Origin of the sequence: Flavipsychrobacter sp. (assembly GCA_041392855.1) — a bacterium.
Classification (GTDB): domain Bacteria; phylum Bacteroidota; class Bacteroidia; order Chitinophagales; family Chitinophagaceae; genus UBA5543.
The window spans coordinates 298,185-355,855 of record JAWKLD010000001.1 but is presented as its reverse complement, the minus strand read 5'-3'; the positions used below and the strand labels follow the sequence as shown (position 1 = coordinate 355,855).

Below are 57,671 nucleotides of genomic sequence, written 5' to 3'. Positions count from 1 at the left end.
GCATATCTTCCTGACGAACGATACGAGCAACGATACCCTTGTTACCATGACGACCCGCCATCTTATCACCTACTTTCAGCTTACGCTTACTTGCCAAGTATACTTTAGCTAGTTTCAACACACCTGTTGGCAACTCATCACCAATGCTTAGGTTAAATTTCTCACGCTTGTAACGGCCTAGCTCTTCGTTGTATCTGATATTGTAGTTGTGCAATAACTGATTGATCAACTCATCTACTTCATCATCACCTGTCCATCCTAGAGGGTTAACGTTCAAGAAGTCGATAGTGCTTAACGTCTTAGCATTGAACTTACCACCTTTGCTGATCAATAGCTCACCAAAATTGTTGCTAACACCTGTAGAAGATTTATCCTTCAATAGCGTCATCAACTTATCTAACAATAGATTTTTGATGTCAGAAAGGTTTTGCTCATGTGTCTTCTCTATCTTCTCCATTTGTGCTTTCTCACGCACCTTAGCATTCTTGTCTTTCTTCACACGTTGGAACAACTGCTTAGAAATAACAACACCTTCAGTACCGCTTGAAGCTTTAAGAGAAGCATCTTTAGCATCACCAGCTTTATCACCGAATATTGCACGAAGTAGTTTCTCTTCCGGAGTAGGATCTGTTTCTCCTTTTGGAGTGATCTTACCAATTAAGATATCACCCTCACCTACTTGAGCACCTACACGGATAATACCGTTCTCATCCAAGTCTTTGGTTGCCTCTTCTGATACGTTTGGAATATCCGGAGTCAATTCTTCTTCACCTAGTTTAGTATCACGTACTTCCAACTCATACTCATCGATATGTATTGATGTGAACAAGTCTTCACGAACCACTTTTTCATTGATCACTATCGCATCCTCGAAGTTATAACCCTTCCATGGCATGAAGGCCACTTTCAAGTTACGTCCTAGTGCGATCTCACCGTTTACAGTTGCGTAACCTTCGGTTAAGAAGTCACCTTTCTGTACTTTCTGTCCGCGACGGATACAAGGTTTCAATGTAATACATGAACCTTGGTTGGTTTTATTATACTTAGTAAGTGTGTATACTTTCAAGTCATCTTCAAAAGATACCAAACGTTGCTTCTCATCACGATTGTAACGTACGTGTATCTCTTTAGCATCTACATATTCGATCACACCTTCACCCTCTGCGTGTATTTGTATACGAGCATCACGTGCAGCACTAGCCTCAAGACCCGTACCTACGATAGGCACTTGTGGTATGATCAACGGAACTGCCTGACGTTGCATGTTCGATCCCATCAATGCACGGTTGGCATCATCATGCTCCAAGAAAGGAATAAGAGAGGCACTCAAACCTACGATTTGGTTAGGTGCAACATCCATGAATTCTACTTCTTCACGCTCTAGTATCGGGAAGTCACCTGTTTGACGAGATTTGATCTTCTCTTCAATAAATACACCTTTATCATCCAAAGCAATGTTTGCCTGTGCAATTTTTGCTTCATCCTCTTCTTCTGCACTTAGGTAATGATGATTTTTCAAATCAACCTTACCATCCTTTACCTTACGATATGGTGTTTCGATAAAGCCCATCTCGTTGATCTTAGCGTGTACACATAGTGTAGAGATAAGACCAATGTTCGGACCTTCCGGAGTTTCAATAGTACAAAGACGACCATAGTGGCTATAGTGTACGTCACGAACCTCAAAACCTGCACGCTCTCTACTCAAACCACCTGGTCCTAGCGCAGAAATACGACGCTTGTGCGTGATCTCTGATAGAGGGTTGGTTTGGTCAAGGAACTGAGATAATTGAGATGTACCAAAGAAAGAGTTGATAACAGACGATAGTGTACGTGCGTTGATCAAGTCGATCGGAGTAAAGACCTCATTATCACGAACGTTCATACGCTCACGTATAGTACGTGCCATACGAGCAAGACCTACACCAAACTGTGCAAACAATTGCTCACCCACAGTACGTACACGACGGTTGCTTAAGTGGTCAATATCATCTATCTCAGCTTTACCGTTGGTAAGGCGTACCAAGTATTTAATGATAGAGATGATATCTTCCTTGCTCAACACTTTAGTATCCAAGTCGATATCCAAACCTAGCTTACGGTTGATCTTATAACGACCAACTTCACCAAGGTCATAACGCTTATCACTGAAGAATAACTTCTCAATGATACCACGCGCAGTCTCATCATCAGGAGCGTCAGAACCACGCAATTGACGATAGATATGTTGAACAGCTTCCAACTCAGAGTTAGAAGTATCTTTATTCAATGTATTGTAGATGATAGAGAAATCTCCACTAACCTCTTCCTTCTGTAAGAAGATCGTATCGATACCCATTTCTTCAATCATGTCAGCGTTATCTTCATCTAGCACGCTATCACGATCCAAAACAACCTCATTACGCTCGATAGACACTACCTCACCTGTATCTTCATCCACAAAATCTTCAGTCCATGTACGAAGTACACGTGCCGCCAAACGACGACCAAGGTTTTGAGCCATGCTCTTCTTATCTACTTTAACCTCGTCAGCCATTCCAAATAGCTCCAAGATGTCCTTATCTGTTTCATAACCGATAGAACGTAGCAAAGTAGTTACAGGGAATTTTTTCTTACGGTCGATATAAGCATACATCACGTTATTGATGTCTGTCGCAAATTCCATCCAAGCACCCTTGAAAGGAATTACACGCGCACTGTATATCTTAGTTCCGTTAGGGTGAGTACTCTGACCAAAGAATACACCTGGAGAACGGTGTAGCTGAGAAACCACAACACGCTCAGCACCATTGATAACAAAAGTACCTCTAGGCGTCATGTATGGGATATTACCCAAGAATACGTCCTGTACAATTGTCTCGAAATCTACGTGCTCCTCATCATTACAGCTCAAACGAAGCTTAGCCTTTAGAGGCACAGAATAAGTAAGCCCACGAGCCATACACTCTTCAATAGTGTACCTTGGCGGGTCAATAAAATAATCTAAGAACTCTAACACGAAAATGTTACGAGTATCAGTGATCGGGAAGTTTTCCTTAAACACGCGGAATAAACCCTCATTATCACGCTTGTCCGGTGTTGTTTCTAACTGGAAAAAGTCCTGGAAAGACTGAAGCTGAATAGCCAATAGATCAGGCGTTGCTGCTACATCATGTATCTTACCAAAATTTACACGACCTGTTGCAGTTCTTTTCTGTAGTATTGATGACATAAGTATGTTATAACTCCTTTTTTCTTTGTTTTTCAAATAAAAAATCCCCACTCCAAAAGAACATGTCTTTCAGAATAGGTCATATCTGATATCAACAAAAATTAATCAATATTATAATGTGCACGAGCTAGCTCCCAAAAAAAGGGACTGCAAAGATACACAGAAGGTCGGAAATAGCAAAAAATATTCCAAAAATTGATTTTAGCCAAAAAATGTTAACAAAAAACCAACGTTTTTTCTCCAAGGCCAGCAAACAAGGGGCATAAAATTGAAAGAACTGAATCCAATTTACACCTTTTTATGGAGTATTTCCTAATACTATACCCTATTCTTAAAGAAAAAATCATACTCAATCTCTAGTATTATCCGTGCTGGCACTGATAAAAATTTACCGAACAAAGGGTATATATATTGCTATTAGTGCAATATACCTTTGTTATCATCAAAGAAGGAACAAGTCCGTCAACCTTTATTTATTAATATAAAATTTCATCTATTATGAAAAAAATCGCCTCAATCGCAGCTATGGCATTATTTGGTGCTATGGCAATGACATCTTGTAAAAAAGACTACACTTGCACTTGTAAAGCTGCAGATGGTTCAACTACTGCTTCTTACACCTATCCTAAGGTTAAGAAAAAAGACGCTCAATCTGCTTGCGACACTTGGAACAATGCAGCTAAGATCAGCGGAGGTTCTTGTAGCCTATAATTTTTAGATATTAGTTTAAAAGAAAGATGTTCTTAATGAGCATCTTTCTTTTTTTATGTAAAAACTATTTCTATTTTCAGTGCCTAATTTGAGTTTGGCAACATATTTGTAGTTTTTTACCGCACGAAAAAAAATATTGCCCCTTTAACAATATTTTATACAATGACACGTTATAGATAGATAGTGTAGCAGCCTAACCATTATTAATAGGAAAATCAAGCAAAAGAATGTCTTACAAGATACCTTTAAAACAAGCCCAAACAAGAACAAGAATCATTACTGCCGCACTAATTTGCATCTATGCCGCTATTGCTATTGTAGTCTTTGTCAGTAATTAAGAAACGTTCCTAAAATACTTTTTCAGTTTCAAGAACTGTTTTTCAAACAGGTGGTAAGAAAGCATACTAATGACTATAGTCAGCAGTAAAGCCAACACTACAAACACTACAGCAGTGGTCGACTGCTCCAGCCCCCAATCATATTTTTTAAATATCTGTAGCAACAGGTTGATAACCAACGTATGGTACAAATAAAGACCGTAAGTATATATCCCCAGCTTACTCAGTACGGTTTTATCACTAACCCTTAAGGCATTCTTTTTACCTAGCGTAAGTAAAATTAACCCTGCAAACAACACACCAAGTAGTGAAGTAAGCAATATAAAGTCTTTATCCTCATTATATTGCGAGCATATAGTTACTATAATTAGCAGCGAAAAGACATACAACAACTTTACCTTTCGGGATATTTTATCAACGAAAGCCTCAGTTCTTTCAGGATACTTAATAAGGTAATACGCGGGCAGCGCTCCTAAAGCAAATAGATCAATATTGGTAAACACATCACTAGTGGGGATACCCAGCCATACATATACAACTCGAGACAAAACCCCGACCAGAAGACTAACAACAATAAGCCTCATAGCCCCCTTCAACTTAAGGAAATAGAGCGCTAGCCCCCAAATAATATAAAAATGCTCCTCTATACATAAAGACCACATAACAGATAAAGGAGAAGCATTGGCATGTGTGCCAGTTATCATCATCTTATAATTCTCTAAAAATGTCAGAGACACCCATAGTTGAGGTTCATACCCAGTAGAAGAGGAACTTAGGTGCAGTACATTATTTAAAATATATGGGGTTATATAAGCCACTAGCACCATCAAATAATACAACGGCCATATCCTCAACACCCTTCTTACAAAGAAATTCTTTAGATGGAGTGTACCTGTTCGCTTTTGTTCTTCAAGTATGATATAGCTAATAAGAAAGCCACTCAACACAAAGAAAAACTGCACTCCAATACCTCCTCCGGCTTTTAAATAGTTAAACCAAGGAAAAGCTACGATAGGTAAATGCAGTAAGAACACTTTGAAAAAAGCAAAGAAGCGCAATGCATCAAACGTATAAAAATGCCTTCTACCGCTTACTTGCTCTTTACCCCCCATCTACTACTCACCGTTTTGTGCCTGTATAGCAGCATTCATCTTATTATAATTAAGCTGCGCATTAGCACTATCGCCCTTAGACTGATACATGTAGTACAGCAACTCATAAAAACCTGCGTTAGACCCATCAATACGCAATGCCTCATTAATTGCAGCAATGGCCTCATCTACCCTACCTACTGACGCAAGAGCTATACCATAAAAACGGAAAATATTCTCATCAGATCTGTCCGTCTTCAAATGCTCCTGATAGTACTTTATAGCCAAACCGTAATCTTTCGCTTCAAAAGCTTTATAAGCTTCTATCGACGCTTTGCTTTCTCTTTTTAAGATAGCGATCAGAGGCACACCATCTACCTCTATGGTATGTACAGCATTTTTAGGGGGCCATACATTATTCTCCAACTGATAGGATGAGATGTATCGAGGATTACTAATATAGTAGTCCCAATCAAGCCTATGACGGTCATCAAACCTAGCATAATCATACGCTATTCTATTACTATCAGGACTATCCCTAAAATATCTTCCTACATCAGACATGCTAGACCTCACAAATATTTGCTCTGCATTTTCAGGCTTCACAGCATGCTCTTTTATCCAGTCTGCTGCTTGCTTACTGGTATTCTGATAATAATCAAGATCATACATCCCGTAAGCACCTTCTACTCCACCAGCTGCAGGATTGAAGTATACGTACTGGTTTGGGTGCGTTTTAAAGGTCCATATTATTGCTGGCAATAACCCTACAATAGCTATCCCAAAAACAATATTTTTAGCCTGCTTGCTTTTTATAAAGTCGCTTATTAAATCGAAGGCAAGAGAAGAACCCACTACCCAGAATGGATATACAAAAAACACGTGCCTCCAAGTATCATATACTGTTGAGTTTTTGTATATCATATACACTAACGGGAATATTGCGCCAAATAACACCAAGCCACTTGCCCATAAGCCATACTTTTTCTTAGCCTTAAAAAACAAGGGTAGAAACAACACACTACCTAGCAATACTATGATAGGGTTGGTCATAAATATCCACTTAAACTCATAGTACCATGGCATTGCAGTACTCTTCATAAACTTACCTTCAAACAACACAGAGATAACAATAGCACGGTTGGTCATTCCTGAAAGTGACTCAAGCGGATTAGATATTGGCGATTGCAGGCCCCATGGCCAAAACACAAGACCTATTACATAACCGATAAGTACTGCTACTACTATATGCAATACAGTTTTCTTAAGTGCTTTTTTATTATCAGCAAACAGATACTCCTTGAATGATTTATTTAAGACTATGTATAACACTGTAAACAAGCCCATGTATGCCAATAACAAAATACCACCTGCTGCACGCACACCAAAGGCAAGCCCCCAGCCAAGTCCTATACCTATCACATTACGCCAGGCCTTCTTCGGCAGGTCTTGCAAATAGGCCACTAAAAAATAGATACCTACTATAAAACCCGTAGCATATGGAATATCCTTAGGGTTGTTCATACTCTCTCCAAAAATCCTCGGGGAGAACACCATGAACAATAGTGCTATAACTCCAATCATCCACCTACCACTCAAACGCCTTGCCAACAACCCTGTAAACAACATTAATATAGCTCCTAACAAAGCATTAAAGAAATGCCTGAAAGTGAGTATATCCGTAACAGGGAACCACTTGTGTAGTATATGTGTAGTGAAATCAAATAGACCTCCGTAATACTCCTGGTTGGAAAACTGTAATGACTTATTCGAATAATCCAGCGCTTGCTTATCTCCGTTAAAGAAGTAATCATAGATCTCCTTACCGTACTCTATCTGTATCCACTCATCCCCCGTCTGCCCATAGTCTTTACTCAACAAGGGCATCAAGACCATGATCAATACGCCTAGACCTAGAAATATTTTTCTCCAGTAGCCCTGTTCATCGGTTGCCGGCTTTATAAGCTGCTCCATACAATCTGTATTATTTGGTAAGTATGTTTTTTTAAGAGAGACTAATATAAAACATACATTCCGAAAATGTAGCTAAATACTATTAAATCAACGTTTTGTTGCTACAACAAATGCAGTAACACCAAAAGGCAACCTTACGATACGGCTCAGACTGTTTTCTATTTTCTGAAAACCCGCAAGCAACTTATGTACAAAGGAAGGCAGTATTAATATTTGTCCTTTATCTGATTGCTTATCCTTTTCTTTCTTACCCAATAGGTTTTGCAATAGACGGAATATAGCCGTAGGGATGAATAGCAACATATAATTATAGCCATTCCTTATGATAGAGAAGCCTGCCTTTTCCGACTTTGCAACCAGTTCTTTTGTTGTATATCGTCTAAAGTGGTAATTGATATCATCGTGCTCCGACCATAAAAAATTATACGCCGGCACAAGGATAAAACACTTCCCTCCTTTCTTCAACACCTTCGACCAGTTGGCCAAGGCCACTTCATCCTTTTCTAAATGCTCCAAAGAGTCCGAAGCAACAATAACATCAAAAGCCCCTTCTTCAAAATCCGGATAATGCCCATCCATAAGATGCGCATGCTCTAGTCCGTTCTTTTTAGCTTGGGCTATCGCCTCTGCACTATAGTCAAGCGCATGTAGATTGGTATAACCAAGTTTTTTCAGTTCTAATAAAAACACTGCACCAGCACATCCTATATCCAATATCTTGGCCTCTTTAGGAATCTTATATTGTGCAAAAAGTTTCATGAGCATATCTCTACGGGCTACAAACCACCAGTTGGTCAGCTCCTCATTATGATATACTTCTTCGTAGTTTTTATCCATTTACTTGGCAATAATAACAAATAAAGAGCAACGATTACCGTTGCTCTTTATCAATATGCTTAGTACATTATTATTTTATCCTAATAAGATACTATTCTTCTGTTTTTGGCTCTTCAGTAGTTGCTTCTACTGCAGGAGCTTCTTCAGTTTGTGCTTCTTCAGCTGGCGCCTCTTCTGCAGGAGCTGCTGCCGCTGCTTTAGCTGCCATTTTTTCTTCAACACGTTTTACTGACTCTTCAACAGCTGCATTACGCTTTTCAGCTTTGTGCAAACGGTGAGATTCTTCACGTTCAGCAACTAGCTTCTCGTGATCAGCATTCCATGCTTCGAATTTTTCAAAAGCTGTTTTCTCATCAAACAAGTTAAGCTCAACACCACGCATTAAGTGCTTCAGGTATAAAACTCCTTTGAATGATAAAATACGACGGCAAGTATTCGTCGGTTGAGCACCTTTTTGTAACCAATGCAATGAACGCTCTCTGCTCAAACGAATTGTTGCAGGAACTGTCAATGGATTGTAGGTACCTAATTTTTCAATGAATCTGCCATCTCTTGGGGCAGTGCTGTTTGCTACTACTATAAAGTAGAACGGGCGCTTTTTAGAGCCGTGACGTTGTAGACGAATTTTAACCGCCATAAATAATAGAAATTATTTGCGTTAGTAAATAAATTTAAACTGCAAAGGTATGGAATAAATAGAAAATCCCAAACTTTTGATTTTTTCTGACTTATCGTTTACCAAAAGGCATTCTCATACCCATTCCCGGCATACCACCCTTCATTTTATTCATCTGCCCCATCATCTTCCTCATTTGCTCAAACTGCTTCATAAAGGCATTCACATCTGCCACTTCTTTTCCTGAACCTTTAGCGATACGCTTACGTCTATTGCCATCAATAGCATCCGGATTATTTCGCTCAAATGGAGTCATAGAGTTGATCATAGCTTCTATCCCTTTGAAGGCATCATCCGAGATGTCAATATCCTTCATGGCCTTGCCCACACCTGGTATCATTCCTAGAAGGTCTTTAATATTACCCATCTTCTTGATCTGATTCAGCTGATCTTTAAAATCATCAAAATCAAATTTATTAGCTCTGATCTTCTTTTCTAATTTCTTAGCCTGTGCTTCATCAAACTGCTCCTGCGCACGCTCAACAAGGGTGGTAATATCTCCCATACCCAATATACGCTGTGCCATACGCTCGGGGTAGAATACATCTAGTGTATCTAGTTTCTCCCCCATACTCACAAACTTGATAGGCTTCTCTACCGTATATTTAATAGTAAGAGCTGCACCACCACGTGTATCACCATCCAACTTCGTAAGCACTACACCTGTGAAGTCCAGCCTATCGTTGAATGCCTTAGCTGTATTTACAGCATCTTGACCTGTCATAGAGTCTACTACAAATAGTATCTCCTGCGGCTGCACTGCATCCTTAATGTTTTTCACCTCGGCCATCATAGCTTCATCTACAGCCAAACGACCTGCAGTATCTATGATCACAACACTATTCCCGTTCTTCTTTGCCTCAGCTATTGCATTATTAGCTATTGATACTACGTCTTTATTCTCACGCTCGCTATACACGGGCACTTTCACCTGCTCTCCCAATACATGTAGCTGATCTATAGCCGCAGGACGATAAACGTCTGCCGCTACCAGCAATGGATTACGCCCTTTCTTTGTTTTAAGAAAATTGGCCAACTTACCACTAAAAGTGGTTTTACCCGAACCTTGAAGACCTGCTATAAGTATAACAGTAGGCTTTTGAGTAAGATTTAGCTCCTCTTCACTCCCCCCCATAAGCTCGGCAAGCTGGTCTTGCACGATCTTTACCATCAACTGCCCCGGAGACACGGCTGTTAACACCTTCTCTCCCAATGCTTTTTCTTTTACCTTATCGGTAAAATCTTTCGCTATTTTATAGTTCACATCGGCATCTACCAGCGCACGGCGGATCTCTTTTACTGTAGAGGCAATATTGATCTCTGATATACGACCTTCACCTTTTAGCTGCTTAAAGGCACCTTCGAGGCGTTCACTTAAATTTTCAAACATAATATTATCTTATTCTGAAAGGATGGCGAAATTAACGTTTTTATGCTAGGTGTAAAAACAATTTGGCAATGTAGATTATCAGATTCTAAATCAACTTAATGTACGACACTTGTTTTTTTCAAATACTAAGGCTATTTTTATTCGATAAAGTATAGAATTTTCATGAACAGAATCTTAATTATCCCCGTTATTGCGCTGATTTGTCTTGTGTCATTTTCTTCTTGTAAGAAAAACTATACATGCTCTTGCATTATAAAGACAGTATTGAAAGATGACGGTAAAGTGGTAGACAACTCTTCAGCAAGATATACCATCAGAGAGAACGAGGACAATGCTAAAGCAGCATGTAAATATTATGAGCTTGAAGTGAAGCATCTTGAAAGACGCGCTATCGAGCAACATTTCTGTTCAATAGAAGGTACTGAATAAGTATTCAACCAACATATTTAAACATTAAGCCCTGCTCGTCAGGGCTTTTTTATTGTTGCTTCTGCTTTTATTAACCGCTTAGTTGGTCAACTCCTTACTTTAATTGATATTGCGGCTTATGAAACAACTATTCTTGTTATTGATAACACTACTCTCTTTCTCCAGTGCCAATGCACAACTAGCTCCTGCTGCTAATAAAGTGTGTCCACTATTAATTGGGGCTGAAATACCTGCAATAACACTAAATGACATTAAGGGTAATGCTGTAAACATACAAGAACTGGTAAAAGAGCAACCTGCAATACTTGTCTTTTACCGTGGAGGCTGGTGCCCTTATTGCAATAGACATCTGAGTGCTCTTGGCGAACTGGAGGAAGAAATACTTGCTACCGGATATAGAATTATAGCCATTAGCCCAGATACTCATGAAGAACTCAACAAAACTGCTGATAAGAATGAACTAAAGTACACTTTACTATCAGACGGTGATGGTAGCTTGACCAAAGCTATGGGCATAGCCTTTCAGGCTAGCGAAAGGCAATTGGAGCGACTAGCAACCTACTCCGATGGTAAAAATAAAGGCTACCTTCCCGTACCTTCAATCTTCATTACCGACCGAGAAGGCAAGATATCTTTTGAATATATAAACCCTGATTATAAAAAACGCTTAAGTGGTGCACTCTTATTATCTGTACTACAATCTCTAAACAAAGAATAATAGTGGGTAACAAATTTCAAAACGTCTCTTTTGCAAACATCGAGGAATTCCTAGATTACCTGCCGGAAGAAGAACTAAAGATCGTAACTGTACTCCGCAAAATAATCCATGAGTGCATGCCTAACGGTCGTGAAAAACTGGCCTACAATGTTCCTTATTTCTATCAGCACAAAAGAGTCTTTTTTATATGGCCTGCAAGCGTACCATGGGGCGGCATCAAAGAGACAAATGTTGTTGTATTAGGGTTTTGTAATGGGCAGAAAATAACCGACGATGTTGGCTATCTCAACAAAGAAGGAAGAAAACAAATAGCAACAAAAAAGTTCTACAATACAAAAGAGATAGATGCAGACCTGCTGAAACAATATTTATACGAAGCATTATTTATTGATGAACAAGAGGCAAAAACAAAGAAATAAACAGTTAATTAGTAATTTGCAGCTAACAAAGCAAACTGTATGCGACTAAGAGAATTAACACCCATTATCTGGACAAAAGACCTACAAGAAACAGCCGACTTCTATGCTAAGGTTTTAAATTTCAAACTAGACAATCTGGATCTAGAACTTGGCTGGGGACACTTGAGCAGAGGTGGTGTGCAAATAATGATAGCCTTACCTAAGGATGAAGAATTTGACACTACTAGTTTTACAGGTAGCTTTTATATCTATGTGAACGGCATCAATGAGCTTTGGGAAGACATCAATGAAAACGTAAAAGTTTGCAAACCTATAAGCAACCTCCCTTATGGCATGAGAGAATTCTCTATCTACGACAACAATGGTTACCGCCTACAATTTGGCCAAGAAGAAAGTGACTAAACTTTAGCTAGTAGCTAGGTTGCCTGAATTAAAAGGTACTTTCCTTGTTCTGGATTTTAAGAACTCAATTACCTCTTCATCCGTTTTATACTTACCTGTTATATTCACGTAGTGCTTGGCAAGCAGATCATAGCGCTTACCCATCAAATAAATGAACACATGCAGAAAGTGTATGCCATCAAAAACTATAGCATTGTTGTCTATATATTTCTGATAGGTCTTCTTAAAGTAAACAGGATGTTCTGTCCAGTGTAATGTTTGTTTTTCATGATGGCTGATGTGATACCCATCATTCCAGCATTTATGGTTATACCCTGTATTAATACAGGTAATACTGTTCCTGTAATCATTAGCAGGGTCTGCGGGATCAATAAAAGAATGCTGTGCCCAGTTGCCCATCATAGCTATTAGTCTATACAAGAAGAACGGTATAATAAACACCACCAGTGTAGCTGGGAAATTCACAAAACTCATGCCTACACAAAAAGCGATGAACAACAACTCTCCTCTAATAGAGCGCATTAATAAACGCTTGCGCTTCTTCATAAAGAAGTAGTTGCACAAATGGTAGATACCTACTAAAAGAAACTTACCAAAATAATGCCCGAAACCACTTATTGTATCTCTATCATAAGGCATGGTTGTGCTCTCATCATCCTCCATATTACCCTCTGCATGGTGCATACCTATATGGTGTGTGTAATAGGTCTCAGGAGAATGTCCGAAGAATGGCGCTATTACCCAAGGCAGGTAATGGTTTAAAAGATTGTATTCTCTCTTAAACAACACTCTATGGCTAGTACAATGTAGCATCAACCCAAAAGGCCCTTTGAAGGTAAAGTTGTTGAAGAAATGATAAGCAAATACCAACACCCACCATAACCAACCTGTAATAAAAGGCAGATATAACAACACCGCTAACGGAATAAGCACCAACGTGATCTTGATCGTAAGGTATACAAATGGCAGGTCGCGCTCATCTTTTATATACTTCAAGAAAAACTTATCTACCGCCGAATAAGACTCCGGTTTTACATAAATAGGATCCGTAATTTCAGGTAATGATTGTAACATTCCGTTGCTATATTTTCTTAAGAGAGTGGTAATACTAGTAAAATCTACTTACGATTTCAAACTTTCATTGTCATTTCAATGTACCTATATGCAAAAAGCCGACTATTAAAGTCGGCTTTTCTATGCAAAACAAAGAATTACATGTGTTGTTGGATCTTCTTCTCGTAAGCACCTTTTGGAGCTGCACCAGGAACCTTATCAACCACCTCACCATTTTTGATGAACAAAACAGCCGGTATGCTTGTAATACCATACTCGATAGACAAGTTAGGATTCTCATCTACATTCACCTTACCTACATTGATCTTACCTTCATATTCTGTAGCCAAAGCCTCAATTGATGGCCCTATCGCCAAACATGGCCCACACCAAGGAGCCCAGAAATCGATCATAGATAACTTATCTGCTTTAAGCACTTCTTCCTCAAAATTTGCATCAGTATATACAGCTGCCATTTGTTACGTTTTTATTTAATTATTAAAAGAATTATCAATTACCAGATGTCAAAAATAAGACCAATATATTAGAGCAACAATAGAGGGCCATGATAGCGATATAAATAACCCACATATATGCCATTTCTAGGCTATTTCAAGCTGCACTTTCATATCGTCATGTTCCTCTAAAAATAATATTAGATCATTATTAACTTCTATTTTCTGCCCTCCTGTCTTCAACTTGATGGACATATCGTCAGCCCTGTCAAAAACCTGCATGATCAACTCCGTACTACCAGGGTGTTCCTTCAAATTCGTAGACAAATAGTCCACCACTTCATCATTCAATTTATCCAACCATACCTTCAAATGAATACGTTTGGTCATTTGCTTGCGCACTTGATCTAGCAGCATCACTCGTTGTATCTTAAACTCCATCACACCAGGCCTGAAACGATGCTCCTGATACACACCTTGTATCATTATCTGCTGCCCATTATCTATATAGTTATTGTACTGCACATAATCATCATTCCAAAACATTACCTCTATATGCCCACTATAATCGTTAAGCATCAGCTTACCAAACTTACTGCCTTTCTTAGTGGTCATATGGGCAGCATCTGTCACAAAACCTGCCACTCTTATTGTTTTACCTTGAAATTTATCAATATCACTAATATTGGCAAATCCATAGTGCTTCATTTCAAACTTATAACCATCTAAAGGATGCGCACTTAAGTAGATACCAATTACATCCTTTTCCCTGTTAAGCAAATCAGGCAATGTCCAAGCCTCACAACTAGGTATATCAGGCGGTTTTACTTCAGGCATAGTTGCTTCTCCAAAAAGACTATTAGCTGCCATAGAACTATTGGCCTGAAACTGATTACCAAACTTCACCATCCGCTCCAAGCCTGTTACAGGATCGGTAGCAGGCGCATAAAAATATTGTGCTCTATGGAACGATTCAAAACAGTCTAATGCTCCTGCCAAAACTAGATTTTCAAGCGATTTTTTATTAACAGTTCTTTGGTTGACCCTTGACACCAGATCGAAAGGTGTACTGAACTTGCCATTCTCCTCACGCTCTTTAATAATGTCTTCCACCGCTGCTTCACCCACTCCTTTTATCGCATTCATCCCAAAACGAATAACACTCTCCTGACTAACAGAGAACCCTTTCAAACTCTCATTCACATCAGGACCTAGTACCTGCAAGCCCATGCGCTGGCACTCTTCCATGTAGAACTTTATCTTATCAATATTGTTCTGGTTGTTGAGTACCGCAGCCATAAACTCTGCTGGGTAATGTGCCTTAAGGTAGGCAGTATGATAAGCTACATAAGCATAACAGGTAGAGTGAGACTTATTGAAGGCATATTGTGCAAAAGCCTCCCAGTCGGTCCATACTTTATTGAGTTTATCTTCAGGGTGTCCTTTCTTTGTTGCTCCTTCTACAAACTGGATCTTCATTTTATCCAGTACATCTTTCTTCTTCTTACCCATTGCCTTACGCAAGACGTCGGCATCACCTTTACTAAAGCCTGCCAACTTTTGCGAGAGCAACATCACCTGCTCCTGATATACAGTAATACCATAGGTATCTTCGAGGTACTCTTCCATTTCAGGAAGATCGTAGGTGATCTCCTCCTCACCATGCTTACGCCTGATGAAGTTAGGGATGTATTCTAAAGGTCCCGGACGATACAGGGCGTTCATCGCAATAAGGTCATCAAACTTATCGGGTTTTAGTTCTCGCAGATACTTCTGCATACCCGCACTTTCAAACTGGAAAGTTGCGTTGGTCTCCCCTCTTTGGTAAAGCTCAAAAGTCTTTTCATCATCAAGAGGTAATGTATCTACATCAATATCTATATCATAGTTACGCTTAATAAGCGCCAATGCATCTTTAATGATGGTTAGGGTTTTTAATCCTAAAAAGTCCATCTTAATAACACCGGCATCTTCAATGATACTACCGTCAAACTGAGTGATAAGTAGTTCTACATCCTTATTCGCTGCAACAGGTATTAAGTCCGTTAGATCTTTAGGGGCAATGATGATACCCGCAGCATGTATACCCGTATTTCTTACCGAGCCTTCTAGCTTTTCCGCCTCACGTAGCACATCACCATGAAGGTTATTAGGCGTTGTATGTATCTCTCGTAGCTTAGTTACTCCTTCCAGCTCTTCACTACCAAGCCCTTCTTTACTTTTCAAGCTACCATCACCATCAATAGGTGCATTCAGCAATCGTTTTAAAGAGATACCGGGACGGTCAGGCACTAGCTTTGCCAAGGCATTACTGTCTTGCAATGGCAGATCCAGCACGCGGGCTACATCCTTTATACTCATTTTAGCAGCCATAGTACCATAGGTAACAATGTGGGCTACTTGATTTTTACCATACTTATCTACTACGTAATCTATTACACGCTGCCTACCCGCATCATCAAAGTCCGTATCTATATCGGGCATGCTCTTACGCTCCGGATTCAGGAAACGCTCAAATAGTAGGTTATACTTTATAGGGTCAATATTGGTAATACCTATACAATAGGCTACTGCACTACCCGCAGCACTACCTCTACCCGGTCCTACCAATACACCAAGATCTCTACCCGCTTGTATGAAGTCACCTACAATGAGGAAGTAACCCGCAAAACCCATAGTACGTATGGTAAACAACTCAAAGTTGAGTCGTTCCTCTATCTCAGGGGTTATTTCTTTATATCGTTCTTTTGCACCCGTCCAAGTAAGATGCTCTAGATAAGCATCTTGATCTTCGTTGAATTCTTTGGGTACTACGAAGTTAGGCAGTAATATATCTCGCTCCAGCTTCAAAGGTTTTACCTTATCCACTATCATTTGCGTATTGCCTATAGCTTCTGGCAGGTCGCCAAAAAGCGCAGACATCTCTGCTGTCTTCTTGAAATAAAACTGATCGTTATAAAAAGCAAAACGAGCATCCTTATTCTTCACGCCGCTATCGTCAAAGTCTTTCATCTTTGGCGTGCTTTGCTTCTCTGCTGTGTTGATGCACAATAGTATATCGTGCGCGTTGGCATCTGTTTGGTCTACATAGTGGCTATCGTTAGACGCTATGATAGGCACATTGTATTTTCTGGCAAACTTGACCAACACTTCATTTGCCTTTATCTGGTCTGGTATCTCGTGTCGTTGCAGCTCTACATAGTAGTCGTCACCAAATAGGTCTAGCCACCATTTAAATACCTTTTCCGCTTCCTCTTCCCCTTCTCTCAAAATAGTACGTGGCACCTCAGCTGCCAAACAGCAAGTAGTAGCTATAAGCCCTTCATGATACTGTAATATTAATTCCTTATCTACACGGGGATATTTACCATAAAGCCCCTCCATATAACCCAGCGAACATAGCTTCACCAAGTTTCTATACCCCACCTCATTTTTTGCTAAGAGTAGTTGGTGATAACGCACATCTTTCTCCCCACGGCTAAACTGACGCTTGTGCCTGTCTTCTACCAAATAAAACTCACAACCAACAATAGGCTTTACTACGGGTTCTTTAATGTCATTACCATGCTCATCTTTACCCACTACTTTGGTGTTCTTCCAAGCTTGTGCTACAAACTGGAATGCACCGAACATATTACCATGATCGGTCATTGCCATAGCGGGCATATCGTCTGCCATTGCTTTATCAAAAAGCTTGGGAATAGCCGATGCTCCGTCGAGCAAAGAAAACTGCGTATGGTTATGTAGATGTGAGAATTTCATAAAAGCACTAGCCTATCGCGTGTCTCACAAAATAACGAAAAACGATAAGTCTTGAACCTTGCAGTTATCCACAAAAGGTGGAGAAGGAAGGATATTATAGAATGGCATAGCGCTTCCTTACATTACCCTTGTATTAACTATAATGCACGATTAGCTCATAAAGAATAAAAATATTATATTTATTTATTCTTTAATCTAAACCAATCACACATGAAAAAGTTATTCTTTTCTCTTGCCGTAGGCATACTTGCCTCTTTTAGCGCACAATCTCAAATTCTTAAAATTGACAACCAAACACCCTGTAGCGTTTATGTAGATTTTCATTGTAGAGATGCTGCTTGTGGCGCTCAACAAGCTGTAACGCCAACATCTCCACTTGTTCCCGGAAACACAATAGTGACCCACGATGCTGCTATTCTATATCCTGCACAAAATGGAGGTGCTGCTATACCTGCAGGCTATAGCTGGGAATATGGTTTGGTAGGACAAGCAGGCTTCTGCTCGCCCCAAGCTCCCGGAGGTGGCTGTACTGGCACACATATACAAATGAGTAAAGGAAACTGTGCCCTACCTCTACTTACTTCTGGTTGCGTAAATGTAGATGCAACTTGTAATGGTGGGTGTCCTGTGTTGAACGTATCTGCTGTTTTCCACCCAAATGGAGACTGCGACTTGACCATCAACTAGCACACAACAAGTAACCGTCTTTTTATAGCCCTGTATTGCAGGGCTATTTTTCATACCAATTATTATAAGGCATAACACAACCTTATAGCTACGGGAAGATTAAGAAAGAACACGCTACTGTTATATATCTTATCCTCATTATTCCTAATAGGTGTAAAAAACTTTTGAGTATGAGTTGAGGCTCTGGATAATATCCCTTCATTTTTAAAATCTTGGCGTACATTTTTAATACCCAAGCCCCCTTGCAGGCTCATGAATAAACGTCTAGAAAAGGGAATTTGTACCCCTATTATAATATTGGCTTTATATACTTGTTTAAATACATCCCCACTGTCAATCCATTTTTCGCTACCATCACCAACAATTACACTAGCACCGTTTGGTAATGAATAGTTTTGTGCTCTGTAAGATGCATGGAAGCCTACATAATTTTGTAAATAGATTTTACCTTGGGGGTTACCTCGGTAAAAATAAGACCTTAAATCTGCGGCTACCCTTATATCGTTTTTTATAGTTTTCCCTTTATAGTTTCCCTCATCACTTATAGTATAAAACAATGGGATGCCTACCTCTCCTGTAATACCAACCCGTGCATAGGGCTTATACTCAATAGCTATAGGCAATATTCCATCTGCTGCCCATACCAGGTCTGATAATGTTGCTTTGATCGTTAGCCTCCTTGCTTGAGGTCTTATAATACTACCTTCACGTTCTTCTTGAGCAATGCCTTGTAATTGAATAAAAAGAAGTAAACTTAGTAATAAGGTGCGGGCTAACATAGGCAATAAGTTTCTTTAAACAAACCAAATAATATGCCAATGCTAACGACTTCTGTAATAGAACTGTAATAGTATTTCTTTTAAGTGATACTAGACGCTCACTTTTCTCATAATCTCATAATTAGACATCAAACAATTTTCAATCACACTCCTTTATAAACTATAACACAATCTAATAGCCCATGGAAGATTAAAAAAGAGATCTTGCTCCATACCGTCCTCTCCACTACCTATAGGTAATGTCAACCTATCCAAATAAATATTGTTAACTTTATTCTCTAAATTATAAAAGACCTGATTAACCGCCTTACCACCTAGACCCGTTTGAAAAGTCCAAAAGAAACGGCTACCCATAGCTACTTGTGCACCAAATATGATGTTAAAAGTATACACCTGTTTCAAAACATCTGCAGAAGAGAAGTAAGTCTTCCCTCCTGAGGGTCCATAAAAATCTCCACCATTTTCATAACGATAATTTTGCCTTCTATAGTTGCCATCTACACCTACATAGCCCCAATGACGAGGACCTTGATAAAAGTAGTAACGTACATCTAGCCCAAAACGCATATCAGACTTAATGGTCTTTGCATATTCAGTTCTAAAAATTGGCAACTTATAAAACAACGGTATGCCTGCCTCTACAGTAACCCCTATCTTATCATGCACCTTAGTTTCTAAACCTATAGGAAGTATTCCCGTGTTCGACCATAGCAAATCAGAAAGAGTTGCCTTCAATGTATACTTACTGGCTTGTGGTGTTGATTTGCTTTTTTCTTCTTGAGCAAAAACTTGCAATTGAATAAGAGAAAGTAAACTCAATAATAAGGCGCGTGTTAACATAGGCAATAAGTTTCTTTACACAAACCAAATAACATGCCAATACTAATAACTACTGTAATAGAAATGTAATCGTATAGTCAATACTAGAGTTCTTATCCTTAAATAAAGACACTACCATTTACTATTGGGCGGGCAGGCTACATCGCTTGCACCTCTGCGTTTAAACAGTCCTTTAGAAGATCTATAATACCTAGTCTTAGACTTTGCCTGCTTGGGCTCACGCACTCTTGGATAAAGCTTTAACGCCAACCCTGCATAGGCATCTACATTGCTGACGCTCTTGTTGATAATACCGGAAGTAATAGCCGTAGTAGACCCTACGAACAATGGACCTGCATAGATGACCGTGCCTACATCCACACTTCTTAGTCGGGTGAATGTTACGGGCATACCCACACGCAACCATGATGACAGATCGTATCGAGGTGTAATGTTGGCATAACCCACATAGGCAGGGCGATACAGATCCGATTTATTGGAAGTAAGATTGATCAACGAATTGAAACTTACATTGAACTTATCCGTGACATTATAATCTCCACTCAGCCTAAATGCTGTAGGCAGAGATATCAATGCTTTATCATAATCCTTTTCTTTAGCAATGACGGTACGTACAGAATCATCATTCAGGAAAAAGGAAACCTTTTGTTCCGATTCTTCAAATTCAAAAGCAGAGGCTCCCTTATTCTGTATGTTTACATTGTAACTACCGCTACCATCTGCACCTCTATAAGTAATTCCCCCTAGGTCAGTTATAGATGCGGCAACACTCCATTTGTATTTTCTTTTCTCCCCCCAGCCTAGCTCTGCTTCTGTTTTGTCGTAATACACATAGCGTGCGCCAATATCTATACCCCATCCCGAGCCTGCTCCTAAATTACTGGCAATAGCCTGAGGATCATCGTGAGTGAAGAACAGGTTGACTGTACCCTTTGCATAAATAATAGAATCACTCTGGCGCTCGTAGGTGGCCGTTGGTGTTTTTACCGCTATAGCCATCATCCCCGAAAGATACTTTAAGCTCACACCACCATATAATTGATAATGGTCTTCCTCTTTTATCTTCTTACCAATGCTGACACCATACTCACTAAAGGCATGTGCCGCAACGCCTGTGTTGTTATAAGTAAGACTATGTCTCGCCCCGTCAAGGTTCACGCTTACGAGTGTATCAAAAGTACTGCTCGTAACACCGCCTGCACGTACTATAGTTCTAAAACGCGTGAAGACTCCGACCTGATATTTCTTTTTCACCATGAAAGAAACACTTGGCCCTACTACATCTACATTGGTCCACAAGCGTTTTATTTGTTTGTTGTTCTTTTTGAAATAGTCTACCCCCTCTACCGCATCAACATCTTCTTCTCTAGCCAACTTCCCTAACAAACCTCGCGAGGCTCCATACATATTGTTGCCTACCAACACACTTCCTGAAATGATATTGACCTCAATACCCGTAGCAGCACTATTGACATAAGCAGGATTGTAAGGCAGTAGCTGAATAGAAGTAACGGGATTGCCGAGACCAATAAATTGCTGTGCCTTAGCCTTTGTGACAAACAATAAAAACAACAACAGCCCTAAACTGCATGGATAAGCAGAACGAAACATAAATACCTTTTAATAAAACGATTATCTAATCACACAGTGGGGCTTACTGCTACTACCAAGTAGCTCTATATGCTGATAACGTGCAAGGCATTCAAATATTATAATGGGATTAAAATTCATTTTTGACACAATAAAATTTCAACAGTTGTCCGGGGGCTCTACGCAATATGTTTGTTTGTGTAATTAAGATGTTCATCTTATCACCCAGAGCCCGCCAGGACGCCCGTTGAAGCAAACTGACTATTACTTTACTCAACTATACATAACGATACATTTGCCCCATGTGTGAGGACATTGTCAAAAAAAAATTACAATGCTTACCCCTTATCTACATCGCGGATGCGGTGCTCTTGTAGCCATTGCTCAAATGCCTTTGCATCTTTGGGAGTGTGGTGGATGACCTCGCCCGTGCGCAGGGCAATGATGAAGACCTCTAATGTTTTGCCGTAGGCCGACAGCTCCTCGGCTGCGTGTGCGAAACCCGCAAAGCGGGTGGTGATGGTTGCCATATAAGTACCAGTTTTCATATTCTCATGAATGACGCTAATACGAGTACCACCAAAAAAACGTGGAACTCAACTTACCGAACTGGGGTACTGGTATACCTTGACACGAATAAGAGAGCCCACGCTTAACGTGGGCGTTCTTACTTCATCTCGTGTCATTAAAAATTACCAGTTTTCAGTTCGAGACTAAAGCAATAACGCCTTAATATTTTTCTACCCTCAAAGATAGTGCATTGTACCGTGATATGGGAGTGGGTTTAAAATGGGTGTTTTCACCCTTGCGTGGGGAGTGGTTTATGGGCAACTTTATAGGAACAAATACACCCACCTATGGCGAAGGATAAAAATGATATGAGTACGGAGGAGTTGATTGAGTTAACTGAGCAACTTTATGAAGAAAAGAAGTATGATGATATTATTGAGCTGCTAGATGACGCCACTTTAGAAAAGCATAATAGTGCAAAATTATACCATAAAAAGGGTATTGTTCAAAACAAAAATAAAGAATATGATAAAGCGATTGAATATTTAAACAAAGCGATTGAACTAGATCCTAATAATTCGTCTACTTATGATAACCGTGGATTTGCTTGGAATGAAAAAGAAGAGTATGACAAGGCTATTGAGAGCTTCAATAAAGCTATTGAGTTAGATAAGAGTCTTGCTTCTTCTTATTGTAATAGGGGATTTGCTTGGAATGAAAAGAGGGAGTATGATAAAGGTATTGAGGACTTTAATAAAGCTATTGAGCTGAATCCTAACCTGGCTGAGGCATATGGCAACAGAGGAAATGCTTGGGGTAATAAAAAAGACTATAAGAAAGCTATTGAAGACCAAACAAAAGCTATTGAGTTAGACAAAAAAAACCCTTTGTATTACCTTAATAGAGGAATTAGCTTTTTTTATAAAAAAGAATACCGAAAAGCTAAAGAAGATTACAATAAGGCCATAGAACTAAAAGCTGATTATGAACGAGCAAAGCACTGGCTAAAGAGTGCAGTTGAAAAAATTAATGAAGAAAAAGCCCTAAGAAAGGAAACAGTAGAGAGAGATACTAGCAATACAAGAATTCAATTTTTTGTTAGAATACTTGATGACGCTATGGTTGATGAATTTGATAGCAATATCATTATGCAAATATGTGCAAAAGTAAAACAAGATGTTGTAGATAAGATAAGGGAAATAGCTGCAGGCAATATCGAAGAGGTTATTGAAGACAATCTCGTGGCTCATTATACAAAACTAAATGTAGCTGACCTAATAGTATCTAACAAAAAAAGTCGACATAGATTTTATAACGCCGTATACATGAATGACCCTCAAGAAGGAATGGTTTTATTAGACTACATGGGAGAGAACATCAAAGAGTGTTTTGAACATGCTAATAAAGAGGAGGAGGACAACATTTATATAGGTAGTTATCTGCCTGCAAAAGACCATAAAGACGAACTTGTAATGTGGCGTACTTATGGAAAAGATACTAACAAAAATGAAGCAGCAGGCTGTAGCATTGTATTATCCAGAGATTTTTTCGACCCTTTTGAAGGGAAGGAAAATGACGCTATAAACCCAGATATTTTTACAGGCAATAAACCAGAAAAACAAATAATGCCTCCACAATGTTTGTATAGAGTATTATACTATAACACACGTGACAATTCGGAGAAAAAATTTGAATGTAACAAAAGCGAAGAACTACAAGGCTATGTTGACGAATTAAAAAAATATCTAGAGAAACTAATTGACCAAAAAGACAAAACAGAAGAAACGAACAAGAACAAAGCGATAAACAAAATCATCTATCATCTGCTATCAGAAGTTAGATTTTTCTTCAAAAGTGCTGACTATGCTTTTGAGAATGAAGTACGTGTAATACAATTTGCTACTAAAGGGGACGACCGTTTAATAATTGACAGAGAAGCAGAACCAAAAAAAGTGTATCTCAATTCAAATAAAAACGTAAAACCATTTATTAAGAAGATAATTCTTGGTCCCAAAGTATCCAACCCTAAGCAATGGCTTTTCTTAGAAGTAGCCATGAAACAAGATAAAGGCACAGGACATGAGAACGGCTACAACATTCAAGTAGTACAATCAAAACGTAAATACCAGTAATTAAGCAGCTTGCAAGTGCTCAGGAGATTACTCCCTTCGGTTCGAAATGACATGGGTTATTAAGCTTTACTCGCACGTCATAGCGAGGAGTACAACGACGAAGCCATCCCAAGACCACACCCCTGTTTCGTGAGACTGCTTCGTGCCTCGCAGTGACGAGTGCCAACAGCTTGGCACCACAGTAGCATAGAGTTCCATCAAGGCTACAGCGAAAATTTGGCTGTCATAAATTTTCGAGTCTTTGAAGCCTGTGCCGAACTTGATTCGGTATCGTTCTTTCTTTGGACAAGCAAAGAAAGGACAGAACAAACTGCAAATACTCAGGAGATTTCTCCCTGCGGTTCGAAATGACGGTGATTATTCAACAAGATTGCGCCCTTCGGTTCGTAACGACGAAACTACCTCACCCCAGCCAAGTACGTCCACACAATAAACACTACCTGTAGTGGCACACGAAACCATAAATACCCCAAGCCCGCACCCGTATAGGTAGCGTTCTGATAGTCTACCCTCTCTATAGCCGCTTTTATATTAGCAGGCAGCATCAGCACCAAAAATGCGATCAATGCCCATGCTGTATATACCCTCAAGGAAGGCACGAGCAAGCCTATACCAAAGAGCACTTCCAACACACCCGTAGCATACACCATTTCTTTTTTAAACGGCACTACATCGGGCACCATCATAGCCATACCATCGGCAAAGGCAAAATGCCCTATAGCTGTAAAGCAAAGCATAGCTGCCATAGCCACGCGCCCTGCCAGCGCCCAGTCGAGCTTGTTGGTCAGCTTCAATACCAATGCAGTTATTAAAAACACGGCTACTAGTACGATCAAAGGTTTCATAAGGCAAAGGTCTTACCCTTGTAGAACAATACCATTGATCCGGATCAAGAAACAACAGGCAAGCCTTTGCACAGCCCGAGCGATACTTGTATCTTCGCAGCCTAAATACAACAAAAACAGAACTCATGATAAAACCTACTTGTCCTAAATGCGAGAACCAGAGCTTTGGCGCTATTGAAGAAGGTGTAAAAGGATATATCTACAATGTTATCTACATCTGCTGCGATAAATGTGGTACTGTAGTGAGCGGACTAGACTACGGTAACTACCTGAAGCCTATTGGCGAGCTTAAAGAAAAACTGGAAGCACTGGAAAAAGAAATAAAACAACTAAAAGGAGACGCATAAACTGCGCTCCTTTTTCACTCATCTTTACACAACCTATAAATTACGATAATGCAAAAAGCCCTACTTGTTATTGCTGTGCTTGCACTTAGCAGCAGCCTTGTTGCCTGCAAAAAGAAGACCTACTACTGCGTGTGTACCGACAGAGGCATTATACTGACGAACACCAAAGAAATAAAAGCCGAGAACTGGAGCGAAGCCAGACACGAGTGCGAGCAAAACAACCCTAGTGACCCCAACGGTACTACAGGTGTGTACTGCGAGCTACAGCCTGAGTAAACGATCAAGGCACTACTCGTCTCTTCCTTTAAAACCATTATACTCCTCCCATCCAGGGTAGGGGTCTACCAGCGTGAATACCTGTGTAGTTTTAAATGCATTATTCTCCTTAAACTGCAAGGATACATCGCAACGTAAAAAGTAAACCTTACCATGTGTGATGTTGATGTTTACATCTGTATTGCCCCTTCCTTTGATGTTAAGCTTTGTAGCTCCTTGCTGATATAGCTTTAAAATATGCTTGCTACCACTAGCCACTTTGCAAGCCAGCGTATCATTCAAATATATTTTATAACGGGCGGCAGCAGAAGTATATGCATGTGGTCTGTACACATAGAGCAAGGCATAAGAAGCAGTATCTGGCAGTAGTGCTTCCACAGCAGTAGAGGCTGCTTGTTTTTTTTGCGCTATAAACGCGTTCAGGTCAGCGGTATAATACACATCAGCAGCTATACGATAAGCAGCACTCCCCCCATCAGGCGTTTTCAGTTTGCGTACCTTTAAGATATTACCACCCTGCTCTTTAGCCCTTTGAGTTGCTTTAGCCAATAGTTTCTTACTATCCCTCATCGCATCAAGTCCATCAATATTTACAACACCTACTTTTTTCAGCTCTGCTGTTGGGCAAGATACTAGCTCTCCTACAATATGTACTTCTTCGGCAGTTTGCCCTTGAACATTGGGCGCAATGGCGGTAGTGAATAGTAGCGATAGAATAATGATAAAAGACTTCATAATAGGGTGAATTTTAGTACAAAATAAAATAGCGTTCAGAATATTCCTAATAGCAGAAATACTATAGCTACACTCTGTTATAATTATAAGCAAAAGCTTAACCCACAGGCATTCGGGCAAATATTACCCAAAGGGTAGCAAAAAAACATATTTATTATTAGCTTTAAGGTATTATCTAAAGTAAAACCTATTTATAAATGAGAAAGTCTTTCGCTTTTAGTCTATTAGCCGTGGTTGCAATGGGCTTGTTCAGTTCTTGTGAGAAAAACTATAGCTGTGTGTGTACCGACCTAAGGTATAATGAAAACACAACGACTACTATAACTACGAAGGATAGGATCGAAGCAAAGATAGAATGTGAGAAGGACAATCCGGGTAGAGGTAATGTAAGCCATGTTAACTGCGTATTGCAGTAAGCATTAACCGTTAAAGATCTTGTTGCGTTTAATGGTTTTGCCTTGGCGCAACTGTATTGCATGATATATAGTGGGTACATCGTTTACCCACTTTTTTATGAGCAGTAGTATCGCAATTATTTCCAGCCGAGATACTACCCCCACCCAAAAGCATATCGTAAACACCCAAGAGGAGTTGCCCCTTAGCACCACTTCTACAAAAGTAAAGAGCAAAGTAAGCACCCATAGCTTGGAGGCAAGCGCATGTGTAGCCACCTCTTTTTTAAAACGTACAAAACTGATAACGTAAGCTGCAGCTTCCAGCCCTATGAGCAATGTTATAGACAGCCAATGGTCTTTGTAAAACTGTGGCGAGAGCCAATAACTACCCAGCATCACTGCCAGCCAAAAGAACTGATCTACCGTAGAGTCTAGCCGTCGTAGTCGCTCTGCCGACACACCTACTCTACGCGCTATATACCCATCAAAAAAATCGGATATCAAGCCATACACCATCAGTGCCACTATCACCCCTCTACTCCATTCCGCACCCAGCCATGCCAGTAGCAGTATCAGCAGCCCCGCTACTACTCTACTATACACCAGCCATATAGGTAGCTTTTTTATCATCACTTAAAGATAGGGGTAATTTCTTGTAGCAGAGTTTTCGAAAAACAGATTTTACAAAAATGTTATTTTTATGTATTTTTGCTATATATAAAACAATGTTTCATCACTATGAAAAACAGAAAACACAGTACTAACGTTGTAACAAAACGTAACATTTTGAAAAAGGGCAAGATTGGTTATCAGCCACTTAGCCACTCAAGTGAAACATACAGTTTAAAACTATAACAAAACGTAACATTTCTACTGGAAGATCTGAGCCATCGCCCAAGACTTTAGTTGCATTTCTTCGTACTCCTTTTCAGGCATACTGTCGTAGGTTATTGCTCCTCCCGCTTGGAAGGATAAGTATTGAGTTTCGGCATTATAAAACAAGCTTCTGATGATGACATTGAAATCGAAATCACCGTCAGGACTTATATATCCTACAGTCCCCGAAAACAGCTCTCTTCTAGACTGTTCGTATTGTTCTATCAGCTCCATGACTTTTATTTTAGGAGCACCGGTCATACTCCCCATCGGGAAGCTATATTTTATAGCATCGGTAAAAGGTACATCATCTTTAAGTTCGCCACTCACAGTACTTATCATTTGGTGCACCTGCGGGAAAGTATATATTCCAAACAGTTCATCAACCTGTACACTACCAACTTTGCAACTGCGTGCTAGGTCGTTGCGCATCAGATCTACTATCATTACGTTCTCAGCACGATCTTTAATGCTCTCTGCAAGAGCCGCCATGATCTCTTCATCTCGTTGCTCATCGAAGCCTCGAGGTGCAGTTCCTTTTATTGGTTGCGCTATTACCTTTGCGCCTTCCTTTTGTAAATACCGCTCAGGGCTGGCACACATCATGTAGCTATCCTTATATCTATAAAAAGCAGAAAACGGTGCAGGAGAAATATTATTCAAAGCTTTAAAAGCGGTACGAGGAGTAAGACTTACTTTTTCAGCATAACTCTCTGTACAGTAGTTTATTTCATAGCAGTCTCCATCTGCTATGTGTTGCTTCAAACGGTTTATAGTCTGCAGGTAATGTTCCTTTTCTACTCTTTGCTTAAACGTAACTTTTGGCAAAGGAGTATCATTCATAGGAGGCAAATGCATCATCGCATTATATACCTCATCTGGTGTTATATCATAACTTTCAATCGCTAGTTGATTTTTGCCCAAGTTAATAGAACATACAACAGTAGGATTGAAAAAGTATACTTCCGGAAAATCAATACGTTTCTCTTTTGCAGAATGCAGTTTTGGCTCTAGTGTATTTTTATAATCATAATTGATATTTCCAAAAAGCCAGTCTTTATTTTCATTATGCCATGCATGTATTTTATCAAGAGCATCGGCATCCGTAGTGTCTAAAAAAGTAGTACAACCTATACCTGCTAAGCAATGATATTGCATATATTTTTCAGTATAGTTATTACTATCCAGATACATAAAAATGCTGAATTGGGATGCCCAATTCAGCATACGAAGCTTTACATCTTCTAACTGACCTTTAGCGATAGTGTACGTTTTTTTTTCTCTCTGCAATAGCTAAGTTTTTTTAATAAAAATCATCTTCCTCATCTTCATCAAAATCACTATCGAAATCATCTAAGTTGAAATCCATGTCTTCATCTAAATCAAAATCATCATCGAAGTCACCACGACTTTTTTTACTTTTCGATTTAGGGGCACTAGCCTTCTTCGCGGCAGTTTTAGTGGTGCTTGTCTTTGCACTCTTGTTAGTTGCTGTTTTTTTATTTTGGCCTGAGCTCATATCACAATGAATTAGTAATGTAATATTTTAACTATTTCTCGAAACTGCCAAATATTTTTTTTAGAAAAAATAGTTTAAATTCCCTTAGCCCATTTCGAAAAGCTGATCTCTTCCTGTACCGTTAGAGATATAACCTATTGAAGTCTCTAAATACTCTTCCATAAAATTGCAGTAATCTTTAAATACTTGCGGTGTTTCGCTATACTCTTTACATGCACTTATAGGCTCTGTCCACCCTTGGAAGTTTTTGTAAATAGGCTCCACATCCGTATTGCATAAATCGTACGGAAGCTCTTTTGTCTCCTCTCCATCTACTTTATAGGCTACTGCACCTTTTATCTCTTTAATGCCATCTAAAACATCTGTTTTAGTGATAATCAGCTTAGTAACACCGCTTAACATTACAGCATATCTAAGGGCAACAAAATCTACCCAACCACACCTACGTGGTCTTCCTGTTGTTGCGCCAAATTCGTTACCTGCTTTTCTCAACTCCTCGCCAGCTTCATCGTGCAACTCTGTAGGGAACGGACCACTACCTACTCTTGTACAATATGCTTTTGTGATACCATAAACCTCCTTTATAGCCGAAGGTCTTACGCCTAATCCATTACAAACACCTGCTGATATCGTATTAGAAGATGTAACAAATGGATAAGTACCGAAGTCTATATCAAGCATGCTACCTTGTGCACCTTCTGCCAATATCTTTTTGCCTGCCTTCATATGATCATCCAACCAGTACTCTGCATTTACAACCTGCAATGCTCTTAGTTGCTCTAAAGACTTCATGAAGTCTTGCTCCCATTCCGTAATATCAACCTCATAGTCGTACTGCGCAAGCAATTGCAGATGCTTATCCTTAAGCTGCTGATACTTTTTATCAAAGTCTTTGCTTAGTACATCTCCTACACGCAAGCCATTACGTCCTGTCTTATCCATGTAAGCAGGCCCGATACCTTTAAGTGTAGAACCTATTTTCTCATTCCCTTTGGCTGCTTCTGATGCCGCATCAAGTGCCCTATGTGTAGGCACAATAAGATGCGCTCTACGAGAAACGTATAAACGCTCCAACAGATCTGGTTGCAGCGCTACTATTTGTTTTATTTCTTTTTCTAATGTTACAGGATCTATTACGACACCATTGCCTATTAGATTTAAACAATGTGACTGGAATACACCTGACGGGATGGTATGTAATACCACCTTTTCACCATTTACATATAAAGTGTGCCCTGCATTTGGCCCGCCTTGAAATCGAGCTATTATATCGTACTTAGCCGCAAGAAAATCTACAATCTTACCTTTACCCTCATCTCCCCACTGTAGTCCTAGCAAAACATCAATCATAAAAAAGAATTATCTATAAAAATAAAATAGCTCCTTAAGACAAATTATCTTAATTAGCTTTTCCAGCTACAAAAGTAGAAAGAGAATATCATTATTTCATTAAAAATGTATGCACATTACACTCACATTTATATGTTTTTCTTTCCACTATATAAAGGTAATTTAGTAGCCAATAAGTATTAATGGCAAAATTAGTCTTAGATATGACCGCTGTTGAGGATGATTTTTTCTCCGACACAGCATTAATAGGCATTGTAAGTGCATTACCTGGTTATCGCTTTTGCTGGATGATCAACAAGTACTTTGGCTACAACTTTGTAAGGGAAGCAGAGGCCGATGTACTCTACAAAAAGAAAAAAGGTGAGCCTACTTACTTTTCTTTGTACGAGTACCAAATGGAGGACTGTGCCACCAAATATGCCCTCTATCAGTTAAAAGTAGACAAAGAGACCCTAATGCCCGAGATAAAACAGCTAGACTACCTTTGGCTCATACATAGTCAAGACGCTGTAAATGAGGCTAATAGCATTGCAAATAACCTAAGAGAAGTAGGAGAAATACAATTGGCACAAGTATTATCTGCTGAAAAACTGAAAAGTGTTAACCACTTACTATTATAAAAATTATTAACCGTACAGTAATATATATAATTAACAACTATAGAAATATGTTAATTCCTAGCTTCAATATAGGTGCGTAACCGTATTTTTCTATTTTTGTTTCCTGTCAAATAACAGCTGCATGAATTTTCGCAAAGTCAATAACATTACCGGTTTAATAACCGGCGCTATCGCTACCATAGTATACTTGATGACTATGGAACCCACAGTTAGTTTTTGGGACTGTGGTGAGTTTATCTCTTGTGCCTACAATATTGAGGTAGGTCACTCTCCAGGCGCACCATTATTTATGATGATACAGCGCATGTTTGGGCTTTTAGCAGGCTCTAACTTGGAGAATGTAGCATTGATGACCAATGCATGGTCGGCGATAGCTAGTGGATTAACTATTCTATTCCTATTCTGGACCATTACACACTTTGCCATGCGCCTTATGGTGAGCAATAGAGAAGATGAACCTACAGGTAACCAAGTGCTTATGATAATGGGTGCGGGTCTTGTAGGAGCATTAGCATACACCTTCTCAGACACCTTCTGGTTCTCTGCCGTTGAGGGCGAGGTATATGCTACCTCTTCTTTCTTTACAGCATTGGTATTCTGGGCAATACTTAAGTGGGAACATATTGCTGACCAACCTAATGCAGATAAATGGCTGGTATTCATCGCCTACATGATGGGACTATCTGTTGGTATTCACTTATTGAACTTATTGGCTATACCTGCATTGGCAATGGTTTACTACTTCCGCCGCTATAAAGCTAGTAGTAAAGGTGCCGTTATTGCATTCTTTATAGGTTGTGCTTTATTAGGCTTAGTACAGTTTGGTATCCTACAAGGCTTACCTATACTAGCAGCTAAACTGGATAAATTATTCGTGAATAGCTTTGGCATGCCATTCGATAGTGGTGCCCTTACATTCATAGTGCTACTTATTGCAGTTATGGTGTGGCTATTGATCTTTGCTAAACGCAAAGGCTGGTACTTACTACACACCGGGCTACTTTGCTTGGTATTTATCATTATTGGTTTTTCCAGCTATCTAGCTCCATTGATCCGCTCTAGAGCAGATGTAGCTATTGATATGACCAACCCTGATAATGCGATCAGCCTTGTATCATATATCCAACGTGAGCAGTTTGGACAGCAACCATTATTATTTGGTCCTGACTTTACTAGCCGCCCTTATGATTTCAAAGAAAAAGGTAAAAAATATGCTCGCTCTACAAAGGATGGTAAAGACTTCTACGAAGAGGTAGGCACAAAAGTAGAACCACAATTCGATGCAGCTAATCGTCGTTTCTTCCCTCGTATTTGGGATTACAACGATCCACAACACATTAGATTTTATAAGAACTACCTAGGGTTAGCAGAAGGAGAAAAACCAAGTGGTGGCGACAACTTTAAGTATTTCTTTAACTACCAGATAAACTGGATGTGGTGGAGATACTTTATGTGGAACTATGCCGGTAGACAAAATGACTTTGAAGGACAAGGAGACCCTAAAAAGGGAAACTGGGTATCTGGTATCAAGTTCTTAGATAAAAACATTAGAGGACTTGGAGATGCTGATCTAGGACAAGATGGATACTCTAACAACAAGGCTAGAAATGAATTATACCTACTTCCTTTTATACTGGGTTTATTAGGTATCGTGTTCCAATTCAACAGGAATAAGAAAGATGGTTTAGTGACCTTAGTACTATTCTTCTTTACAGGTATTGCTATTGCTATATACTTGAACATGCCACCATTACAACCACGTGAGCGTGACTATGCATTTGCAGGCTCTACCTACGCATTTGCTATATGGATAGGTTTGGGTGTATTAATGGTGAATCATTGGTTCCAAAGATTCTTAAAAGGATCTGCAGGTAGCTATCTTGCTATAGCACTTTGCCTATTGGCAGTACCAACATTAATGGCCAAAGAAGAATGGGACGACCACGATCGCTCTGAGAAAACCTTGGCACACAATACTGCCTATAATGTATTAATGTCTTGTGAGCCGAATGCCATACTATTTACATTTGGTGATAACGACACTTACCCGCTATGGTACTTACAAGAAGTAGAGCGTGTGAGAACAGACGTGCGTATAGTAAACATGAGCTTACTAGGTATAGACTGGTATATAGACCAGCTGAACAACAAGATAAATGATGCACCTCCTGTACCTATGATATGGAAAAGAGAGCATTATTTAGGCGATAGAAGAAACTACCTACGCTACTACAAGCCGCAACAAGTACCTGATGATAGATATTTTGACCTGTCTGAGATATGTAAGTTTGTGATAAGTGATGCACCTCAAGCTAAACTGCAGATGACGAATGGAGAGAATGAAAACTTCTTCCCTACTAAGAACTTTACCATACCACCGTTAAGTAAAGAAACCTTGATAGAAAAAGGCTTGGTAGCAGCTAAAGACACATCTAACATCAGTACAGATATCCTCTTCACCTTCCCTAAGGATGTGGCATATAAAGATGATATTGCTACACTTAATATCATTGCTGCTATTGCTGCGGAAGGATGGGAAAGACCAATATACTTTGGTGGCATGTTGCCTGGTGACAACTATGTAGGTCTTGAGGATTATATGCGTCTAGAAGGTGTTATTTATCGTCTACTTCCTTATAGAGTTATTAATGTAGGCCCTAAAGGACCAGAAGACCTTGGTAGCTGTAATGTAGAGAAGAGTTATGACCTATTCATGAATACTTATGATTGGGGTAATGCAAATACGGATGAGGAATACTTTGATGAAAAGAACCGTATCATGTTTGCAGCCTACAGGATCAACTGTAGCCGTATAGCTACGCTACTTGCTAATGAAGGTAAAATAAAAGAGGCCGAGCAAGTGCTCGATAAGGTTAAAGAAGGCATTAGCGAAAGCTCTTACCTATATGATGCTACAGCATACTTTATGGCTATAGCCTACTACAACATTGGCAATAAAGAAAAAGCTCGTTTTGTAGCAGACAGACTGGTAAAAAATGCAGAAGATGATATTAATTATATCATGTCTATAAAAGATAGTCGTAGAGAATCTATGCGCAGTGATGTACAGAGAGACTTAACGCTTATCAACATCATGTATGGTATCGCACAACAATCAGGAGATACAGAAAGAGCTACTTCTTACAAACAAACTCTTGACATGCTAAATACAAGAGCCGCTTCTTTGTAATAGCTTTGTAAATAAACTGAATATCGGTAAAGCCTTTCTCTTTTTGAGAAGGGCTTTATCATGTCTAACATTCAATAATGCCCTATCTTTATACAACAACTTTTAACTAAGGGTTTAATATGAAATACCTCATTACGATACTATGCTTGCTATTGATGAGCAGTGCTAATGCTCAAATCATTAAACGCAAAAAAGCAAAAGCTGATGAAAAAGCACCTAAGGCTATCTTAGTACAACTATTCACCAATCAGAACAAGCTGGCGTACCTACAAGAAAGAAAAAAGACGGATGATATACAGCTATTAAAAAAAGATACTGATAGTATCTTAACTAAAATGGTTAGGGACTTTAATGATAACTTTTATTACTGCCCTGTATACTATTATATTGACAGCAATATTGAGCATATCAGAAAAAAAGAGTTTGACGGCATATTACTCAATGAGAACTTGCAACCCGTTAAAAATACAGTACTGGAAAACGGAGCAACTGATTTTCAAATTGTAATATTTGGCTACCCGATACAGAAATCATCAGACAATTTAAAGGATGATGAAAAAGATGATTTTTTTGCCTCTAACTATTCAGTGACTACTAAATACAAACAACGCCTTGTAGTATTTGATCACAACTTTGATAAACTACCTCTCCCCTTACCTAATGGCTCTAATAATGTATACGGAGGTGCCTTAAAACACCCGGCAGAAAGCTATTTATATACCTCTAAAAAATTTCCGCTATACTATAAACCTTATGCTAAAAGCCTGAGCGCTAAAATGTATGATTTTTATGGTAGCTACCCATACAAAAAATAAAAAGGCTCCTTTTAAAAGGAGCCTTTTGGAGGTCGCGAGCGGATTCGAACCGCTGTAGAAGGTTTTGCAGACCTCTGCCTAGCCACTCGGCCACGCGACCACAAGGGATTGCAAATGTAGTAAAAAATCGTTTCTTTACAAGCAAAGAAATTAGAATTATGCCGAGTCATTTTAACGATACTATTGGCGCATCTCAATTACTACTCAATAAACGTGGGGCTGTATATCATTTAGACTTAAAAGCAGACCAAATAGCCGATACAATTATAACGGTAGGCGATCCCAATCGTGTAAAAAAAGTAGCCCAATATTTTGATAAAATAGAGCATAGATCTTCTAACAGAGAGTTCATTACCAACACAGGATACATTGGCAAAAAAAGACTAACTATTCTTAGCACAGGTATTGGTCCTGACAACATAGATATTGTTTTAAACGAGCTTGACGCCCTAGCCAACATAGACCTTAAAACAAGAACCATTAACACTGAACTAAAGAAGCTTAATATTATTAGACTAGGTACATGCGGTAGCCTGCAATCAGATATACCGGTTGATAGTTTTATTGTAAGCAACTATGCAATTGGTATGGATAATTTACTCCACTACTATAACTATGATAACAATACAGACGAACAGTTTATTCTAAACGAATTTATACAGCATAATAACCTATCAGGTAAATACATCACTCCCTACATAGCTCAAGCACCTGTAAGACTACTCTCTCACTTTACTAAAGGGTACATTCATGGCATTACAGCTACATGTCCGGGTTTCTATGGCCCTCAAGGACGAAAACTAAGAGGCAACATAAGCCTACCCTATTTATTGGATGCACTAAAGAGTTTTAACAGTAGAGGACAAAAAATACTTAATTACGAGATGGAAACGTCAGCTATTTATGGACTTAGCAAGATTTTAGGTCATAATTGCGTATCAATAAGCACCGTAGTAGCCAACAGAGCCGATGAAACAACTTCACAAGATGCAGATGCTGCAATAGAGAAAATGATTCAGCAGTCGCTAAGTATTATTGAAAAAATATAACAAATGCTTCTGCCATAGGTCAAAGAAGTAGCGTATCTATTTATTACTTTTACCAACGATTATGTATCCAGATTTCGAATTCTTTCTAGAAAGTATATTTAATACTGATTTCCCTGAATGGCTTAGCATCTTTAAAATGTTTGGCTTTATGGTAGCTATGGGCTTTATAGTTGCCGCATGGACCATCACTGCTGAGCTTAAACGTAAAGAAAAACAAGGGTTGCTACATCCCACATACAGCACCATAACTGTTGGGGAACCATTAAAAACATCAGACTTAGTTGTCTCTATCATTTTAGGATTTATACTGGGCTATAAGGTTGGTGGTCTCTTTAGTAATATTGCTGAAGCAGCGCCCGACCCTCTGGAGTTTCTACTGTCGACTAAAGGCAACTTAATAGTAGGGATTCTAGGCGCAGGCTTGTTTGGATACATGAAGTATTCAGACAAGAAAAAACAGGAGCTACCTAAACCTGAACAACGTAAAGTAGCAACCTACCCTCACCAGAGAGTATTTGAAATAGTATTTATAGCCGCTGTAGGCGGCCTAGTTGGCGCTAAAGTCTTTAATGCACTAGAGACATGGGAAGACTTCCTTAAAGACCCTATAGCCAATTTATTCTCTTCTTCTGGCTTAACCTTTTACGGAGGTCTTATTGTAGCTACAGCAGCGCTCTACTACTATTCAAAAAAGAAAGGTATCCCATTCAAACACCTTTGCGATGCAACAGCGCCTGGCTTAATACTTTCTTATGGTATTGGAAGACTTGGTTGCCAAGTAGCCGGAGATGGCGACTGGGGCATATTAAATGCCGCCTATATCTCTCTACCTGATGGTTCTTTACAAGCAGCAACATTAGCAGAGTTTAAAATGAGATTACAAGAAGCATCAGGCTATTTTACAAGAGAGTTCGGTTCTTTACAAAACGTCCCTTATTCTTACGTTCAAGCGCCTAGCTGGCTACCAGACTGGATGTTTGCGATGAACTATAAGCACAATATTCATAATGAAGGTATGCAAATATTGGGCTGTACTGGTAAGTATTGTGGTGTTTTACCTGTAGGTGTATTCCCTACACCTATATACGAAACTACATTAGGCATCATTATTTTCTTCATCTTATGGCAAATAAGAAAACGTTTGAAATATGCTTGGCAAATGTTTGGCACCTACCTCATATTTAACGGACTAGAGCGTTTCTTTATAGAGAAAATGCGCGTCAACTTCAAATACGACTGGGGTTTCTTACACCCAACACAGGCAGAGATCATTTCTTTTGGGTTAATACTAGGAGGTATTGCTCTACTGATATATGCCAATAAGAAAAAAGATAAACTAGCTCCTACAGCTGATTAATAAGCATCGCAACAAATACATTTAAAACATGCTGAAATAAAAAAGTGCGCTACAATTGTAGCGCACTTTACGTATGTATCAAATGATTAAAACAATGTATTCTATTTGCCTAACGGAGCAGCAAAAGCAGGCATTTTCATATCATGACGCTCTTGGCTATATGGTATTCTGAATCTTAAACCAATAGTACCCGAAACATCAGTAACTGTAAAGCTCAACTTCTCTTTAGGTGTTAATAAAGGCACTTCGTTATTTTCATAATTAAGGGTATATGATCTGTATGCACCTTCAATATTAAGACCTACATACTTAGACAAGCCCATAACAAAACCAACTTGACCACCGAAAACCATACCTTCACCACCATCTGGAGTACGGTAGTTTTCGTTATCATTAAGTCTTCTTGTTTTATGTCTTCCTGTACCATAACCTACAGCACCACCAGCATAAACATAACCACCTTTAGTACCTACCGGTGCTTGCAAATTGGCTAAGAAAGCACCTGAAACCATATACTTAGCATATACCATCTTTTTACCATCCGCACCAAAAGGGATTTTATATGGACTAAGGTAAACAGAGTCTGTCATACGAGACAACTCAGTAACTCTTCCTTCAAAGCCTATTTGAAAATTCTTATGTATGTGGTATATAATAGACAAGTGACCACTATAGTTAAATGTAGCGATATCTCCTTTGTAAGGCATATTGCCTACAGCGTCTCCGTTACTACTAATACCTCCATGTACACCAAGCTCTAGATCTTGTGCATTTATTTGCGCATGAGCAAAAATGCTTGTAGAGACTAACAGGAGCGAACAAATTATTTTTTTCATTATTGTTGTGTTATTGAGTTAATCAGACTTGTCTAACTATTTGAAATATAACGACATCAAAATACAATCATATTTCATAAAATACAATAGCCCTTCAAAACTGATTGCAAAAAAGGCAAATAAACTTTTAGAAAGTTGGATTAGATCAGACTAAATGTCCTGTATTTAGTTCACTATTAGCTCTTTCTGCATCTTCTATCGGTCCAAAATCAGAGAGATTTTCTCCTTCTTTTTTACCGACAAGTGTAGTATGCTCATAATGAACCGATGGTTTACCGTCTGCAGTAATAATGGTCCATCCATCATCTAAGCTATTTATCTCTCTTGAACCAAGATTGATCATAGGTTCAATCGCTAGCACCATACCTGCTTTCAAACGCTTACCAAATCCTCTTCTACCATAGTTTGGCACTTGAGGATCTTCGTGTAGTTCTTTACCTACTCCATGCCCTACAAGCTCCCTTACTACGCCATAGCCGTGCTCTTTTGCCGTATATCGCTCAATAGCATTAGAAATATCTCCTACTCTATTGTTTTCTCTTGCTTGTACTATTCCTAGCCTCAACGCCTCTTTGGTTACTTTCATCAACTGAAGTACCTCCGCACTAACCTCACCTATCGCAAATGTATAAGCATGATCTCCATGATAGCCATCTTTATAAAACCCGCAATCAACGGATATTAGATCACCATCCTTTAGCACATAGTCGCCTGGGAAACCATGCACAACAGCTTCATTAACAGAAATGCATAGAGACGACGGGAATGGCGAATACTCTGGTCCATAACCTTTAAAAGAAGGTATACCTCCATTATCTCGAATAAAGGTTTCGGCCATCTCATCTATAGATCTAGTAGTAATACCTGGGCGCAAAAAAGCTGCCACCTCAGTTAAGGTGGCAGTTACCATTAAGGCATTTCTTCTAATTATTTCGATTTCTTCTTTAGTCCTTATGTGAATCATTATAAACTAAAAATATCAAAGTAGTATTTTTTTTATACAGAAGCTGCTTGCTTACGTCCTGAGATACGACCAGTTTTCATCAAACCATCATACTGACGCATTAACAAGTGGCTTTCAATTTGTTGTAATGTATCTAAGATTACAGCTACACCGATCAGCATTGAAGTACCACCGAAAAAGTCTGCAAAACCTCTTGTAATACCAAATAGAGCTGCAATACCCGGTAGTATACCTGCTAGCGCAAGGAATATTGAACCAGGAAGTGTGATACGATCCATTACAGTAGCAATGTAGTTTGCTGTAGGCTCACCTGGTTTTACACCTGGTATAAAGCTGTTGTTACGCTTTAAGTTATCAGCCATCTCTGTAGGGTTCACAGTAAGAGCTGTATAGAAATAAGTAAATGCAATAACTAGTATAGCATATACTACATTATACCATAAAGAGGTATTATCTCTTAGCTGAGCTATAAAACCTGAAGCAGTCTCATTACCTTCTGCAAAACCTGCTAATGTAGCTGGTATGAACATGATAGCCTGAGCAAAGATGATAGGCATTACACCAGCAGCATTCACTTTCAACGGAATAAAATCACGAGCACCACCAGCTATCTCACGAGCCGTGTTACCACCACCTACTACTCGGCGTGCAAAGTTTAGAGGTATTTTACGTACACCTTGTGTAAGCATGATAAGACCTACTATGACTGCAATGAAGAAAGCCATCTCTATCAAGAATATCAAAAGACCACCTGCACCACCTAAGTTTTTAGCTGCAAATTCCTGAACTAGTGAATCTGGAAGACGGGCAAGGATACCCACCATGATTAATAAAGAAACACCGTTACCAATACCTTTATCAGTAATACGCTCACCCAACCACATTACGAATAATGTACCTGCTGTAAGTACTACTGTTGTAGACAACCAGAATAGAACACCTTGATATTCCTGAACTATAGCACCACCACTTTGGTTAAGTAGGTAAGTTACATATGCACTTGCCTGAAAAGCTGTTACGATAACAGTCAGGTAACGTGTCCACTGGTTTAATTTTCTTCTACCGCTTTCTTCTTTTTGTAGTTTAGCAATTTGTGGTACAACTATACCAGCCAACTGCATAAAGATAGACGCCGAGATATACGGCATAACACCTAATGCAAAAATGGAGGCACGACTGAACGAACCACCTGCAAACATGTTAAATAGTCCCAAAAGACCTTGTTGACTACCCTCTAATAATAATTTGTTAGGGTCTATTCCTGGTAATGTTATAAAGCTACCTACACGGTAAACTAGTATAAGCATTAGGGTAAATAAAATACGCTTACGTAGCTCTTCTATGCTCCAAATGTTCTTAAGCGTTGTAATTAGTTTCTTCACAGGGACTAATGTTAATCAAAAATGAATTGCGAATAAACGATAAAAGACGCATTTCTCCAAATGCGTCTTTTAAGATTTTTTGCTTGTTATACTAACTCTATTGTACCACCAGCTGCTTCGATAGCTTTTTTGGCATTAGCACTTACAGCATTTACTTTAAAAGTAACCTTAGATTTGATCTCTCCGTTACTCAATATTTTCACTAGATCCGTTTGAGCAATAAGACCGTTGATATACAAATTTTCTAAAGAAAACTCCACAATACCATACTTAGCTACTAGCTCATCTACTTGATTAAGGTTGAATACTTTATACTCAATACGGTTTCTGTTCTTAAAGCCACGCTTTGGAGAGCGACGTTGCAAAGGCATTTGACCACCTTCGAAACCTATTTTGCTCTTGTAACCTGCACGAGATTGTTGACCTTTGTTACCTTTACCAGCTGTAACACCTAGACCACTACCTTCACCACGACCTACTCTTTTAGTTCTGTGTGTAGCGCCTTTTGCTGGTTTTAAATTGTGTAATTGCATATTTTACTTTTTTGGACTTGCGCGGAATGTAAAGCCGCTCGCAAATGTTTAAAAAATTATTTTACTTCTTCAACCTTCACTAAATGGCTAACTTTTTTAACCATTCCCATTACGTGTGCGCTATCGCCATCTACTTCTACACTAGCGTTAAGCTTACGAAGACCTAATGCTACAAGTGTACGCTTTTGACGCTCAGGACGATCAATACCGCTTTTGATTTGTGTTACTTTATACTTAGCCATGACGCTACTTATATTCAATAGTTTTATAAAATACCTTGAAAGTGTATAACGAATATTATCCGTTGAATACTTTCTTAAGGCTTACGTTACGATCTCTTGCTACTTTAACAGGCTCACGCAAAGTTGCTAGAGCAGTAAATGTTGCTTTAACCACGTTTTGTGGGTTAGCAGAACCTAGGTTCTTTGTAAGTACGTCAGTGATACCAGCAGCTTCTAAAACAGCACGCATGCTACCACCAGCAATTACACCTGTACCGTGTGCAGCAGGCTTAATTAAAACCTTAGCAGCACCTTGCTTTGAAAGCTGAGCATGAGGTATAGTACCGTGCATAACAGGAACTTTGATCAAGTTCTTCTTAGCATCATCTATTCCTTTAGTGATTGCTTCTTGTACTTCTTTCGCTTTACCAAGACCGTGACCTACAACACCTTTACCATCTCCTACTACTACTAATGCAGAGAAGCTAAAAGCACGACCACCCTTAGTTGTTTTCACAACACGGTTTATCGAAACTACTTTCTCCGTTAGTTCAAGATCTCCAGCTTTTATGCGATTTGTATTTGAGTTAGACATTATCTTTATTATATAAAATTCAAATAATAATTATAGCTTCAATCCACCTTCACGTGCACCGTCAGCTAATGATTTAACACGGCCATGGTATAAGTAACCACCACGGTCGAAAACACATTGTTCTACCCCTACTTCTTTAGCAGCAGCAGCAATTGCTTTACCCACCATAGCAGCCTTTTCTACTTTATTACCACTTTGTGCAGCAATATCCTTCTGACGAGAATTAGCAGAAGCCAATGTTGTACCAGTTACATCATCTATAAGTTGTACGTATATATCCTTATTACTACGGAATACAGACATACGAGGCTTTTGTGCTGTACCTTTTACATTGGTACGTATACGCCAGCGTAATTTTTGACGACGAACTACTTTTTGATCAAGAGACATCTTATTTACTTTTTATGTTACGGGCTCACCCCTGTGGGATGGCTGCCGAGATTTTTAATGTTTATATTAATACAGTGCTTATTACTAAGCAGCTGATAAAACCTTATTACTTAGCTGCAGACTTACCAGCTTTACGACGAATGTATTCACCAACATAACGCACACCCTTTCCTTTGTAAGGCTCAGGCTTACGTAAGCTACGGATCTTAGCAGCTACTTGACCAACAAGTTGCTTATCTATAGACTCAAGCGTAATTCTTGGAGGAACACCTTTCTTCATTTCAGCCTCAGCTTTAACTTCTTTAGGTAGTTCAAACACGATGTTGTGAGAATAACCTAGAGACATATCTAAAGTCTGACCTTGAACTGCAGCACGATAACCTACACCTACAAGGTCAAGCTCTTTCTTAAAGCCTTCAGTTACACCTGTAACCATGTTAGCAACAAGAGCACGACTTAAACCATGCACTGCACGGTGACGGATCTGCTCAGACGGGCGCTTGATAGTTAAAGTACCGTCAGCTACTTCAAGAACCATATCGCTATCGATAGTTTCTTTTAATTCACCTTTAGGTCCTTTTACTGTAACCACATTGCCCTCAGCAACTGTGATAGTTACACCACTTGGAATTGAAATTGGACTATTACCTATACGAGACATATTATTAAGTCTTTATATTGTTATGATAGCAATCGACCGGTCAGCCTAGTATAGGCACGGCTTAATGTATCAATTACTGTTTTATTATTAATAGATGTTACACAATACTTCACCACCCACATTCTGCGCCTTAGCTTCTTTATCTGTCATTACACCTTTAGATGTAGACACTATAGCAATACCTAAACCATTAATCACTCTTTTGATCTCACTTGGCTTAGCGTATTGACGAAGACCAGGACGGCTAACACGCTCTAAAGATTTTATTGCTGGTTCTTTAGTTTGTGCATCATATTTAAGCGCTATCTTAATAACACCTTGCTTATTATCGTCTTCAAATTTGTACTTAAGGATATAACCTTTGTCATACAAAATTTCAGTCATGCGCTTCTTAACCTTTGAAGCTGGTATTTCTACGATACGATGACGTGCCATTTGCGCGTTACGTACTCTAGTAAGATAGTCTGCTATTGGATCTGTTACCATTTTCTAATTTAGTTTGTAAATAAAGTTTGTTGTCGGTTTCAAAAAAGTTAGGTTGACCTTACAACGTTTAATAATTACCAGCTTGCTTTACGAACACCTGGTATTTTGCCATCTAAAGCCATGTCGCGGAATACGTTACGTGAAATACCGAACTGACGCATATAACCTTTAGGACGACCTGTAAGCTGGCATCTGTTTTTCAAACGTACCGGAGAAGCGTTCTTCGGTAATTTGTCTAGTGCAGCGTAATCTCCTGCGGCTTTAAGTTCAGCACGCTTTTCAGCATACTTCGCTACCATTGCTTCGCGTTTGCGTTGGCGGGCTTTTACTGATTGTCTAGCCATTTATAATTAGTTATTATTTTCGATTTTTATGTTCTTGAATGGCATACCTAATTCTTTAAGTAATTCGTATGCTTCTTCATTTGTATTAGCTGTAGTCACAAAAGTGATGTCCATACCGCTGATACGGTTTACCTTATCAATATCGATCTCCGGATAGATGATCTGTTCAGTAACACCCATAGTGTAGTTACCACGACCGTCAAAAGATTTATCATTGATACCTTTAAAGTCACGTACACGTGGTAGTGTTACAGCGATAAAACGATCTAAGAACTCATACATTTTAGTACTACGTAGTGTAACACGACAACCGATAGGCATGTGTTTACGTAGTTTAAAGTTTGAGATATCCTTCTTAGAAAGTGTTGGCACAGCTTTTTGACCAGAGATCATTGTCATCTCCTTCACAGCATCATCGATCAATTTCTTATCTGCTACTGAACCTTTAACACCTTGGTTAAGACATATCTTAACCAAACGAGGGCACTGCATAACTGTTTTGTAGCCAAACTTTTTCATCAAAGCTGGTACAACTTCGTCGTTATATTGCTTCTGTAAGCGAGGCTTGTATACTGTAGTTTCCATTATTTAATTTCCTCCCCAGACTTTTTAGATATACGAACAATTTTTCCATTAGTACGCTCACGCTTGATACGTGTAGCAGACTTGGCTTTAGCATCCCAAAGCATAACATTAGATATATGTATAGGTGCTTCTTCTTTCACGATGCTACCTTGTGGGTTCTGAGCGTTTGGCTTAAGGTGTTTTGTAACAATATTTACACCTTCTACCAATACACGAGCAGCGTGTGGATATACAGCCAAAACCTTGTGTGGTGTGTTGTTATCCTTATCATTACCAGCTATAACGATAACATTATCGCCTTTTCTGATATTGAATTTTGGTTGAAATCTGTTTTTCACAATTACTATAGATTAAAAGTTGTTCTATACATACCCATCTGAAAACGGGCTGCAAAGGTACAACATATTTTACAATACTTCTGGTGCTAATGAAACTATTTTCATGTAGCCTTTATCACGTAGTTCACGCGCTACTGGTCCGAATATACGAGTACCTCTTGGCTCATCTGAGTTGTTAAGAAGAACTACTGCATTATCATCAAAGTTGATGTATGAACCATCCTTACGACGTAACTTGTTCTTAGTGCGAACGATAACTGCTTTAGAAACAGTACCTTTTTTCATACCGCCACCAGGTAATGCATTTTTTACAGTAACAACTATTTTATCTCCAATAGCTGCATAGTTTTGTCCAGAGTTACCTAACACACGGATGCATAGTACTTCCTTAGCTCCACTGTTGTCGGCTACACTAAGCCTTGATTCTTGTTGTATCATCTTATTATATTAAGATTTCTATTACTTAGCTTTTTCAATTATTTCTACTAGGCGCCAGCGCTTAGTTTTGCTTAAAGGTCGAGTTTCCATGATACGTACTGTATCACCAACACCAGCAGTGTTGTTCTCATCATGAGCGTGGAATTTGTTCGACTTCTTAACGAACTTACCGTATATAGGGTGTTTTACTTTACGTAAAACTGTAACAGTGATGGTTTTATCCATTTTATCACTAGTCACTAAACCTATACGTGATTTTCTAAACCTTCTTGATAAAGGCTTATTCGTTGCTTCTGTTTTTGTTTCAGTCGTTGTTGACATTTCTAAAACTTTTATTTTGAACTAGATGTTCTGCTATTCTGTATCGTTTTCATACGTGCAATGCTGCGACGTAATTGACGTATTACAAGCGGGTTTTCTATTGGATTAACAGCATGGCTGAATTTCAATTTCTTCAGTCTTACCTCTTCTTCCGTGATCTTGTCAGCTAATGCCTGATCATCCATTGAGCTATACTCCTGAACCTGCGATTTACTTGTGTTGGCCATGATTCAAATTTTTAATATTATTTAGTTCGCTAACACTAATGGCTTACGCTCCGTTATAGTCTCTACGAACAACAAATTTCGTTTTAATAGGAAGCTTTTGTGCAGCAAGTCTTAATGCTTCTTCTGCTATTGCCCTCGGAACACCGTCCATTTCGAACATAATACGTCCCGGCTTCACTACAGCTGCCCAGTAATCCAAGCTACCTTTACCTTTACCCATACGTACTTCGGCTGGTTTAGCAGTTACAGGCTTGTCAGGGAATATTCTGATCCAAACGTTACCCTCACGCTTCATGTGACGCGTCATTGCCTGACGAGCTGCCTCAATTTGGCGGTTTGTAATCCACTTAGGCTCCAATGCTTTTAGTCCGAAAGAACCGAATGCAATAGTAGCACCACGTTGTGCGTTACCTCTGATTCTACCTTTATGGGCTTTCCTATGTTTCGTTTTTTTAGGTTGTAACATTGTTACAATATTTTAATAGTTGCTCTACAAATATTATTAATTACGACGTCCACCACGTCCACCGCGTCCACGACCACCTCTATCATTTCCTCCGCTACGCTCACCGCCACCACGACGATCAGAACCTGCTGAGAAGTTAGGGTTAAGGTCACGCTTTCCTAATACTTCACCTTTACAAATCCATACTTTGATACCGATCTTACCGTATACAGTTAATGCAAATACTGATGCATAATCGATATCCATACGGAATGTATGTAATGGAGTACGTCCTTGTTTAAACTCTTCAGAACGAGCAATTTCCGCACCATTCAAACGTCCACCAACTTTAATTTTGATACCTTCAGCACCCATTCTCATTGCAGTAGAGATAGCCATTTTAATAGCTCTCTTATAACTAACACGGCTTTCTAATTGACGTGCTATAGTTTCAGCAACGATCTGTGCATCAAGTTCAGGACGACGAATCTCCATAATGTTGATCTGAACATCTTCCTTGTCCGTCAACTTCTTCAGTTCTTCTTTGATACGATCAACTTCAGAACCACCTTTACCTATTATGATACCAGGCTTAGAAGTATGTATAGTAACAATAAGTTTACCTAGAGTACGCTCAATGACGATGCGAGAAACACCACCTTTGTTGATACGTGCGTTCAGGTAAGTACGGATTTTATGATCTTCTACTAGTTTCTGACCATAATCCTTCTTTGAGCTATACCACATTGAGTCCCATCCGCGGATGATTCCCAACCTGTTACCTATAGGATTTGCTTTTTGACCCATTCGTTATATATTAAATTAGTTGAATGTTTTAGTTTTCTTCGTTTGTTTCAGTTGCTACCGGAGCAGCAACAGGGTTACGGCTATCTACAATAACAGTAACATGGTTGCTACGCTTTCTGATTCTATATGCACGACCTTGCGGTGCAGGTTGCATACGTTTCAAAACACGACCACCATCTACAAATATTGTTTTGATGTACAAATTAGCATCAGCAACATCTATACCTTCATTCTTGTTGCCCCAGTTAGCTACTGCACTAAGTACAAGTTTTTCTAAAGGCACTGAAGGGTGCTTAGTACTAAACTTCAATGTGTTTAGCGCTTTTTCAACATCCATACCACGTATCAAATCAGCCAAAAGACGCATCTTGCGCGGCGATGTAGGATAGTTACGTAAACGAGCTACAGCTTCCATTTTGTTATTTATTTCTATTTGGCCTCACCAGAAGATGGACCGATTATTTTACTTAAATATTATTTACTACCAGAGTGTCCTCTAAAGTTACGAGTAGGTGCAAACTCACCTAACTTATGACCTACCATATACTCCGTTACATATACAGGTATGAATTTGTTACCGTTATGCACTGCGAATGTATGACCTACAAAATCAGGTGTAATTGTAGAGCGGCGGCTCCAAGTTTTGATTACGCCTTTCTTTGCATTGCCTTCGTTAACTGCAAGGACTTTGCCTTCCAATTTTGCTTCTACGTAAGGACCTTTTTTTATTGAACGAGCCATTCTAAAACTTTCAGTTTATAATTATCGTTGTTAGGTTTGAAACCTTAATTATAGTTTCTTACCGTTTTTGCGCTGAATGATTAGTCTATCAGAGCTTTTTTGTTTACGAGTTTTCTCTCCTTTAGCATATTTACCGGTACGGCTACGTGGGTGTCCACCTGAAGCTCTACCTTCACCACCACCCATTGGGTGATCTACAGGGTTCATCGCAACACCTCTTGTGCGAGGACGACGACCTTTCCAACGTACACGACCAGCTTTACCCATTGACTGTAGTTGGTGGTCACTGTTAGAAACAGTACCAACTGTCGCCATACATACGCCTAATATTCTACGCAACTCACCAGAAGGCATCTTTAAGATGCAATACTTACCTTCTTTAGCACTAAGCTGAGCATAAGTACCAGCAGAACGAGCTATAACCGCGCCACGACCAGGTTGTAATTCGATGTTGTGAACTACAGTACCCAAAGGCATGTTTTGAAGTTGTAATGCATTACCTACCTCTGGAGCAACATTCTCACCACTTACTACTACTGCACCTACTTCAAGACCTTGAGGAGCAATGATGTAACGTTTTTCACCATCTGCGTATATTACCAATGCGATAAATGCAGAGCGGTTTGGATCGTACTCGATAGACTTCACTGTACCAGGAACATTGTTCTTGTCACGCTTAAAGTCGATGATACGATACATCTTTTTGTTACCGCCACCAATGTAGCGCATTGCACGACGACCGCTAGAGTTACGACCACCAGTACTTGTAAGTGGTTCTAATAAGCTCTTTTCAGGCTCGTTTGTGGTAACTTCAGCATATGCGTTACCTATTCTCCAACGTGCTCCGGGTGTAACCGGTTTATATTTACGTAATGCCATTTTCTAATTTCTTTATTATGTTCTTATACAAACAAATCAATCGTTTCGCCTTCTGCAAGAGTTACAATTGCTTTTTTATAAGAAGATTTAACACCATCAATAAATCCTGCTTTCGTAAAGCGTGTTTTACTTTTACCTGGTACAACTATAGTATTCACATTAGTCACTTGCACACCGTAAAACTCTTCAACAGCTTTTTTTATCTCTAATTTGTTAGCCTTTTTGTCTACCACGAAAGTATAACGACCTTCTTCTTCCATCTGAAGGTTTACTTTCTCGGTTATTACTGGCTTAACCAAAACATCTGCTGGTTTCATTATCTATATATTTCGAGTTACGAAATGATTATTCTTATTTATTTTATGCTTCTTCTGTCTCTGCAACGATCTCGTTGAACATATTAGCAGCACTTTCTGTGAATACTAAGACTTGAGCATTTGTCAGGTCGTAGGTATTAACGTCGCTTAGCACAACAGTTTTGTTTCTGTCTACGTTACGGCTGCTTAATATTAGATTTTCGTCAACCTCAGGTATAACGAATAGAGATTTAGGGTTGTTTGGCTGAATGCTATTCATCATTGCCACGAAGTCTTTCGTCTTAGGAGCATCCATTTTGATGTCTTCTACTATGAAAAGCTTGTTTTCACGAGCTTTGTAAGTAAGTGCAGACATTTTTGCCAAATCCTTCACCTTACGGTTTAACTTGAAGCTATAATCGTGAGGAACAGGACCGTTAACAACACCACCACCTTTATATAATGGGTTACGGATGTTACCCTTACGAGAACCACCAGTACCTTTTTGACGGTGAAGTTTCTTAGTAGAACCTTGAACCTCTGCACGAGTTTTAGTCTTGTGCGTACCTTGACGTTGAGCAGCTAAATACTGCTTTACCGCTAGATAGATACAGTGATCATTAGGCTCGATATTAAATATCTCGTCCGGTAGATCTACACTACGACCTGTTTTCTCGCCTTTATTATTTAATACGTCAACTTGCATGACTAAAACTTATTCTGAATTAAAACAATTGAACCATTATGCCCTGGAACCGAACCCGTAATTAGGATGTAGTTCTTTTCAGGGAATACCTTCATTACTTTAAGCGCTTTCACTTTTACGCGATCGCCACCCATACGTCCTGCCATACGCATACCTTTGAATACACGGCTTGGGTAAGACGAACCACCTATAGAACCTGGCGCACGAGAACGGTCATGCTGGCCGTGTGAAGATTCACCAACACCGGCAAAGCCATGACGCTTTACAACACCTTGAAAACCCTTACCCTTAGAAGTACCAACAACATTAACAAGCTCACCTTCTTCGAAGATTTCGCATGTAATTTCGTCGCCAACTTCTCTTTCAATAGAGCAATTGCGGATTTCCTTAACTATAGATTTGGGAGATGTATTTGCTTTCGCAAAATGATTTAGAAGTGCTTTAGGCGTGTTTTTCTCTTTCGCTTCGCCAAAAGCAATCTGAAGTGCACTATAACCGTCGGTATCTACGGTTTTCTTTTGAGTAACGACACATGGACCTGCCTCGATGATAGTACAAGCTATTTGCTTGCCATTTGCATCAAACACGCTAGTCATGCCGATTTTTTTACCAATAATACCTTTCATCGTTATATATTTAAGCTAAGCGCCCGAAACCTTATTTTAAAAGTGCGGGATTAGCCGTTTTTCTAATTTTAAAGAACCAAATTAACTTACGCCTTTATCTCTACTTCAACACCACTCGGCAAGTCAAGCTTAGAAAGTGCATCTACTGTACGAGAAGAAGATGTATAAATATCCAAAAGACGCTTGTGCGTTGACAATTGGAACTGCTCACGTGCTTTCTTATTAACGTGCGGTGAGCGCAATACAGTGAAGATCTTCTTTTCTGTTGGTAACGGAATAGGACCAGTTACTACTGCTCCTGTGTTACGTACAGTCTTTACTATTTTCTCTGCAGACTTATCTACCAAGTTGTGGTCGTAAGACTTAAGCTTAATTCTGATACGCTGTGACATACTTATAAATAACTTCTATCCCTAAAAATTTGGGACTGCAAAGGTAGTGGCAATATTTCAATTCGACAAACAATTTGAAAATATTTTTTATTTTTTTTGAAAACCTAGTGTTTTCAGGGGTTTAAGCTTCAAATTGCCGAACTATTAAGGCGGGTATTTTCTAACAATGAAACCCAAAAATAGTCACTCAAAACAGCATTTTAGAACAAAAGACACTCTTGCAACAGTTTTTTTATGGCAAAACATTAGTACTTTTCAATTTATGCCTCTTTTTAAGCCATTTGAATATATAGCTGACTTTCAATATGATAACGGCTGGGACAAGTATGCGCTAAAATATGCTACCCTGCTCCAGAAAGACACCCTATATTATTTACATAAACAAGTGCTGTACGACTATATGGAGCATAGCATACTCCCCCACCTAGGTGGCAACTTAAATATATTAGACGTAAACTGTGGCACTGGTAATGACTTTCCTTTTCTACTTTCAAAAGGCAAGGTAACAGGCATTGACGGCTCTGCTGGTATGCTCAATAAAGCAGCAGAAACTTACTCATCTGCTATTGACAACGGGAGTTTGAAGCTTTACCAAGGGATGACCCAAGACCTTACACCCGAATCACTGAACGGGGAGCGCTTTGATATTATTTACTCCATAACAGGTGGCTTTAGCTACATTAACGATGAACAGTTCGGCAAGTCCTTTAAAGTACTCCAGTCGATGCTACGACCTGGGGGTGTAATAATTACTGCTCACCTAAACACATTTTGCTTGGCAGAAACCATTGCTTGCTTGTGGAAAGGACGGTTTAAAAGAAGCCTGCTAAGGCTAAAAAAGACGATTCCCAACATTCATGGAGCTTCTATGCACCTAAGAAGCAAAAAGGACCTTAAGAGGCTCTTAGACCCCATATTTGACAAGACAGAATATCTACCATTAATCGCTATAGCCCCTCCATATCAAACTGATGTTGTTTTAAAACCAGAAACAGTAAAAAAACTTAGAAAGGTAGAAAATTGGATGGTAGCTCATAAACTAGGCAATCTTTGGGCAGACCAAATTGTTGCAGTGTCACGGAATTAGTCTTTGACAAAGTACATCTTCAACTTGCCCTTGTGCTTTGCTTCCAACTCTCCTCTATATAAACAGGCAAACTTATCTCTAACCAACTCGTAGGTAGATTGAGAGATATTTATCTTACCTGGCTCACTGTAATGCTCCATCCTTGCAGCAGTGTTAACCGTATCCCCCCATATATCATAGGCAAACTTCTTCACCCCTACTATACCTGCTACTACTTCACCTGTGTGCACTCCTATTCTAATCTCAAAGGTCTTGTTGCCTATCTCACTTCTTCTTTTTAACATAAAGTCCCTTATCTCCTGAGCTGTTTTAACAATATTTTCTGCATGTAACTTATTAGCTGTGGGCAAACCACAAACAGCCAAATAAGCATCTCCTATTGTCTTTATTTTTTCGATGTCATATTTTTCGGCTATTTCGTCAAAAGCTTTAAAGCAAGCATGCAACTCATCTACAAGTTCTTGAGAGGTCATGCGCTCACCCGCCTCTGTAAAATTCACAAAGTCTGTAAACAGAACGGTAACCTCATCAAAATACATTGCGTCAGCACTCCCCTTCTCTTTCAACTCGCTAGCTACTTCCTCAGGCAATATGTTCAATAACAATTCTTCTGACTTGTTCTTTTCTATTGCTAACTGCTTATTTATCTTCCCCCTTTCCCTGTAGCTTTTAAAAACTATCAGTAATCCTCCCAGAAGCAATAGAATACCACCTACTAGAAAACCTCTTTCATTTCTCTTCTTAACGATCAATAAACGTTGCAGCTCCAGCTCCTTATCTTTTAAAGACAATTTTCTTTGAGCATCCAACTCTGCTACCTTTTTACTTTCATTTTGTTTTTTTATTGAGTCATCTATCACTAAGTACTCTTTATATAAAGACAGTGCCCTGCTTGGCATACCGATCCCCTCATAAGCCACCGACAACAGTTTATTTATATCTACAAGCTCCAACGTACGATTCAACTCTTTGGTGTATATATCTTTGGCTTGTTCTAGCTTTTTAATGGCAACGGTATAATTACCTCTTCTATTCTTGGCAAACACTTTGGCATCAATAGGGTAACCCGTTGTATCTTCAGCTACATGCAAATACACTTTACCTATGTTATATAAATTAACCGCTATAACTGCCCTATCATTAGTGGAGCGAAAAAAGACACCAGATTCCTCAAAATTTGCCAGCGCCTCCTTATACATCCCCTTCAACAAATAGACCTCAGCAATATTATCTAAGGCATATGCACGATTGAAATCATTATTTATCTTTTCAAAAAGCAACTTGGCTTTTTCGGAATAGTATAATGCAGAATCCACTTTTTCTAATTTCAGATATTGGCTACCTAGACTTAACAGTAAATATGCAGCTTCATAATCATCTGCCTCTTTTTCGCTTAGCACAAGAGCCTTACGATAGTATATCATGGCTTTATCCTCCTCGTCTGCACCGCTATACATATCTGCAACCTCTGTATAAATACTAATCAAGTTAGGTGCCAACTCATCATACTGCTCATAGATACTCAGTGTTTTAAATGCATAAAGCAACCCTTTGGATAATTGATTGTCAGCTGCATAAGTTCTTGACATATTTAGATATACGTCTGCTAGTCCTAAAGAATCTCCCTTTTGCTTATATATCTTATACGCCTTGTTGTAGTAAGCCAGTGCGGTATCATACATGGTCAACAAAGCATTAGTAAATCCTATAGACTGGTAGGCATATGCAGTAAAATCAACCCATTTCATTTTCTGAGCTTGCTGTAAATACAGTTGCCCAAACAACAGTGCCGAGTCCATATTCAAATCATTGAACTCTCCTGCTAGGGTCTCGTACAACAGAAGTTTTAATGTATCTCCTTCCACCTTGCCTAATTCATTCAAAACCGAGTCTGCATATACACGACCTTTATTTTGTTCGGCACTAGCTTCGAAGAAAAAACAGCAAAACAGTAGTGATAAGACAACAAAAAACCGTTTCATAAGTATCAAATTCGACATTTAAATTTTTATAAGCAAACCATAAGCCTAATGTTTTTAATATATTAGCGAAATAATACTGCCTATGAAATATGCAGAAGTTAAGAAGTTCATATTGGGCAAGCTCCGCAAAGAGCTGCCTAAGCACCTATCTTACCATAGCGTAGAACATGTAAAAGATGTTGTAGACGCATGCAAACTACTGGCCAAGCACGAAAACGTAAAAGGAGAAGACCTAAAACTCTTACTCACAGCTGCCCTATTTCATGATTCCGGATTTCTTGAAAATGCCAAAGACCACGAACAACTTTCCTGCAGAATAGCTAAGCAATATTTGCCACTATATGGCTATTCCGATAAGCAAATAGATAAAATATGCGGTATGATAATGGCAACCAAAGTGCCTCAAAAACCTCATAACCATTTAGAAGAAATTATTTGTGATGCAGATTTGGACTATTTAGGCAGAGAAGATTTCTTTGCAATAGGCGACAAGCTGTTTGCCGAACTTTGTGTATATGGTATACTAAGTACAGAAAATGAGTGGAACAAGCTTCAAGTAAAATTTTTAGAGGCTCACCACTATTTTACTCAAACGGCTATCACTTTAAGACAAGAGAAAAAAGACAAACATTTAGAATTAGTAAAATCTAAGATCACAGATTAATATAAGTATGGAAAAGAAGCTCAGTGCCAGCTATATTTTATCAGACACCTTATATATAGGGTTAGGTATTCTCTTCAGTGCATTTGCGATGAAGAGTTTCCTTGTACCCAACCACTTTATTGATGGTGGCGTAACAGGTATTTCACTTTTTATGCATGAGGTCTTTCATTGGAACCTAGGGCTGATGCTTATAATTACCAACGCACCATTCATTATCATTGGCGCCTACCAAATAGGAAAAGGCTTTGCTATAAAAACCACTATTGCTGTTGTAGGACTAGCACTGGTAATGCAATTTGTGCCTTTTGAAGTAGTTACAAGTGACAAGTTACTAAACACCATGTTTGGAGGCTTCTTCCTCGGGCTAGGGATTGGCTTAGCGATGCGCGGAGGTTGTGCCATTGACGGAATAGAAGTACTGGCACTATATACACTAAAAAAGACAAGCTTTACTATTACAGAAGTTATATTGGCGATGAACGTCGTGCTTTTCTGCTTAGCAGCCTATTACTTCGACTGGGAAACGGCACTATATGCCATGCTTACCTACTACATTGCCATGCGCACGATAGACTATGTGATAGAAGGTATGGAAGCATATACTGGTGTAACAATCATATCAGGTAAAAGTGAGGAGATAAAAGAAAGCCTTGTATTAAAGCTAGGCAGAGGCATCACTGTTTACAAAGGTGAACGTGGTTTTATGAAGGAGAGTTTTGATGTAAGTAACGATTGCGATATTGTATTCACTGTCATCACTCGTTTGGAAGTAAGAAAACTAAAAAATGTAGTACACAACATTGACTCAAAAGCATTTGTCTTTACACACACCATTAAGGAAACAGCCGGGGGCGTTTTAAAACGCAAAGCAGGTCACTAAACAATTGTTATGGAATTCGTCACATTGGCCACATTCTCCAGCTCATTTGAGGCTGCCCCCTACAAGGTAAATCTAGAGCATCAAGGCATTACTTGTTTTCTTAAAGATGAGCACACAATGACTATGGCTCGCGTATATGAACATGCCGTAGGAGGCATTAAACTTCAAGTACCTCGTGAAGATTTTGCTAGAGCTAAGGAAATAATGACTGAAGCTGGTTATGTTTTTGAGAACTACTTTGAACTACCACCCTTTTGGAAATGGTTTGATGGTATGAGTAAAAACCTTCCTTTGATAGGTAGTCAAACTATAGCTATTCGAGCTATCTTTTTTTTGATACCTATTGCTGCAGTTGTTCTCTTCCTCATATTCAAGTACCAAACTACTCGTTAGCCTAGTATCTGTATTTCTCTTTCCAGTTATGCTTTAAGAACTCTCTTTGCCTATTTTCTGCAGCATTATTACCTGGGTCATAAAGCTTCGTACCTGCTATTTTATCGGGCAAAAATTCATGTGCAACAAAGTTCCCGTCGTAGTCGTGCGCATACTGGTAACCTTTACCATAATCCATATCTTTCATTAGCCCTGTAGGTGCATTACGTATGGATAGCGGCACGGAAAGATCTCCTGTTTTCCGAACTAGTTTTTGAGCATTATTTATGGCCATATATGCTGCATTGCTCTTTGGCGAGGTAGCAAGATAAGTTGTTGTTTGCGACAATATAATTCTACACTCAGGATAGCCTATCATCTCCACAGCCTGAAAACAATTTGTAGCCAATAGTAATGCATTGGGGTTGGCATTACCTATATCTTCACTAGCCAATATCACTAACCTTCTCGCTATAAACTTAGGATCCTCCCCTCCTTCTATCATACGTGCCAGCCAATATACAGCGGCATTAGGGTCGCTACCTCTTACTGATTTAATAAATGCAGATATGATATCATAATGTTGTTCTCCTGTTTTATCATATAGTGCCATTTTACTTTGCACTATATTTTGCACCTTCTCATTTGTTATGCTTGTTACTCCTTTTGGCAAAGAAGTAACAATAAGCTCTAAAAGGTTTAATAATCTTCTTGCATCTCCTCCACTTAATTGTATCAACGCTTCCCACTCTTCTATTTGTACATTTTGCTCCTGTAACCATGTATCTTTTTCCATAGCTTGTAGCACAAGCTTTTTCAGGTGCTCTTCTGTCAATGCTTTTAAGGTATAAACCTGACAGCGACTCAACAATGCACTGATGACCTCAAAAGACGGATTTTCAGTTGTAGCGCCTATTAGAGTTATTATTCCTTTCTCTACAGCTCCGAGCAAGCTATCCTGTTGTGCTTTATTGAACCTATGGATCTCATCAATAAACAATAGAGCATGACCTACCTTTTTTGAAGTTTCAATAACAGCCCTTACTTCTTTTACACCGCTATCTATAGCACTCAAAGTAAAATACTGCAACTCCATAGCATTGGCTATAATTTGTGCTAAGGTTGTTTTGCCTACACCTGGAGGTCCCCAAAAAATAATTGAAGCAGGTTTACCCGCTTTTATCATCTGCTCTAAAACCTTCCCTTCACCAACTAGGTGCTCTTGCCCTATAAAATCTTCTAATGAAAGCGGGCGCATACGTTCTGCCAACGGAATATTTGAAACTGGTGTCATAATATTAGCAATATATTCACAGGTAAATACCTAAATTCGTTCCTATGTTACGCAATTTACTAATCATTACGTGCATGCTATGCACAGTTACCACATCATTTGGTCAAAAGAAGGAAGAGGAAAAATCTGAAAAAAAAGTCAATTATAAAGAAATTGGAGCTCCAATGCCACCAATTCGTATGGTAACACAAGACGGCAAGGTCTATACCACTAAGAAACTAAAGAATAAATACAACCTAATTGTGATGCTTTTTAATCCGACCTGTGAACATTGCCATGAAGAAACTTTTACGCTAGAAAAAAATATACACCTGATCGATAAAAGTCATGTTTTATTAATGGCATCCAAAGATGTGGCGTCATACATGGACTTTTTTAAGAATACAACAAAATACCCTCAATACCCTAGTTTGAAGGTAGGTGTCGATAGCGCTGATTTTGTAAATCAGACATTCCGGTATCAGTCTTTACCACAAATAAACATATACGATAAGAACAGAAAACTGATCAGGATATTTAATGGAGACACCCCTATTGACTCCTTAAAACAATACATTCAATAAGACAATACTTCGCATAAATGAAAAAGCACATAGTGAATAAATCTATGTGCTTTTTTATTGTTTTATATACATTTCTCTCCGTTATGCACTTTGCGTTTTTATAAAATCTCTGATCTTTCTTACATAGTCAAAATATCCTCTTTCCATTCTTAACCAAAAAAGAGCAAAAACTGCTACTCCAATACCACCTAGTGTATATGCAATTGTGATGTTGCCTTGAGGATTAGCAAAAAAAGCT

66 protein-coding genes and 1 tRNA gene (2 of these 67 cut by a window edge) are annotated in these 57,671 nt (G+C 39.0%); 20 read left to right on the top strand and 47 right to left on the bottom strand.

All coding sequences use genetic code 11. From position 1 onward, the window contains the following. On the bottom strand, positions 1–3,211 hold the 5' portion of the coding sequence (gene rpoB / locus R2800_01765) for a DNA-directed RNA polymerase subunit beta (GenBank protein ID MEZ5015752.1). 605 nt of this gene lie to the left of the window's left edge; the window shows 3,211 of its 3,816 coding nt (coding positions 1–3,211); its start codon is at positions 3,209–3,211; its stop codon lies beyond the left edge, outside the window. A 498-nt stretch (positions 3,212–3,709) separates the two neighbouring features. On the opposite strand from rpoB, the gene R2800_01760 reads away from it, so the two are divergent. Beyond that, complete coding sequence (locus R2800_01760) at positions 3,710–3,922, top strand: hypothetical protein (GenBank protein ID MEZ5015751.1); 213 nt, start codon at positions 3,710–3,712, stop codon at positions 3,920–3,922. Positions 3,923–4,256: 334 nt separating this feature from the next. On the opposite strand, the gene R2800_01755 is transcribed toward R2800_01760, so the two are convergent. The 5 genes from R2800_01755 to ffh form a co-directional block, all read right to left on the bottom strand. Beyond that, positions 4,257–5,372: an acyltransferase gene (locus tag R2800_01755; GenBank protein ID MEZ5015750.1), complete on the bottom strand. Its 1,116-nt coding sequence runs from the start codon at positions 5,370–5,372 to the stop codon at positions 4,257–4,259. A gap of 3 nt (positions 5,373–5,375) precedes the next feature. After that, a complete protein-coding gene (locus R2800_01750; protein ID MEZ5015749.1) occupies positions 5,376–7,325 on the bottom strand; it encodes a phospholipid carrier-dependent glycosyltransferase in 1,950 nt (649 codons plus the stop codon). Between the two features lie 87 nt (positions 7,326–7,412). Then, a complete protein-coding gene (locus R2800_01745; protein ID MEZ5015748.1) occupies positions 7,413–8,162 on the bottom strand; it encodes a class I SAM-dependent methyltransferase in 750 nt (249 codons plus the stop codon). Between the two features lie 91 nt (positions 8,163–8,253). After that, the gene (gene rpsP, locus R2800_01740; GenBank protein ID MEZ5015747.1) at positions 8,254–8,799 is read right to left on the bottom strand and encodes a 30S ribosomal protein S16; all 546 of its coding nucleotides are present in this window, start codon (positions 8,797–8,799) and stop codon (positions 8,254–8,256) included. Positions 8,800–8,890: 91 nt separating this feature from the next. Beyond that, a complete protein-coding gene (gene ffh, locus R2800_01735) occupies positions 8,891–10,228 on the bottom strand; it encodes a signal recognition particle protein (protein ID MEZ5015746.1) in 1,338 nt (445 codons plus the stop codon). 162 nt (positions 10,229–10,390) lie between these two features. On the opposite strand from ffh, the gene R2800_01730 reads away from it, so the two are divergent. The 4 genes from R2800_01730 (at position 10,391) to R2800_01715 (ending at position 12,196) form a co-directional block, all read left to right on the top strand. Next, positions 10,391–10,657, top strand: coding sequence for a hypothetical protein (locus R2800_01730; GenBank protein ID MEZ5015745.1), 267 nt, complete (start codon positions 10,391–10,393; stop codon positions 10,655–10,657). 118 nt (positions 10,658–10,775) lie between these two features. Then, positions 10,776–11,375: a peroxiredoxin-like family protein gene (locus tag R2800_01725; GenBank protein MEZ5015744.1), complete on the top strand. Its 600-nt coding sequence runs from the start codon at positions 10,776–10,778 to the stop codon at positions 11,373–11,375. 2 nt (positions 11,376–11,377) lie between these two features. Beyond that, a complete protein-coding gene (locus R2800_01720; protein ID MEZ5015743.1) occupies positions 11,378–11,794 on the top strand; it encodes a DUF1801 domain-containing protein in 417 nt (138 codons plus the stop codon). Between the two features lie 39 nt (positions 11,795–11,833). Beyond that, the gene (locus tag R2800_01715) at positions 11,834–12,196 is read left to right on the top strand and encodes a VOC family protein (protein MEZ5015742.1); all 363 of its coding nucleotides are present in this window, start codon (positions 11,834–11,836) and stop codon (positions 12,194–12,196) included. Positions 12,197–12,199: 3 nt separating this feature from the next. Here the strand turns inward: R2800_01715 and R2800_01710 are convergent, their stop codons facing one another. The 3 genes from R2800_01710 to dnaE form a co-directional block, all read right to left on the bottom strand. Next, positions 12,200–13,270: a fatty acid desaturase gene (locus R2800_01710; GenBank protein MEZ5015741.1), complete on the bottom strand. Its 1,071-nt coding sequence runs from the start codon at positions 13,268–13,270 to the stop codon at positions 12,200–12,202. Between the two features lie 137 nt (positions 13,271–13,407). Beyond that, on the bottom strand, positions 13,408–13,725 hold the full coding sequence (gene trxA, locus R2800_01705; GenBank protein ID MEZ5015740.1) for a thioredoxin: 318 nt from the start codon (positions 13,723–13,725) through the stop codon (positions 13,408–13,410). Between the two features lie 126 nt (positions 13,726–13,851). Next, entirely contained in the window at positions 13,852–17,466 is a 3,615-nt protein-coding gene (gene dnaE / locus R2800_01700) for a DNA polymerase III subunit alpha (protein ID MEZ5015739.1), read from the bottom strand. A 210-nt stretch (positions 17,467–17,676) separates the two neighbouring features. On the opposite strand from dnaE, the gene R2800_01695 reads away from it, so the two are divergent. Then, positions 17,677–18,153 (top strand): hypothetical protein, encoded by a 477-nt coding sequence (locus R2800_01695; protein MEZ5015738.1) that lies wholly within the window; start codon positions 17,677–17,679, stop codon positions 18,151–18,153. A gap of 62 nt (positions 18,154–18,215) precedes the next feature. Here R2800_01695 and R2800_01690 read toward each other — a convergent pair whose 3' ends face one another. The 4 genes from R2800_01690 to R2800_01675 all read right to left on the bottom strand — a co-directional run bounded on the left by R2800_01690 (position 18,216) and on the right by R2800_01675 (position 21,892). Next, positions 18,216–18,932, bottom strand: coding sequence for a hypothetical protein (locus R2800_01690; protein ID MEZ5015737.1), 717 nt, complete (start codon positions 18,930–18,932; stop codon positions 18,216–18,218). A gap of 153 nt (positions 18,933–19,085) precedes the next feature. Then, complete coding sequence (locus R2800_01685; GenBank protein ID MEZ5015736.1) at positions 19,086–19,772, bottom strand: hypothetical protein; 687 nt, start codon at positions 19,770–19,772, stop codon at positions 19,086–19,088. Positions 19,773–19,883: 111 nt separating this feature from the next. Continuing rightward, positions 19,884–21,383, bottom strand: coding sequence for a DUF5723 family protein (locus R2800_01680; GenBank protein ID MEZ5015735.1), 1,500 nt, complete (start codon positions 21,381–21,383; stop codon positions 19,884–19,886). A 317-nt stretch (positions 21,384–21,700) separates the two neighbouring features. Then, complete coding sequence (locus R2800_01675) at positions 21,701–21,892, bottom strand: hypothetical protein (GenBank protein MEZ5015734.1); 192 nt, start codon at positions 21,890–21,892, stop codon at positions 21,701–21,703. A gap of 327 nt (positions 21,893–22,219) precedes the next feature. Between R2800_01675 and R2800_01670 the strand changes: the two genes are divergently transcribed. After that, positions 22,220–24,004, top strand: coding sequence for a tetratricopeptide repeat protein (locus tag R2800_01670; protein MEZ5015733.1), 1,785 nt, complete (start codon positions 22,220–22,222; stop codon positions 24,002–24,004). Between the two features lie 398 nt (positions 24,005–24,402). Here R2800_01670 and R2800_01665 read toward each other — a convergent pair whose 3' ends face one another. Further along, on the bottom strand, positions 24,403–24,849 hold the full coding sequence (locus R2800_01665) for a hypothetical protein (GenBank protein MEZ5015732.1): 447 nt from the start codon (positions 24,847–24,849) through the stop codon (positions 24,403–24,405). Positions 24,850–24,974: 125 nt separating this feature from the next. Here R2800_01665 and R2800_01660 point away from each other — a divergent pair, with 125 nt between their 5' ends. Beyond that, entirely contained in the window at positions 24,975–25,196 is a 222-nt protein-coding gene (locus R2800_01660) for a hypothetical protein (protein MEZ5015731.1), read from the top strand. Between the two features lie 48 nt (positions 25,197–25,244). After that, the gene (locus tag R2800_01655) at positions 25,245–25,472 is read left to right on the top strand and encodes a hypothetical protein (protein MEZ5015730.1); all 228 of its coding nucleotides are present in this window, start codon (positions 25,245–25,247) and stop codon (positions 25,470–25,472) included. A 12-nt stretch (positions 25,473–25,484) separates the two neighbouring features. On the opposite strand, the gene R2800_01650 is transcribed toward R2800_01655, so the two are convergent. Beyond that, positions 25,485–26,207, bottom strand: coding sequence for a DUF2846 domain-containing protein (locus tag R2800_01650; GenBank protein MEZ5015729.1), 723 nt, complete (start codon positions 26,205–26,207; stop codon positions 25,485–25,487). A gap of 197 nt (positions 26,208–26,404) precedes the next feature. On the opposite strand from R2800_01650, the gene R2800_01645 reads away from it, so the two are divergent. Continuing rightward, positions 26,405–26,623, top strand: coding sequence for a hypothetical protein (locus R2800_01645; protein MEZ5015728.1), 219 nt, complete (start codon positions 26,405–26,407; stop codon positions 26,621–26,623). Between the two features lie 3 nt (positions 26,624–26,626). Here R2800_01645 and R2800_01640 read toward each other — a convergent pair whose 3' ends face one another. The 4 genes from R2800_01640 to R2800_01625 all read right to left on the bottom strand — a co-directional run bounded on the left by R2800_01640 (position 26,627) and on the right by R2800_01625 (position 30,347). Beyond that, entirely contained in the window at positions 26,627–27,232 is a 606-nt protein-coding gene (locus R2800_01640) for a CDP-alcohol phosphatidyltransferase family protein (protein MEZ5015727.1), read from the bottom strand. Between the two features lie 240 nt (positions 27,233–27,472). Next, on the bottom strand, positions 27,473–28,768 hold the full coding sequence (locus R2800_01635) for an anthranilate synthase component I family protein (GenBank protein MEZ5015726.1): 1,296 nt from the start codon (positions 28,766–28,768) through the stop codon (positions 27,473–27,475). A gap of 13 nt (positions 28,769–28,781) precedes the next feature. Beyond that, entirely contained in the window at positions 28,782–28,997 is a 216-nt protein-coding gene (locus tag R2800_01630; GenBank protein MEZ5015725.1) for a hypothetical protein, read from the bottom strand. A gap of 84 nt (positions 28,998–29,081) precedes the next feature. Next, the gene (locus R2800_01625) at positions 29,082–30,347 is read right to left on the bottom strand and encodes an adenylosuccinate synthase (GenBank protein MEZ5015724.1); all 1,266 of its coding nucleotides are present in this window, start codon (positions 30,345–30,347) and stop codon (positions 29,082–29,084) included. 182 nt (positions 30,348–30,529) lie between these two features. On the opposite strand from R2800_01625, the gene R2800_01620 reads away from it, so the two are divergent. The 3 genes from R2800_01620 (at position 30,530) to R2800_01610 (ending at position 34,972) form a co-directional block, all read left to right on the top strand. Further along, a complete protein-coding gene (locus R2800_01620; protein MEZ5015723.1) occupies positions 30,530–30,967 on the top strand; it encodes an IPExxxVDY family protein in 438 nt (145 codons plus the stop codon). Positions 30,968–31,088: 121 nt separating this feature from the next. Further along, positions 31,089–34,157 carry a DUF2723 domain-containing protein gene (locus R2800_01615; protein ID MEZ5015722.1) on the top strand — a complete coding sequence of 1,023 codons (3,069 nt, stop codon included), beginning with the start codon at positions 31,089–31,091 and terminating at the stop codon, positions 34,155–34,157. Between the two features lie 119 nt (positions 34,158–34,276). After that, entirely contained in the window at positions 34,277–34,972 is a 696-nt protein-coding gene (locus R2800_01610; GenBank protein ID MEZ5015721.1) for a hypothetical protein, read from the top strand. Between the two features lie 26 nt (positions 34,973–34,998). Here the strand turns inward: R2800_01610 and R2800_01605 are convergent. After that, positions 34,999–35,072 (bottom strand) — tRNA-Cys (locus tag R2800_01605). Positions 35,073–35,130: 58 nt separating this feature from the next. Here R2800_01605 and R2800_01600 point away from each other — a divergent pair. Continuing rightward, positions 35,131–36,021: a nucleoside phosphorylase gene (locus R2800_01600; protein MEZ5015720.1), complete on the top strand. Its 891-nt coding sequence runs from the start codon at positions 35,131–35,133 to the stop codon at positions 36,019–36,021. A 61-nt stretch (positions 36,022–36,082) separates the two neighbouring features. Then, complete coding sequence (locus tag R2800_01595) at positions 36,083–37,378, top strand: prolipoprotein diacylglyceryl transferase (GenBank protein MEZ5015719.1); 1,296 nt, start codon at positions 36,083–36,085, stop codon at positions 37,376–37,378. Between the two features lie 101 nt (positions 37,379–37,479). Here R2800_01595 and R2800_01590 read toward each other — a convergent pair whose 3' ends face one another. The 24 genes from R2800_01590 to rpsJ all read right to left on the bottom strand — a co-directional run bounded on the left by R2800_01590 (position 37,480) and on the right by rpsJ (position 50,591). Then, positions 37,480–38,214 carry a hypothetical protein gene (locus R2800_01590; GenBank protein MEZ5015718.1) on the bottom strand — a complete coding sequence of 245 codons (735 nt, stop codon included), beginning with the start codon at positions 38,212–38,214 and terminating at the stop codon, positions 37,480–37,482. 145 nt (positions 38,215–38,359) lie between these two features. Continuing rightward, positions 38,360–39,178 (bottom strand): type I methionyl aminopeptidase, encoded by an 819-nt coding sequence (gene map / locus R2800_01585; GenBank protein MEZ5015717.1) that lies wholly within the window; start codon positions 39,176–39,178, stop codon positions 38,360–38,362. A gap of 32 nt (positions 39,179–39,210) precedes the next feature. Beyond that, entirely contained in the window at positions 39,211–40,560 is a 1,350-nt protein-coding gene (gene secY / locus R2800_01580) for a preprotein translocase subunit SecY (protein ID MEZ5015716.1), read from the bottom strand. Positions 40,561–40,646: 86 nt separating this feature from the next. After that, positions 40,647–41,093, bottom strand: a complete 447-nt coding sequence (gene rplO / locus R2800_01575; GenBank protein ID MEZ5015715.1) for a 50S ribosomal protein L15 — start codon at positions 41,091–41,093, stop codon at positions 40,647–40,649. Between the two features lie 56 nt (positions 41,094–41,149). After that, positions 41,150–41,335, bottom strand: coding sequence for a 50S ribosomal protein L30 (gene rpmD / locus R2800_01570; protein ID MEZ5015714.1), 186 nt, complete (start codon positions 41,333–41,335; stop codon positions 41,150–41,152). A 55-nt stretch (positions 41,336–41,390) separates the two neighbouring features. Continuing rightward, positions 41,391–41,909, bottom strand: coding sequence for a 30S ribosomal protein S5 (gene rpsE / locus R2800_01565; protein ID MEZ5015713.1), 519 nt, complete (start codon positions 41,907–41,909; stop codon positions 41,391–41,393). 30 nt (positions 41,910–41,939) lie between these two features. Then, positions 41,940–42,299, bottom strand: coding sequence for a 50S ribosomal protein L18 (gene rplR, locus R2800_01560; GenBank protein ID MEZ5015712.1), 360 nt, complete (start codon positions 42,297–42,299; stop codon positions 41,940–41,942). Between the two features lie 106 nt (positions 42,300–42,405). After that, complete coding sequence (gene rplF, locus R2800_01555; GenBank protein ID MEZ5015711.1) at positions 42,406–42,960, bottom strand: 50S ribosomal protein L6; 555 nt, start codon at positions 42,958–42,960, stop codon at positions 42,406–42,408. A gap of 87 nt (positions 42,961–43,047) precedes the next feature. After that, the gene (gene rpsH / locus R2800_01550; protein ID MEZ5015710.1) at positions 43,048–43,446 is read right to left on the bottom strand and encodes a 30S ribosomal protein S8; all 399 of its coding nucleotides are present in this window, start codon (positions 43,444–43,446) and stop codon (positions 43,048–43,050) included. 74 nt (positions 43,447–43,520) lie between these two features. Beyond that, complete coding sequence (gene rpsN, locus R2800_01545; GenBank protein ID MEZ5015709.1) at positions 43,521–43,790, bottom strand: 30S ribosomal protein S14; 270 nt, start codon at positions 43,788–43,790, stop codon at positions 43,521–43,523. A gap of 6 nt (positions 43,791–43,796) precedes the next feature. Beyond that, positions 43,797–44,375, bottom strand: coding sequence for a 50S ribosomal protein L5 (gene rplE, locus R2800_01540; GenBank protein ID MEZ5015708.1), 579 nt, complete (start codon positions 44,373–44,375; stop codon positions 43,797–43,799). Beyond that, a complete protein-coding gene (gene rplX, locus R2800_01535; GenBank protein MEZ5015707.1) occupies positions 44,375–44,713 on the bottom strand; it encodes a 50S ribosomal protein L24 in 339 nt (112 codons plus the stop codon). Before rplX ends, rplE begins: the two co-directional genes overlap by 1 nt. Before the next feature lie 69 nt (positions 44,714–44,782). Then, entirely contained in the window at positions 44,783–45,151 is a 369-nt protein-coding gene (gene rplN, locus R2800_01530; GenBank protein MEZ5015706.1) for a 50S ribosomal protein L14, read from the bottom strand. Positions 45,152–45,172: 21 nt separating this feature from the next. Then, on the bottom strand, positions 45,173–45,472 hold the full coding sequence (gene rpsQ, locus R2800_01525) for a 30S ribosomal protein S17 (GenBank protein ID MEZ5015705.1): 300 nt from the start codon (positions 45,470–45,472) through the stop codon (positions 45,173–45,175). 11 nt (positions 45,473–45,483) lie between these two features. Beyond that, positions 45,484–45,699, bottom strand: a complete 216-nt coding sequence (gene rpmC / locus R2800_01520) for a 50S ribosomal protein L29 (protein ID MEZ5015704.1) — start codon at positions 45,697–45,699, stop codon at positions 45,484–45,486. A gap of 43 nt (positions 45,700–45,742) precedes the next feature. After that, the gene (rplP, locus tag R2800_01515; GenBank protein ID MEZ5015703.1) at positions 45,743–46,165 is read right to left on the bottom strand and encodes a 50S ribosomal protein L16; all 423 of its coding nucleotides are present in this window, start codon (positions 46,163–46,165) and stop codon (positions 45,743–45,745) included. A gap of 36 nt (positions 46,166–46,201) precedes the next feature. Then, a complete protein-coding gene (gene rpsC, locus R2800_01510) occupies positions 46,202–46,951 on the bottom strand; it encodes a 30S ribosomal protein S3 (GenBank protein ID MEZ5015702.1) in 750 nt (249 codons plus the stop codon). A 28-nt stretch (positions 46,952–46,979) separates the two neighbouring features. Then, positions 46,980–47,366 carry a 50S ribosomal protein L22 gene (rplV, locus tag R2800_01505; protein MEZ5015701.1) on the bottom strand — a complete coding sequence of 129 codons (387 nt, stop codon included), beginning with the start codon at positions 47,364–47,366 and terminating at the stop codon, positions 46,980–46,982. 59 nt (positions 47,367–47,425) lie between these two features. Then, entirely contained in the window at positions 47,426–47,692 is a 267-nt protein-coding gene (gene rpsS / locus R2800_01500) for a 30S ribosomal protein S19 (GenBank protein ID MEZ5015700.1), read from the bottom strand. Positions 47,693–47,740: 48 nt separating this feature from the next. Beyond that, positions 47,741–48,571, bottom strand: coding sequence for a 50S ribosomal protein L2 (rplB, locus tag R2800_01495; protein ID MEZ5015699.1), 831 nt, complete (start codon positions 48,569–48,571; stop codon positions 47,741–47,743). 23 nt (positions 48,572–48,594) lie between these two features. Beyond that, positions 48,595–48,888: a 50S ribosomal protein L23 gene (gene rplW / locus R2800_01490; protein MEZ5015698.1), complete on the bottom strand. Its 294-nt coding sequence runs from the start codon at positions 48,886–48,888 to the stop codon at positions 48,595–48,597. 43 nt (positions 48,889–48,931) lie between these two features. Next, the gene (rplD, locus tag R2800_01485; protein ID MEZ5015697.1) at positions 48,932–49,573 is read right to left on the bottom strand and encodes a 50S ribosomal protein L4; all 642 of its coding nucleotides are present in this window, start codon (positions 49,571–49,573) and stop codon (positions 48,932–48,934) included. 2 nt (positions 49,574–49,575) lie between these two features. Further along, entirely contained in the window at positions 49,576–50,199 is a 624-nt protein-coding gene (rplC, locus tag R2800_01480) for a 50S ribosomal protein L3 (protein ID MEZ5015696.1), read from the bottom strand. An 86-nt stretch (positions 50,200–50,285) separates the two neighbouring features. Further along, positions 50,286–50,591: a 30S ribosomal protein S10 gene (gene rpsJ / locus R2800_01475; GenBank protein ID MEZ5015695.1), complete on the bottom strand. Its 306-nt coding sequence runs from the start codon at positions 50,589–50,591 to the stop codon at positions 50,286–50,288. Positions 50,592–50,757: 166 nt separating this feature from the next. On the opposite strand from rpsJ, the gene R2800_01470 reads away from it, so the two are divergent. Further along, complete coding sequence (locus R2800_01470; GenBank protein MEZ5015694.1) at positions 50,758–51,678, top strand: class I SAM-dependent methyltransferase; 921 nt, start codon at positions 50,758–50,760, stop codon at positions 51,676–51,678. Here R2800_01470 and R2800_01465 read toward each other — a convergent pair. Next, on the bottom strand, positions 51,675–53,660 hold the full coding sequence (locus tag R2800_01465; GenBank protein MEZ5015693.1) for an adenylate/guanylate cyclase domain-containing protein: 1,986 nt from the start codon (positions 53,658–53,660) through the stop codon (positions 51,675–51,677). The genes R2800_01470 and R2800_01465 overlap by 4 nt on opposite strands. A gap of 82 nt (positions 53,661–53,742) precedes the next feature. On the opposite strand from R2800_01465, the gene R2800_01460 reads away from it, so the two are divergent. From R2800_01460 to R2800_01450, 3 genes are read left to right on the top strand one after another with little or no spacing between them, the layout of a single operon-like run. Continuing rightward, a complete protein-coding gene (locus tag R2800_01460; GenBank protein MEZ5015692.1) occupies positions 53,743–54,324 on the top strand; it encodes a phosphohydrolase in 582 nt (193 codons plus the stop codon). A gap of 7 nt (positions 54,325–54,331) precedes the next feature. Next, on the top strand, positions 54,332–55,204 hold the full coding sequence (locus tag R2800_01455) for a YitT family protein (GenBank protein ID MEZ5015691.1): 873 nt from the start codon (positions 54,332–54,334) through the stop codon (positions 55,202–55,204). 9 nt (positions 55,205–55,213) lie between these two features. Further along, the gene (locus tag R2800_01450) at positions 55,214–55,597 is read left to right on the top strand and encodes a DUF2007 domain-containing protein (GenBank protein ID MEZ5015690.1); all 384 of its coding nucleotides are present in this window, start codon (positions 55,214–55,216) and stop codon (positions 55,595–55,597) included. Position 55,598: 1 nt separating this feature from the next. Here the strand turns inward: R2800_01450 and R2800_01445 are convergent, their stop codons facing one another. Beyond that, positions 55,599–56,870: a replication-associated recombination protein A gene (locus tag R2800_01445; protein ID MEZ5015689.1), complete on the bottom strand. Its 1,272-nt coding sequence runs from the start codon at positions 56,868–56,870 to the stop codon at positions 55,599–55,601. A gap of 44 nt (positions 56,871–56,914) precedes the next feature. Here R2800_01445 and R2800_01440 point away from each other — a divergent pair, with 44 nt between their 5' ends. After that, positions 56,915–57,433: a hypothetical protein gene (locus tag R2800_01440; GenBank protein MEZ5015688.1), complete on the top strand. Its 519-nt coding sequence runs from the start codon at positions 56,915–56,917 to the stop codon at positions 57,431–57,433. An 81-nt stretch (positions 57,434–57,514) separates the two neighbouring features. Here the strand turns inward: R2800_01440 and R2800_01435 are convergent, their stop codons facing one another. Continuing rightward, positions 57,515–57,671, bottom strand: the final stretch of a protein-coding gene (locus R2800_01435) for a hypothetical protein (protein ID MEZ5015687.1). Its footprint extends 311 nt past the window's final position; 157 of the gene's 468 nt are visible here — the last part of the coding sequence; its start codon lies beyond the right edge, outside the window; the stop codon is at positions 57,515–57,517.

Coding starts and splice junctions, on each gene's coding strand:
- R2800_01760 (MEZ5015751.1), top strand. CDS start 3,710: ATGAAAAAAATCGCCTCAATCGCAGCTATGGCATTATTTGGTGCTATG.
- R2800_01755 (MEZ5015750.1), bottom strand. CDS start 5,372: ATGGGGGGTAAAGAGCAAGTAAGCGGTAGAAGGCATTTTTATACGTTT.
- R2800_01750 (MEZ5015749.1), bottom strand. CDS start 7,325: ATGGAGCAGCTTATAAAGCCGGCAACCGATGAACAGGGCTACTGGAGA.
- R2800_01745 (MEZ5015748.1), bottom strand. CDS start 8,162: ATGGATAAAAACTACGAAGAAGTATATCATAATGAGGAGCTGACCAAC.
- rpsP (MEZ5015747.1), bottom strand. CDS start 8,799: ATGGCGGTTAAAATTCGTCTACAACGTCACGGCTCTAAAAAGCGCCCG.
- ffh (MEZ5015746.1), bottom strand. CDS start 10,228: ATGTTTGAAAATTTAAGTGAACGCCTCGAAGGTGCCTTTAAGCAGCTA.
- R2800_01730 (MEZ5015745.1), top strand. CDS start 10,391: ATGAACAGAATCTTAATTATCCCCGTTATTGCGCTGATTTGTCTTGTG.
- R2800_01725 (MEZ5015744.1), top strand. CDS start 10,776: ATGAAACAACTATTCTTGTTATTGATAACACTACTCTCTTTCTCCAGT.
- R2800_01715 (MEZ5015742.1), top strand. CDS start 11,834: ATGCGACTAAGAGAATTAACACCCATTATCTGGACAAAAGACCTACAA.
- R2800_01710 (MEZ5015741.1), bottom strand. CDS start 13,270: ATGTTACAATCATTACCTGAAATTACGGATCCTATTTATGTAAAACCG.
- trxA (MEZ5015740.1), bottom strand. CDS start 13,725: ATGGCAGCTGTATATACTGATGCAAATTTTGAGGAAGAAGTGCTTAAA.
- dnaE (MEZ5015739.1), bottom strand. CDS start 17,466: ATGAAATTCTCACATCTACATAACCATACGCAGTTTTCTTTGCTCGAC.
- R2800_01695 (MEZ5015738.1), top strand. CDS start 17,677: ATGAAAAAGTTATTCTTTTCTCTTGCCGTAGGCATACTTGCCTCTTTT.
- R2800_01690 (MEZ5015737.1), bottom strand. CDS start 18,932: ATGTTAGCCCGCACCTTATTACTAAGTTTACTTCTTTTTATTCAATTA.
- R2800_01685 (MEZ5015736.1), bottom strand. CDS start 19,772: ATGTTAACACGCGCCTTATTATTGAGTTTACTTTCTCTTATTCAATTG.
- R2800_01680 (MEZ5015735.1), bottom strand. CDS start 21,383: ATGTTTCGTTCTGCTTATCCATGCAGTTTAGGGCTGTTGTTGTTTTTA.
- R2800_01675 (MEZ5015734.1), bottom strand. CDS start 21,892: ATGGCAACCATCACCACCCGCTTTGCGGGTTTCGCACACGCAGCCGAG.
- R2800_01670 (MEZ5015733.1), top strand. CDS start 22,220: ATGGCGAAGGATAAAAATGATATGAGTACGGAGGAGTTGATTGAGTTA.
- R2800_01665 (MEZ5015732.1), bottom strand. CDS start 24,849: ATGAAACCTTTGATCGTACTAGTAGCCGTGTTTTTAATAACTGCATTG.
- R2800_01660 (MEZ5015731.1), top strand. CDS start 24,975: ATGATAAAACCTACTTGTCCTAAATGCGAGAACCAGAGCTTTGGCGCT.
- R2800_01655 (MEZ5015730.1), top strand. CDS start 25,245: ATGCAAAAAGCCCTACTTGTTATTGCTGTGCTTGCACTTAGCAGCAGC.
- R2800_01650 (MEZ5015729.1), bottom strand. CDS start 26,207: ATGAAGTCTTTTATCATTATTCTATCGCTACTATTCACTACCGCCATT.
- R2800_01645 (MEZ5015728.1), top strand. CDS start 26,405: ATGAGAAAGTCTTTCGCTTTTAGTCTATTAGCCGTGGTTGCAATGGGC.
- R2800_01640 (MEZ5015727.1), bottom strand. CDS start 27,232: ATGATAAAAAAGCTACCTATATGGCTGGTGTATAGTAGAGTAGTAGCG.
- R2800_01630 (MEZ5015725.1), bottom strand. CDS start 28,997: ATGAGCTCAGGCCAAAATAAAAAAACAGCAACTAACAAGAGTGCAAAG.
- R2800_01625 (MEZ5015724.1), bottom strand. CDS start 30,347: ATGATTGATGTTTTGCTAGGACTACAGTGGGGAGATGAGGGTAAAGGT.
- R2800_01620 (MEZ5015723.1), top strand. CDS start 30,530: ATGGCAAAATTAGTCTTAGATATGACCGCTGTTGAGGATGATTTTTTC.
- R2800_01615 (MEZ5015722.1), top strand. CDS start 31,089: ATGAATTTTCGCAAAGTCAATAACATTACCGGTTTAATAACCGGCGCT.
- R2800_01610 (MEZ5015721.1), top strand. CDS start 34,277: ATGAAATACCTCATTACGATACTATGCTTGCTATTGATGAGCAGTGCT.
- R2800_01600 (MEZ5015720.1), top strand. CDS start 35,131: ATGCCGAGTCATTTTAACGATACTATTGGCGCATCTCAATTACTACTC.
- R2800_01595 (MEZ5015719.1), top strand. CDS start 36,083: ATGTATCCAGATTTCGAATTCTTTCTAGAAAGTATATTTAATACTGAT.
- R2800_01590 (MEZ5015718.1), bottom strand. CDS start 38,214: ATGAAAAAAATAATTTGTTCGCTCCTGTTAGTCTCTACAAGCATTTTT.
- map (MEZ5015717.1), bottom strand. CDS start 39,178: ATGATTCACATAAGGACTAAAGAAGAAATCGAAATAATTAGAAGAAAT.
- rplO (MEZ5015715.1), bottom strand. CDS start 41,093: ATGCAATTACACAATTTAAAACCAGCAAAAGGCGCTACACACAGAACT.
- rpmD (MEZ5015714.1), bottom strand. CDS start 41,335: ATGGCTAAGTATAAAGTAACACAAATCAAAAGCGGTATTGATCGTCCT.
- rpsE (MEZ5015713.1), bottom strand. CDS start 41,909: ATGTCTAACTCAAATACAAATCGCATAAAAGCTGGAGATCTTGAACTA.
- rplR (MEZ5015712.1), bottom strand. CDS start 42,299: ATGTCTCTTGATCAAAAAGTAGTTCGTCGTCAAAAATTACGCTGGCGT.
- rplF (MEZ5015711.1), bottom strand. CDS start 42,960: ATGTCTCGTATAGGTAATAGTCCAATTTCAATTCCAAGTGGTGTAACT.
- rpsH (MEZ5015710.1), bottom strand. CDS start 43,446: ATGGTAACAGATCCAATAGCAGACTATCTTACTAGAGTACGTAACGCG.
- rpsN (MEZ5015709.1), bottom strand. CDS start 43,790: ATGGCTAGACAATCAGTAAAAGCCCGCCAACGCAAACGCGAAGCAATG.
- rplE (MEZ5015708.1), bottom strand. CDS start 44,375: ATGGAAACTACAGTATACAAGCCTCGCTTACAGAAGCAATATAACGAC.
- rplN (MEZ5015706.1), bottom strand. CDS start 45,151: ATGATACAACAAGAATCAAGGCTTAGTGTAGCCGACAACAGTGGAGCT.
- rpsQ (MEZ5015705.1), bottom strand. CDS start 45,472: ATGTCAACAACGACTGAAACAAAAACAGAAGCAACGAATAAGCCTTTA.
- rpmC (MEZ5015704.1), bottom strand. CDS start 45,699: ATGGCCAACACAAGTAAATCGCAGGTTCAGGAGTATAGCTCAATGGAT.
- rplP (MEZ5015703.1), bottom strand. CDS start 46,165: ATGTTACAACCTAAAAAAACGAAACATAGGAAAGCCCATAAAGGTAGA.
- rpsC (MEZ5015702.1), bottom strand. CDS start 46,951: ATGGGTCAAAAAGCAAATCCTATAGGTAACAGGTTGGGAATCATCCGC.
- rplV (MEZ5015701.1), bottom strand. CDS start 47,366: ATGGAAGCTGTAGCTCGTTTACGTAACTATCCTACATCGCCGCGCAAG.
- rpsS (MEZ5015700.1), bottom strand. CDS start 47,692: ATGGCTCGTTCAATAAAAAAAGGTCCTTACGTAGAAGCAAAATTGGAA.
- rplB (MEZ5015699.1), bottom strand. CDS start 48,571: ATGGCATTACGTAAATATAAACCGGTTACACCCGGAGCACGTTGGAGA.
- rplW (MEZ5015698.1), bottom strand. CDS start 48,888: ATGAAACCAGCAGATGTTTTGGTTAAGCCAGTAATAACCGAGAAAGTA.
- rplD (MEZ5015697.1), bottom strand. CDS start 49,573: ATGCAAGTTGACGTATTAAATAATAAAGGCGAGAAAACAGGTCGTAGT.
- rplC (MEZ5015696.1), bottom strand. CDS start 50,199: ATGAAAGGTATTATTGGTAAAAAAATCGGCATGACTAGCGTGTTTGAT.
- rpsJ (MEZ5015695.1), bottom strand. CDS start 50,591: ATGTCACAGCGTATCAGAATTAAGCTTAAGTCTTACGACCACAACTTG.
- R2800_01470 (MEZ5015694.1), top strand. CDS start 50,758: ATGAAACCCAAAAATAGTCACTCAAAACAGCATTTTAGAACAAAAGAC.
- R2800_01465 (MEZ5015693.1), bottom strand. CDS start 53,660: ATGAAACGGTTTTTTGTTGTCTTATCACTACTGTTTTGCTGTTTTTTC.
- R2800_01460 (MEZ5015692.1), top strand. CDS start 53,743: ATGAAATATGCAGAAGTTAAGAAGTTCATATTGGGCAAGCTCCGCAAA.
- R2800_01455 (MEZ5015691.1), top strand. CDS start 54,332: ATGGAAAAGAAGCTCAGTGCCAGCTATATTTTATCAGACACCTTATAT.
- R2800_01450 (MEZ5015690.1), top strand. CDS start 55,214: ATGGAATTCGTCACATTGGCCACATTCTCCAGCTCATTTGAGGCTGCC.
- R2800_01445 (MEZ5015689.1), bottom strand. CDS start 56,870: ATGACACCAGTTTCAAATATTCCGTTGGCAGAACGTATGCGCCCGCTT.
- R2800_01440 (MEZ5015688.1), top strand. CDS start 56,915: ATGTTACGCAATTTACTAATCATTACGTGCATGCTATGCACAGTTACC.